Source organism: Maricaulis maris MCS10, assembly GCF_000014745.1.
In the GTDB taxonomy this organism is placed as follows: domain Bacteria; phylum Pseudomonadota; class Alphaproteobacteria; order Caulobacterales; family Maricaulaceae; genus Maricaulis; species Maricaulis maris_A.
This window is the reverse complement of the sequence record NC_008347.1, coordinates 1-55,927: the sequence shown is the minus strand read 5'-3', so window position 1 is coordinate 55,927 and position 55,927 is coordinate 1. Positions and strand designations below refer to the sequence as shown.

General features: G+C 63.6%; 55 protein-coding genes and 2 tRNA genes (1 of these 57 cut by a window edge). 23 read left to right on the top strand and 34 right to left on the bottom strand.

Going from position 1 to position 55,927, the window contains the following annotated elements; all coding sequences use genetic code 11:
* Window positions 1–355, top strand: the 3' portion of a protein-coding gene (locus MMAR10_RS00285; protein ID WP_011641997.1) for a response regulator. The gene continues 62 nt to the left of window position 1, outside the view; the window shows 355 of its 417 coding nt (coding positions 63–417); its start codon lies beyond the left edge, outside the window; the stop codon is at window positions 353–355.
* A 176-nt stretch (window positions 356–531) separates the two neighbouring features.
* Here the strand turns inward: MMAR10_RS00285 and MMAR10_RS00280 are convergent.
* Window positions 532–607: transfer RNA gene (locus MMAR10_RS00280), tRNA-Ala, on the bottom strand.
* Between the two features lie 119 nt (window positions 608–726).
* On the opposite strand from MMAR10_RS00280, the gene MMAR10_RS00275 reads away from it, so the two are divergent.
* The 9 genes from MMAR10_RS00275 to MMAR10_RS00235 all read left to right on the top strand — a co-directional run bounded on the left by MMAR10_RS00275 (window position 727) and on the right by MMAR10_RS00235 (window position 7,234).
* Window positions 727–1,026, top strand: a complete 300-nt coding sequence (locus MMAR10_RS00275) for a YggT family protein (protein ID WP_011641996.1) — start codon at window positions 727–729, stop codon at window positions 1,024–1,026.
* Between the two features lie 6 nt (window positions 1,027–1,032).
* Complete coding sequence (locus MMAR10_RS00270) at window positions 1,033–1,359, top strand: DUF167 family protein (RefSeq protein WP_011641995.1); 327 nt, start codon at window positions 1,033–1,035, stop codon at window positions 1,357–1,359.
* Window positions 1,340–2,236 (top strand): bifunctional methylenetetrahydrofolate dehydrogenase/methenyltetrahydrofolate cyclohydrolase FolD, encoded by an 897-nt coding sequence (folD, locus tag MMAR10_RS00265; RefSeq protein ID WP_011641994.1) that lies wholly within the window; start codon window positions 1,340–1,342, stop codon window positions 2,234–2,236. The genes MMAR10_RS00270 and folD overlap by 20 nt, the downstream gene beginning before the upstream one ends.
* A gap of 70 nt (window positions 2,237–2,306) precedes the next feature.
* The gene (locus MMAR10_RS00260; RefSeq protein WP_011641993.1) at window positions 2,307–2,723 is read left to right on the top strand and encodes a response regulator; all 417 of its coding nucleotides are present in this window, start codon (window positions 2,307–2,309) and stop codon (window positions 2,721–2,723) included.
* A gap of 100 nt (window positions 2,724–2,823) precedes the next feature.
* Window positions 2,824–3,615: a TIGR00266 family protein gene (locus MMAR10_RS00255; protein ID WP_011641992.1), complete on the top strand. Its 792-nt coding sequence runs from the start codon at window positions 2,824–2,826 to the stop codon at window positions 3,613–3,615.
* 119 nt (window positions 3,616–3,734) lie between these two features.
* Complete coding sequence (locus tag MMAR10_RS00250; protein WP_041636653.1) at window positions 3,735–3,932, top strand: (2Fe-2S)-binding protein; 198 nt, start codon at window positions 3,735–3,737, stop codon at window positions 3,930–3,932.
* A gap of 98 nt (window positions 3,933–4,030) precedes the next feature.
* The gene (gene bfr / locus MMAR10_RS00245) at window positions 4,031–4,510 is read left to right on the top strand and encodes a bacterioferritin (protein WP_011641991.1); all 480 of its coding nucleotides are present in this window, start codon (window positions 4,031–4,033) and stop codon (window positions 4,508–4,510) included.
* An 88-nt stretch (window positions 4,511–4,598) separates the two neighbouring features.
* A complete protein-coding gene (locus MMAR10_RS00240; RefSeq protein WP_011641990.1) occupies window positions 4,599–5,297 on the top strand; it encodes a DUF305 domain-containing protein in 699 nt (232 codons plus the stop codon).
* Between the two features lie 26 nt (window positions 5,298–5,323).
* Complete coding sequence (locus MMAR10_RS00235) at window positions 5,324–7,234, top strand: LVIVD repeat-containing protein (RefSeq protein ID WP_011641989.1); 1,911 nt, start codon at window positions 5,324–5,326, stop codon at window positions 7,232–7,234.
* A 72-nt stretch (window positions 7,235–7,306) separates the two neighbouring features.
* On the opposite strand, the gene yghU is transcribed toward MMAR10_RS00235, so the two are convergent.
* The 7 genes from yghU to hemC all read right to left on the bottom strand — a co-directional run bounded on the left by yghU (window position 7,307) and on the right by hemC (window position 13,842).
* Complete coding sequence (gene yghU / locus MMAR10_RS00230; protein ID WP_011641988.1) at window positions 7,307–8,158, bottom strand: glutathione-dependent disulfide-bond oxidoreductase; 852 nt, start codon at window positions 8,156–8,158, stop codon at window positions 7,307–7,309.
* A 355-nt stretch (window positions 8,159–8,513) separates the two neighbouring features.
* A tRNA-Thr gene (locus tag MMAR10_RS00225) sits at window positions 8,514–8,589 on the bottom strand.
* A gap of 90 nt (window positions 8,590–8,679) precedes the next feature.
* Window positions 8,680–9,315 carry a uridine kinase gene (gene udk / locus MMAR10_RS00220; RefSeq protein WP_011641987.1) on the bottom strand — a complete coding sequence of 212 codons (636 nt, stop codon included), beginning with the start codon at window positions 9,313–9,315 and terminating at the stop codon, window positions 8,680–8,682.
* A 5-nt stretch (window positions 9,316–9,320) separates the two neighbouring features.
* Window positions 9,321–10,799: a heme biosynthesis protein HemY gene (locus MMAR10_RS00215; protein ID WP_011641986.1), complete on the bottom strand. Its 1,479-nt coding sequence runs from the start codon at window positions 10,797–10,799 to the stop codon at window positions 9,321–9,323.
* The gene (locus tag MMAR10_RS00210) at window positions 10,796–12,109 is read right to left on the bottom strand and encodes a hypothetical protein (protein ID WP_011641985.1); all 1,314 of its coding nucleotides are present in this window, start codon (window positions 12,107–12,109) and stop codon (window positions 10,796–10,798) included. Before MMAR10_RS00210 ends, MMAR10_RS00215 begins: the two co-directional genes overlap by 4 nt.
* A 33-nt stretch (window positions 12,110–12,142) precedes the next feature.
* On the bottom strand, window positions 12,143–12,880 hold the full coding sequence (locus tag MMAR10_RS00205) for a uroporphyrinogen-III synthase (RefSeq protein WP_011641984.1): 738 nt from the start codon (window positions 12,878–12,880) through the stop codon (window positions 12,143–12,145).
* On the bottom strand, window positions 12,877–13,842 hold the full coding sequence (hemC, locus tag MMAR10_RS00200; RefSeq protein WP_011641983.1) for a hydroxymethylbilane synthase: 966 nt from the start codon (window positions 13,840–13,842) through the stop codon (window positions 12,877–12,879). The genes MMAR10_RS00205 and hemC overlap by 4 nt, the downstream gene beginning before the upstream one ends.
* Window positions 13,843–13,921: 79 nt before the next feature.
* Between hemC and tsaD the strand changes: the two genes are divergently transcribed.
* The 4 genes from tsaD to MMAR10_RS00180 are packed head-to-tail and all read left to right on the top strand — an operon-like array spanning window position 13,922 to window position 16,639.
* Window positions 13,922–15,013 (top strand): tRNA (adenosine(37)-N6)-threonylcarbamoyltransferase complex transferase subunit TsaD, encoded by a 1,092-nt coding sequence (gene tsaD / locus MMAR10_RS00195; RefSeq protein ID WP_041637097.1) that lies wholly within the window; start codon window positions 13,922–13,924, stop codon window positions 15,011–15,013.
* Window positions 15,010–16,011, top strand: coding sequence for an NAD(P)H-dependent glycerol-3-phosphate dehydrogenase (locus tag MMAR10_RS00190; RefSeq protein ID WP_011641981.1), 1,002 nt, complete (start codon window positions 15,010–15,012; stop codon window positions 16,009–16,011). Before tsaD ends, MMAR10_RS00190 begins: the two co-directional genes overlap by 4 nt.
* Window positions 16,011–16,304: a YciI family protein gene (locus MMAR10_RS00185; RefSeq protein ID WP_011641980.1), complete on the top strand. Its 294-nt coding sequence runs from the start codon at window positions 16,011–16,013 to the stop codon at window positions 16,302–16,304. Before MMAR10_RS00190 ends, MMAR10_RS00185 begins: the two co-directional genes overlap by 1 nt.
* On the top strand, window positions 16,304–16,639 hold the full coding sequence (locus MMAR10_RS00180) for a Rieske (2Fe-2S) protein (protein ID WP_011641979.1): 336 nt from the start codon (window positions 16,304–16,306) through the stop codon (window positions 16,637–16,639). The genes MMAR10_RS00185 and MMAR10_RS00180 overlap by 1 nt, the downstream gene beginning before the upstream one ends.
* Here MMAR10_RS00180 and MMAR10_RS00175 read toward each other — a convergent pair whose 3' ends face one another.
* From MMAR10_RS00175 to MMAR10_RS00165, 3 genes are all read right to left on the bottom strand, one after another.
* Entirely contained in the window at window positions 16,640–17,119 is a 480-nt protein-coding gene (locus MMAR10_RS00175; RefSeq protein WP_011641978.1) for a hypothetical protein, read from the bottom strand.
* Between the two features lie 147 nt (window positions 17,120–17,266).
* Entirely contained in the window at window positions 17,267–17,827 is a 561-nt protein-coding gene (locus MMAR10_RS00170) for a hypothetical protein (protein ID WP_011641977.1), read from the bottom strand.
* A 3-nt stretch (window positions 17,828–17,830) separates the two neighbouring features.
* Window positions 17,831–18,592 (bottom strand): creatininase family protein, encoded by a 762-nt coding sequence (locus MMAR10_RS00165; RefSeq protein ID WP_011641976.1) that lies wholly within the window; start codon window positions 18,590–18,592, stop codon window positions 17,831–17,833.
* A 345-nt stretch (window positions 18,593–18,937) separates the two neighbouring features.
* Between MMAR10_RS00165 and MMAR10_RS00160 the strand changes: the two genes are divergently transcribed.
* Window positions 18,938–19,690 carry a class I SAM-dependent methyltransferase gene (locus tag MMAR10_RS00160; RefSeq protein WP_011641975.1) on the top strand — a complete coding sequence of 251 codons (753 nt, stop codon included), beginning with the start codon at window positions 18,938–18,940 and terminating at the stop codon, window positions 19,688–19,690.
* On the opposite strand, the gene MMAR10_RS00155 is transcribed toward MMAR10_RS00160, so the two are convergent.
* From MMAR10_RS00155 to MMAR10_RS00125, 7 genes are all read right to left on the bottom strand, one after another.
* Window positions 19,691–21,148 carry a methyl-accepting chemotaxis protein gene (locus tag MMAR10_RS00155; protein WP_011641974.1) on the bottom strand — a complete coding sequence of 486 codons (1,458 nt, stop codon included), beginning with the start codon at window positions 21,146–21,148 and terminating at the stop codon, window positions 19,691–19,693. It abuts the gene before it with no gap.
* Window positions 21,145–21,495, bottom strand: coding sequence for a hypothetical protein (locus tag MMAR10_RS00150; protein ID WP_011641973.1), 351 nt, complete (start codon window positions 21,493–21,495; stop codon window positions 21,145–21,147). The genes MMAR10_RS00155 and MMAR10_RS00150 overlap by 4 nt, the downstream gene beginning before the upstream one ends.
* A 78-nt stretch (window positions 21,496–21,573) precedes the next feature.
* Window positions 21,574–22,434 (bottom strand): GNAT family N-acetyltransferase, encoded by an 861-nt coding sequence (locus MMAR10_RS00145; protein WP_011641972.1) that lies wholly within the window; start codon window positions 22,432–22,434, stop codon window positions 21,574–21,576.
* Window positions 22,431–23,621 carry a 23S rRNA (adenine(2503)-C(2))-methyltransferase RlmN gene (gene rlmN, locus MMAR10_RS00140; RefSeq protein ID WP_011641971.1) on the bottom strand — a complete coding sequence of 397 codons (1,191 nt, stop codon included), beginning with the start codon at window positions 23,619–23,621 and terminating at the stop codon, window positions 22,431–22,433. Before rlmN ends, MMAR10_RS00145 begins: the two co-directional genes overlap by 4 nt.
* Window positions 23,622–23,705: 84 nt before the next feature.
* A complete protein-coding gene (locus tag MMAR10_RS00135) occupies window positions 23,706–24,236 on the bottom strand; it encodes an invasion associated locus B family protein (protein ID WP_233353845.1) in 531 nt (176 codons plus the stop codon).
* 95 nt (window positions 24,237–24,331) lie between these two features.
* Entirely contained in the window at window positions 24,332–24,868 is a 537-nt protein-coding gene (locus tag MMAR10_RS00130) for an RNA methyltransferase (RefSeq protein ID WP_011641969.1), read from the bottom strand.
* The gene (locus MMAR10_RS00125) at window positions 24,868–25,731 is read right to left on the bottom strand and encodes an isoaspartyl peptidase/L-asparaginase family protein (RefSeq protein ID WP_011641968.1); all 864 of its coding nucleotides are present in this window, start codon (window positions 25,729–25,731) and stop codon (window positions 24,868–24,870) included. Before MMAR10_RS00125 ends, MMAR10_RS00130 begins: the two co-directional genes overlap by 1 nt.
* A 158-nt stretch (window positions 25,732–25,889) precedes the next feature.
* Between MMAR10_RS00125 and MMAR10_RS00120 the strand changes: the two genes are divergently transcribed.
* Together MMAR10_RS00120 and MMAR10_RS00115 are read left to right on the top strand one after the other, a co-directional pair.
* Window positions 25,890–26,672 (top strand): SDR family NAD(P)-dependent oxidoreductase, encoded by a 783-nt coding sequence (locus tag MMAR10_RS00120; RefSeq protein WP_011641967.1) that lies wholly within the window; start codon window positions 25,890–25,892, stop codon window positions 26,670–26,672.
* A gap of 181 nt (window positions 26,673–26,853) precedes the next feature.
* Window positions 26,854–29,097, top strand: a complete 2,244-nt coding sequence (locus MMAR10_RS00115; protein ID WP_011641966.1) for a TonB-dependent receptor family protein — start codon at window positions 26,854–26,856, stop codon at window positions 29,095–29,097.
* A gap of 69 nt (window positions 29,098–29,166) precedes the next feature.
* Here MMAR10_RS00115 and MMAR10_RS00110 read toward each other — a convergent pair whose 3' ends face one another.
* Window positions 29,167–29,694, bottom strand: coding sequence for a CC0125/CC1285 family lipoprotein (locus MMAR10_RS00110; RefSeq protein ID WP_011641965.1), 528 nt, complete (start codon window positions 29,692–29,694; stop codon window positions 29,167–29,169).
* A 157-nt stretch (window positions 29,695–29,851) separates the two neighbouring features.
* Between MMAR10_RS00110 and MMAR10_RS00105 the strand changes: the two genes are divergently transcribed.
* Window positions 29,852–30,229, top strand: coding sequence for a hypothetical protein (locus MMAR10_RS00105; protein WP_011641964.1), 378 nt, complete (start codon window positions 29,852–29,854; stop codon window positions 30,227–30,229).
* Between the two features lie 36 nt (window positions 30,230–30,265).
* Here the strand turns inward: MMAR10_RS00105 and MMAR10_RS00100 are convergent, their stop codons facing one another.
* Window positions 30,266–31,588 (bottom strand): hypothetical protein, encoded by a 1,323-nt coding sequence (locus MMAR10_RS00100; protein WP_011641963.1) that lies wholly within the window; start codon window positions 31,586–31,588, stop codon window positions 30,266–30,268.
* A gap of 108 nt (window positions 31,589–31,696) precedes the next feature.
* The gene (gene dapF / locus MMAR10_RS00095) at window positions 31,697–32,515 is read right to left on the bottom strand and encodes a diaminopimelate epimerase (protein ID WP_041636650.1); all 819 of its coding nucleotides are present in this window, start codon (window positions 32,513–32,515) and stop codon (window positions 31,697–31,699) included.
* Between the two features lie 84 nt (window positions 32,516–32,599).
* Here dapF and MMAR10_RS00090 point away from each other — a divergent pair, with 84 nt between their 5' ends.
* The 4 genes from MMAR10_RS00090 to MMAR10_RS00075 all read left to right on the top strand — a co-directional run bounded on the left by MMAR10_RS00090 (window position 32,600) and on the right by MMAR10_RS00075 (window position 39,533).
* Complete coding sequence (locus MMAR10_RS00090; protein WP_011641961.1) at window positions 32,600–34,804, top strand: prolyl oligopeptidase family serine peptidase; 2,205 nt, start codon at window positions 32,600–32,602, stop codon at window positions 34,802–34,804.
* A 265-nt stretch (window positions 34,805–35,069) separates the two neighbouring features.
* Window positions 35,070–35,468: a hypothetical protein gene (locus MMAR10_RS00085; protein ID WP_150099664.1), complete on the top strand. Its 399-nt coding sequence runs from the start codon at window positions 35,070–35,072 to the stop codon at window positions 35,466–35,468.
* Between the two features lie 211 nt (window positions 35,469–35,679).
* A complete protein-coding gene (polA, locus tag MMAR10_RS00080; protein WP_011641959.1) occupies window positions 35,680–38,466 on the top strand; it encodes a DNA polymerase I in 2,787 nt (928 codons plus the stop codon).
* Window positions 38,467–38,528: 62 nt separating this feature from the next.
* Entirely contained in the window at window positions 38,529–39,533 is a 1,005-nt protein-coding gene (locus MMAR10_RS00075; protein ID WP_011641958.1) for a hypothetical protein, read from the top strand.
* A 275-nt stretch (window positions 39,534–39,808) separates the two neighbouring features.
* Here the strand turns inward: MMAR10_RS00075 and gyrB are convergent, their stop codons facing one another.
* The 10 genes from gyrB to MMAR10_RS00025 form a co-directional block, all read right to left on the bottom strand.
* On the bottom strand, window positions 39,809–42,211 hold the full coding sequence (gene gyrB / locus MMAR10_RS00070; protein ID WP_011641957.1) for a DNA topoisomerase (ATP-hydrolyzing) subunit B: 2,403 nt from the start codon (window positions 42,209–42,211) through the stop codon (window positions 39,809–39,811).
* A gap of 73 nt (window positions 42,212–42,284) precedes the next feature.
* Window positions 42,285–42,992 carry a TVP38/TMEM64 family protein gene (locus tag MMAR10_RS00065; protein ID WP_011641956.1) on the bottom strand — a complete coding sequence of 236 codons (708 nt, stop codon included), beginning with the start codon at window positions 42,990–42,992 and terminating at the stop codon, window positions 42,285–42,287.
* Complete coding sequence (locus tag MMAR10_RS00060) at window positions 42,989–44,662, bottom strand: ArnT family glycosyltransferase (RefSeq protein WP_011641955.1); 1,674 nt, start codon at window positions 44,660–44,662, stop codon at window positions 42,989–42,991. Before MMAR10_RS00060 ends, MMAR10_RS00065 begins: the two co-directional genes overlap by 4 nt.
* Entirely contained in the window at window positions 44,659–45,435 is a 777-nt protein-coding gene (locus MMAR10_RS00055) for a glycosyltransferase family 2 protein (RefSeq protein WP_011641954.1), read from the bottom strand. The genes MMAR10_RS00060 and MMAR10_RS00055 overlap by 4 nt, the downstream gene beginning before the upstream one ends.
* A gap of 124 nt (window positions 45,436–45,559) precedes the next feature.
* Window positions 45,560–46,183, bottom strand: a complete 624-nt coding sequence (locus tag MMAR10_RS00050; protein WP_011641953.1) for a LysE family translocator — start codon at window positions 46,181–46,183, stop codon at window positions 45,560–45,562.
* Window positions 46,184–46,209: 26 nt separating this feature from the next.
* Window positions 46,210–46,941, bottom strand: coding sequence for a peptidase (locus tag MMAR10_RS00045; protein WP_011641952.1), 732 nt, complete (start codon window positions 46,939–46,941; stop codon window positions 46,210–46,212).
* Between the two features lie 34 nt (window positions 46,942–46,975).
* Complete coding sequence (locus MMAR10_RS00040) at window positions 46,976–47,776, bottom strand: transglutaminase family protein (RefSeq protein ID WP_011641951.1); 801 nt, start codon at window positions 47,774–47,776, stop codon at window positions 46,976–46,978.
* 5 nt (window positions 47,777–47,781) lie between these two features.
* Window positions 47,782–48,726 (bottom strand): alpha-E domain-containing protein, encoded by a 945-nt coding sequence (locus MMAR10_RS00035; protein ID WP_011641950.1) that lies wholly within the window; start codon window positions 48,724–48,726, stop codon window positions 47,782–47,784.
* Window positions 48,727–48,729: 3 nt separating this feature from the next.
* Entirely contained in the window at window positions 48,730–50,127 is a 1,398-nt protein-coding gene (locus MMAR10_RS00030) for a circularly permuted type 2 ATP-grasp protein (protein ID WP_041637091.1), read from the bottom strand.
* Between the two features lie 290 nt (window positions 50,128–50,417).
* Window positions 50,418–51,014 carry a TetR/AcrR family transcriptional regulator gene (locus tag MMAR10_RS00025; RefSeq protein WP_190273939.1) on the bottom strand — a complete coding sequence of 199 codons (597 nt, stop codon included), beginning with the start codon at window positions 51,012–51,014 and terminating at the stop codon, window positions 50,418–50,420.
* 163 nt (window positions 51,015–51,177) lie between these two features.
* Here MMAR10_RS00025 and MMAR10_RS15860 point away from each other — a divergent pair, with 163 nt between their 5' ends.
* Entirely contained in the window at window positions 51,178–51,957 is a 780-nt protein-coding gene (locus MMAR10_RS15860; RefSeq protein WP_011641947.1) for a CPBP family intramembrane glutamic endopeptidase, read from the top strand.
* Window positions 51,958–51,966: 9 nt separating this feature from the next.
* On the opposite strand, the gene recF is transcribed toward MMAR10_RS15860, so the two are convergent.
* The 3 genes from recF to dnaA all read right to left on the bottom strand — a co-directional run bounded on the left by recF (window position 51,967) and on the right by dnaA (window position 55,914).
* Complete coding sequence (recF, locus tag MMAR10_RS00015) at window positions 51,967–53,121, bottom strand: DNA replication/repair protein RecF (protein WP_011641946.1); 1,155 nt, start codon at window positions 53,119–53,121, stop codon at window positions 51,967–51,969.
* A 17-nt stretch (window positions 53,122–53,138) separates the two neighbouring features.
* Window positions 53,139–54,257, bottom strand: coding sequence for a DNA polymerase III subunit beta (gene dnaN / locus MMAR10_RS00010; protein ID WP_011641945.1), 1,119 nt, complete (start codon window positions 54,255–54,257; stop codon window positions 53,139–53,141).
* Between the two features lie 208 nt (window positions 54,258–54,465).
* Entirely contained in the window at window positions 54,466–55,914 is a 1,449-nt protein-coding gene (dnaA, locus tag MMAR10_RS00005) for a chromosomal replication initiator protein DnaA (RefSeq protein WP_011641944.1), read from the bottom strand.
* Window positions 55,915–55,927: the final 13 nt, after the last annotated feature.

The following is a 55,927-nucleotide window of genomic DNA, read 5'->3' as shown; positions in this document are numbered from 1 at the left end:
CCGCCGATATTCCGGCGCAGTGCGGCTTGAGACAGTGCGATCCGGCGAGGCTGCCCTGGATCTGCTGCGGTGCCGGCTCATTGGTGAGCGGCCCAAGCTGCCGGTGTGCATCCTGCTTGATATGTGCATGGCGCAGGGCAATGGGATCTGGCTCCTGCGCGGTCTGGAAGACACGCCGGCACTACGCGACATCCCGGTGATGGTGATGAGCGAGACCGGTGACATGCTGGGACCGGCGCGGGTATTCGGCAATGTCGTGGGGGCGGTCCAGAAACCGGCTCGTCAGCACGAATTCCGAAAACTGGTCGAAGACCTGGCCCGCATCGCTGGCGCCATGCCGCAATCGGTAGGGTGATGGGAGCAGCGTTAACTGGGTCGCCGTCGGCCATGGCGCTCTTGATCGACAGTCTCGCGATGCCAAGGTTTTACAGGTCGATCCAGGGTCGGTCCTGCAAGGGCTTCCGGCAATACGGCGCGTCGGTCGGCCTGTCGTGGGCGTCCGCAAAGTGGACTGCTGTGAGTTCACGAGAATGGTGGAGCCGAGCGGGATCGAACCGCTGACCTCGTCATTGCGAACGACGCGCTCTCCCAACTGAGCTACGGCCCCGAACCAATGTGGCGATCGGTACTTTTCCGGAACTGTGCTGTCAAGCATCCGCGTCTGGACCCGTATGCAGGTTGCAGGCTAGAAGCAAACGCAACGCTCAAGCATGAGGAAGGACGCCCATGTCCCCGATCGACGGCCTGATCATCTACATCATCCATCCGCTGTTGAATTTGCTGTGGTTTGTCGTCCTGGCGGGCGTCATTCTGAGTTGGCTGATCAGCTTCAACGTGGTGAACACCAGCAATCAGTTCGTGGCTCTGGTTTGGCGGATGACAAGTGCGATCACCGAACCGCTGCTCGCGCCGATCCGTCGCGTCCTGCCGCCACTTGGCGGAATGGATTTCTCACCGATCGTGCTGCTTTTGTTGATCGGTTTCGTCCAGGGCTACGTGCTGGTGGAGCTGGCGCGGATCTTCTGATCGGCCATGATTTCCGTGTCATCAGACGCCATTGCGGTTCAGGTCAGACTGGCCCCTGGCGCCTCTCGCGACTGTCTGGCCGGGTCACAAGCGGATGCCGCGGAACGACATTACCTCGTTGCCCGGGTCCGCGCGATTCCGGAAAAGGGCAAGGCCAATGCGGCGCTGATTGCGCTGCTGGCTCGGCAATTGGGTATTCCCAAGCGCGACATCGATGTGATACGCGGCGCGACATCGCGCATGAAGACAGTCCGCATCTCGGCCAACGGGCCTGAGCAAGACCGGATTGTCGCCCAGCTGGAGGCCTTCGCGGATGAGCGCACACCTGATTGACGGCAAGGCCATCGCGGCCGAAATCGATGCCCGGGCTGGCGAAGTCGGAGCCAAGCTCGCCAGCTCGCTTGGCCGGCCGCCCTGCCTGGCAGTCGTCCTTGTGGGCGAGGACCCGGCCAGCGACGTCTATGTCCGCAACAAGGTTCGCCGCACCGAGGCCGCCGGGCTGACTTCCATAGAGATTCGCAAATCTGCGGAAGCGACCGAGGCCGAGATCATCGCCATTGTCGAACGCCTGAATGCCGATGACGGCGTGGATGGCATTCTCGTCCAGATGCCCCTGCCGGGCCATATCGACACCAATCGCGTCATCGGTCGCATCGATCCGGACAAGGATGTCGACGGTCTGACCGAGGTGAGCGCCGGCCGGTTGGTCCTGGGCAAGCCGGGCCTGCGGCCCTGCACCCCGGCGGGCTGCGTCCTGCTGGCCGAGCGTGCCCTGGGCGATCTGTCCGGCAAATCCGTCGTGGTGATCGGGCGTTCAATACTTGTTGGCAAACCGGCTGCGCTGTTGTTTCTCGAGAAGAACGCCACCGTCACCATTGCCCACTCCCGCACCGCAGATCTGCCGAGCCTGTGCCGCACCGCCGACATTCTGGTGCCAGCCGTAGGTCGCCCGGAAATGGTGCGTGGCGATTGGGTGAAACCGGGGGCTTGTGTCCTTGATGTCGGAATCAACCGCATCGATGCGCCAGAACGCGGAGCAGGCAAGACCCGCCTGGTCGGCGACGCGGCTTTCGATGAAATTGTCGGCCATGCAGGTTGGATCACGCCGGTTCCCGGCGGCATCGGGCCCATGACCATCGCCATGTTGCTTAAAAATACCGTTATCGCTGCCGCACTTAGAGCGAAACAACCGGCCTTGGCCGACTTTTGAGCCGACTTACTCGATTTTGTAAACGGTTCGATAACGCAACCTGCATAGAATATGAGTCAGGGAGAGCTCCATGAACAACCAGCCACTACACGTTTTGCATGTCGAGGACGACTTCGCGGATGCGATGCTCGTTCAGCACGCGGTTTGCGAAGCGGGCGATCTGGACATCTCCTTTGAGGTCGCGCGCACGCTCAAGGATGCCAAGCGCTGTCTGGCCCGCGGTCAATATGACCTCATCCTGCTCGATCTTCGCCTGCCTGATTCCGTGCATCCGACCGATACGCTGGAAACCGCACAGTCCTGCGCCGGCGATACGCCGCTGATGATCCTGTCGGGCTCCATGACGATCGATGCCGACCACCTGCCGGACAGCATTTCCCGGATGGACAAGAATGCGAGCTTTCGAAGCAAGAAGGGCGAGATCCCGACTCATCTCGCGCATATGCTGCGTGAAGCAGCTGAATCGGCGGATATCCAGACCATCTGACTGAGGTCGGATGCGAATTGACGCCAAAGCTTGCTTTTTTCTTGTTCCAGCCTGAACCGCCACTACCTTCGCCCTTCCAATTGGCGAAAGGGAGAGCGCAATGGGTCAGACCGACGAGATTGACTACGAGATTGGTGGCGAAGACATCCAGTATGTCGAGATCGAACTCGATCCGGGCGAAAGCGTGGTGTCCGAAGCGGGCGCCATGATGTTCAAGGCGCCCAGCATCACCATGGAAGCGGTGTTTGGCGACGGGTCGCAGAAGAACCAGGGTGTCTGGGGCGCGCTGGCCGGCGCGGGCAAGCGCCTTCTCACCGGCGAGAGCCTGTTCATGACCGTGTTCACCCATGGTGGACAAGGCAAGGCCAAGGTGGCGTTCGCGGCGCCCTATCCGGGAACCATCATTCCTGTCCACCTGCCCGATCTCGGCGGTGAGCTGATCTGCCAGAAAGACAGCTTCCTGGCTGCCGCCAAAGGCGTTTCGGTCGGGATTGCATTACAGAAACGCATCATGACGGGCCTGTTTGGTGGTGAGGGATTCATCATGCAGCGCCTGGAGGGCGATGGCTGGGTCTTCGTCCATGCGGGTGGCACCCTGATCGAACGCGAATTGGCCGCGGGTGAGGAACTCCATGTCGATACCGGGTGTGTGGTCGCCTACACGCCGGACGTTGATTTCGAGATTGAGCGCGCCGGCAATATCAAATCCATGATCTTCGGCGGCGAAGGCGTTTTCTTTGCGCGCCTGCGCGGGCCAGGAAAGGTCTGGATCCAGTCCATGCCCTTCTCCCGCCTGGCCGGTCGGATCCTGGCCAATGTCCCGGTAACCGGATCCGGTCAGGGCGAAGGCTCGGTGCTGGGGCCACTGGGCTCAATCATGCGTGGGAATTAGAACAGCCTGAGATTCAACATGTCGGGCGGCCGGTGTCGCCCGACATAAACTATGCAGTTGACAGTCATTCGCATTCGCGGGAATAATAGTTTCACGTTATCGGGAAACTGTGTCCGGCCATGTTTGTCTGCATCTGCAACGCGCTACGCGACCGCGAGCTTCAAGCCGCCGCGGCAGATCCGTCGGTCAAGGGTGCAGCTTGCGTCTTCAAACGTTGTGACGCCAAGCCGAAATGCGGTCGTTGCCTGCCGGATGTGGCGGACATGATCGCTGCCAATCGCTTCAGTCCGGCCGATCTCGCGACCGCGGCCGAATAGTCGCGACCAATACCCATTTTCACTCGCAAACATAGTACTTTGGCCTGCGCGCAGCTTTGCGTAAGCTGTCCGCTCATGCTGCGCACGGGAGAGATTTCATGAAGGGCGATGCCAAGGTCATCGAATTGCTGAACGGAGCGCTCAAGCTGGAGCTTGCTGCGGTGAACCAGTATTTCCTGCACGCGCGCATGTTCAAGGACTGGGGCTTCGCCAAGATCGCCAAGCTGGAATACGAGGAATCCATCGACGAGATGAAGCATTCCGACATTCTGATCGAGCGCATCCTGTTCCTGGAAGGCCTCCCCAATGTCCAGGATATCGCCAAGATCTATATCGGCGAGACCCTGAAGGAATGTCTCGAGTGCGACCTCAAGGTCGAACAACGGGCGCATCCTTTCTACAAGGACGCAATCGCCTATTGCGAACAGGTCGGCGACTATGTGACTCGCAAGATATTCACCGACATTCTCGATAGCGAGGAAGAGCATATCGACTTCCTCGAGACCCAGCTCGGTCTGATCGCCAAGGTGGGCGAGGAGCGCTACATGCAGTCGCAAATGTCGCCCGGCACCGACTGACCCAGGCTGCCACACGTCAAGCGGGCTATTCCCCGACCGGCTCCGGCGTGCTTCACTCCTGCCTCGAAACGGGTGCTTGGGGGCGCGCATGTGCAAGTCAGTGACGATTCTCGCGATCGGCCTCGGTCTGGCAGCCGCTCCGCTGGCGCTGGCCTCACCGCCAATTTTCCAACCCGGTGCGCCGGGTGGAGCAGCACGGACCCTGACGCCCGAACAGTCGATCGAGATGGCGCAGACCGGACATTCGGCGGCGGATGCCCGCTTCATGCAGCACATGATTGTCCATCACGGCCAGGCCGTGGCGATGGGTGAGCTGATCGCTGACCGCACGACCAACGCGGAGATCGCCTTGATGGGCGAGCGGATCGCCCGGTCGCAGGCGTCCGAAATCGAGATGATGCGGGCCTGGTTGGAGCACCGTGGCCTTTCAACCCGAATGTCCCACGATACCGACATGCCCGGGTCCATGCCGGAACATGGGTCCCACGCCCTGGCTTCGGGCATGAATCACGCATCGCATGATGCCCCATCCGACACGCCAGTGATGCCGGGCATGTTGTCGCCAGCGCAAATGGCGCAGCTCGAAGCAGCGCGCGGCACAGACTTCGACAGCCTCTATCTCACCGGCATGATCCATCATCACCAGGGCGCCATCAACATGGTGACCGCCCTGCTGGCCGGGTCTGGCAATGGCATGGACCCGCAATTGTCCGAATTTCTGTCGGCGGTGATCGCCGACCAGGCAGCCGAGATATCCCGTATGCGGGGACTGCTCGCCGACCTTTGAACACAGCAAGTCCGAGGGGGGCTTTCATGAAACTGACACTCCGATCAATGGTCTCGATGGCAGCGCTCGGCGCAGCGATGGCGGCCTGTTCTCCTGCAGCTGAACAAGGCAGCGAGACCCCGCCATCCCGCGCAGGCCTTGCTCCCGGTCTGTTCGATGCCGGTACGGCGATCTGGAATCTCGAGCTGACGGCCTCGGTGCCGCCACCGGATGGCTTCTTCGATCTCGAAACGGTGATGATCCCGCTCAGTTTGCCGGCGGAAGCCGAGGGCGATGAAGTCACGGATGATGAAGGGACCGGCGAGACTGCCGATGCCGATGACGTGCCCGCAGACATGCCTGCAGACGGGCCTGCAGACGTGGAGGATGCCGACGAAGAGGATAGCGGGCCGGGCCTGCTCTCATTTGCGAACTCCGACCTCGCCTTCACCGGCGACCGCGTGATCATGGGCGGGTTTCATGGTTTCAATGTCTATGACGCCGCCAACCCGGATGATCCCGCCCATATCCTGTCAGTCGTCTGCCCCGGCGGACAAGGTGATGTCTCCGTACACGGCGATCTGGTCTTCTTCTCGACGGAGCAGAATCGCGGTCGCCTTGATTGTGGCAATGGCGGTGTCGAGGGCGATTCCAGCCCGGAGCGATTCCTCGGCGTGCGGATCTTCGACATCAGTGATCTGGGCGCTCCACGCCAGGTCGCCGCTGTCCAGACTTGTCGGGGATCACACACGCATACCCTTGTGCCTCACCCGACCGATGAAGACATCGCCTATATCTACGTTCAGGGCACCAGCAGTCCGCGTCCCGACAGCGAGCTCGCCGGTTGCAGTGGTGGTGAGCCCGATGAAAATCCTGATACCGCGCTCTATTCCATCGATGTCATCGAAGTCCCGCTGAATTCCCCCGAACAGGCGGCGGTCGTCAGCCGACCGCGCATTTTCACCGATTATGAAACCGGCGAAATCGCCGGTTTGTGGGCGGGAGGCGCCCTGGAAGACGGGGGCCAGACGGCGGCATCGACCGTGGCCTGTCACGACATCACGGTTTATCCGGAAATGGGCCTGGCCGGCGGCGCCTGCGGCGGCAATGGCATCCTTCTGGACATCACCGACCCGGTGAATCCGCGCCGGATTTCCGACCTTGCCGACCCGAACATGGCGTATTGGCACTCGGCCACTTTCTCCAATGACGCCAGCAAGGTCCTGTTCACCGACGAGTGGGGCGGTGGCCTGGGGGCTCGTTGTCGCGCTGAAGACCCCGAAAACTGGGGCGCCAATCTGATCGCCGACATCGTCGATGGCGAGATGGAGTTGCGAGGCTATTTCAAGATTCCCGGCGAACAGTCAGACATCGAGAACTGCGTCGCCCACAATGGTTCGCTCATCCCCGTTCCGGGGCGCGATATCATGGTGCAGGGCTGGTATAGTGGCGGTCTGTCGATCATTGACTTCACCGATAGCGAGAACCCGTTCGAGATCGCCTTCTTCGATCGTGGCCCGCTCGGTCCCGATGCCTTGCGGGTTGGCGGCTATTGGGCGGCCTACTGGCATAATGGCCGGGTCTGGGCACCGGAGATCGCGCGTGGCCTGGACGTATTCCGGCTCCACGCCAGCGGTCACCTGACCGCCAATGAAGTCGCGGCGGCCGAGTTAATCCGGTTCGACGAAGCCAACACCCAGACCCAGCTTCACATTACCTGGCCGGATGAGCCTGTCGTCGCACACGCCTATCTCGATCAGCTGGCCCGCAGTGGCGCGCTCGATGAGACGGGACTGGCAACCGTGCGCAGAGCGATCGAGGGCTGGGATGCCGGCGAAACTGATGCCGCGTCTCTGGCGGCCGCCGCCGAACTGCTGGCCGCTGCCACCGACCCGCAGGCACCGGCCGATGCGCACCGCATGGCGGAGCTCGGCGCCATGCTGATGCGTACGCGCTAGGGTAGCCGCATATACAAGGGCGGGCCGACCGGCTGGTCGACCCGCCCTTGCGCTTCCAGTTCGAATGGCTTGTCAGGCCTTGGCGTCGATATCAGCGGCGGAATGACGCTCGGGAACCTGATTGGACTCCTCGCCCCAGACGCGATTGACCTTGATGCCGCGCTTGACTGCCGGCCGGTCGCCAATCTCGGCGGCCCAGCGCTGGACATGTTTATAGTCCTGAACCGACAGGAACTCGCCGGCCTCGTAGAGAACACCGCGGGCCAGCGCGCCATACCAGGCCCAGACCGCCATGTCGGCGATCGAGTAGTCATCGCCTGCCAGAAAGCGACGCTCCGCGAGGGCTCGATCGAGCACGTCCATCTGCCGTTTCACTTCCATGGCAAAACGGTCAATCGGGTACTCCCATTTCTCCGGTGCATAGGCATAGAAATGGCCAAACCCGCCGCCCAGATAGGGAGCTGAGCCCATCTGCCAGAACAGCCAGTTCATGGCTTCGGTGCGACCAGCCGCATCGGTTGGCAGGAAGGCCCCGAACTTCTCCGCGAGGTAGAGCAGGATCGCCCCGGACTCAAAGACCCGGGTCGGTGTCTCGGTGCTGCGGTCCAGCAGGGCCGGGATCTTGGAATTCGGATTGATCTCGACAAAACCGGAGGAAAACTGCTCGCCCTCCGTGATCCGGATCAGCCAGGCGTCATATTCGGCGTCGGCATGACCGGCAGCCAGCAACTCCTCCAGCATGATCGTGACCTTCACCCCGTTCGGCGTCGCGAGGGAGTAGAGCTGAAGCGGGTGCTTGCCGACAGGCAGGGCCTTTTCATGTGTTGCCCCGGCGATAGGCCTGTTGATGTTGGCGAACCGGCCGCCGCTCTCACTATCCCACGTCCAGACCTTGGGCGGCTGGTAGTCACTGGCCTTGTTCATCAAGAAACCCTCTTTGCTTGCAGCCGAATGTAGGAAGCCAGCCGCAAAGAACAAGGCATGCTGCCCATCGCTGCGGCCAGCGGTGTGGCCTGACCAGGTAGCGTCGAAATGGTGCTGGCCGGACGAGCGGCCTCGATCGCCCCAGCCTTGAGCGCGTTCCATGCGAGCATCGACCCCCGCACCGAACGCGGATGCCGAGCTCGGGTCGAGCGGAGCGGGAACAAGGAAAAGAGCGTGCTGGCCGGACAAACGATCTCAATCGCCCCAGCCTTGAGCGCGTTCCATGCGAGCATCGACCCCCGCACCGAACGCGGATGCCGAGCTCGGGTCGAGCGGAGCGGGAGAAAGGAAAGAATGGTGCCGCTTAGGTGACTCGAACACCTGACCTACGCATTACGAATGCGTTGCTCTACCAGCTGAGCTAAAGCGGCCCATTTCATGGGCTCCGGCTGTCACCAGCCCGGAGGCGGCGGAAACTAGCCGTGAAAATCAGCGGCGGCAAGCCCTTCATCAGACCAAAATCAGCCGGTGTGGGAATGCAGTCGCAAGCGCTGGAGTACCGGTTCGGCGAGGCAATCGAAATCCGGTGGTCCCATATTGGTGACGATGAGGTCGGCCAGCGGTTTTTGCGGTTCGACATGCAGGGTGTGCATTGGTTCTACAATGGTGTCGAACTGATGTTTCACGGACTCAGGGGTCCGCCCGCGCTCGGCCACATCGCGCTGGAGTCGGCGCTCGAAGCGGACCGGTCGGGTCGCGGACACATAGACTATGAGATCGAACACGCTTGCCAGCGCCTCTGAGGCGACCGCGTGCAATCCCTCGACCACGATCAGGCTCGCAGGACGGCAATGCCGGGTTTGCGGGGCGCGGCTGTGGGTGGTGAAGTCGTATTGCGGAATATCGACGGCCTGGCCGGCTTTCAGGGCCGCAAGGTGGCTCATCAGGAGGCCGTGATCCTTGGCAGCCGGCTCGTCGAAATTGAATGTCGCCGGGTCGAAGTTCGCAAGGCTGGCGGCGTCAAGATAGTAGTCATCTTCCTTGATGACATACCCATCCGGGGCCGCATCGGCGATCGCATGGGCCAACCGGGTCTTGCCGGATGCCGACCCCCCCACAATTGCCACGAGCCTGGTCTCGGGGGGCGTGGGGCGCATTGTCGTCACGCCTTCCGGCCTTTCGGCGCATCGACCTCATCCGCATCCTCTTCTGGCACGCCCGGATCATCGGGCATGCGCGGCGTGGCCTCGGCAAAGCTGGTGGTGCGCGAGCTGGCGGAGCGGACCGGGCGCGGCGCGTCGAGCAAGGCGGTTTCCGGCACGGCGCCTGCGGCCCGCTCGAAGCGTTCATAGCGCGGATGGGTCAGGCGGTTTTCATCGCCGAACACATAGACCATCCGCTTCCAGTCATCCGGCGTATAGGCGAACAGCCGGCCCTCCGGATCAATGTCCGACCAGTCGGCATCCGCGCCGGCGTGGGAGGCGCGGGTCATCCAGCGGCGGGCAAGTTCATCCTTGCCGTCGAGGCGGGCCAGGCGGGCGGCCAGGGCGCAAAGCCGTGAAGACGGCGGGGTGCCATCCATCATGGGGTCGAGCAGGGCGCGTGCAGCTGGCGCATCGCCCTCCTCGAGGGCGATCTGGATCAGGACGAGATGGCTTTCGCGATGATCCGGGTTGAGCGCGGCGAGTGTCTTGAGGCGTTCGAGGCGCTTGGCCTTGGTGTCGGACTTGCGCAGGTCCTGGAAAGCGCGGGCCAGGGCCGGGTGTGGCGCCGCAGCCCATGCTGACTCGAGGACTTCCGATGCCCGTTTGTGCCGCCGTCCATCAGCCAGCAAGCGCGCGGCCAGGGCTGCAGCCGGCGCAAAGCCGGGGGCTGCGCGATGGGCCGATACAGCCAATTCGCGCGCGTTCTCGGAGTCGGTGCCTTCGGCCTCGACGGCCGCAGCTGTCAACAGGACCGAGCGGCGACGGCGGGCGGTGTCAGGCGCGACCTGTTTGCGGCGCTCACCCTCGGTCAGGGTGGTCAGTGCGTCGCGCCAGCGGGCCTTGGCGACCTGGGCATCGAACAGGGCGTCAAAGGCCCAGCGGGCGCCCTTGGCTTGCTGGAAGGCGTCGCCGGCATGATCAATGGTGGCCGCGAAGTCGCCGCGTTCGTTTGACAGCTGGGCCAGGCCGCGACGGGCCACGACCCGGGTCTTCTGATCGTTCAGCAGTGCTTCGTAGTGCACCTGTGCGCCTTCAAGATTGCCGGCAGACTCAGCGGCCCGGGCGGCCAGAAGGCGTGACAGGGCCGGGCGGTCCAAAAGCGCATCGGCACGGGCGGCCTGACGCACAGCGGCTTCGCCATCGCCTGCAGCAGAGGCGATCAGCGCCTTCTCCAGAGCATCATATCCCTGCTCGCGGCGACGGCGTCCCATGAAGCCCTTCACCTTGTCCGGCGAAGTCCACAACATGTAGATGCCCCACCAGACCACCAGCATCAAAAAGGCGAGGAGAATAACCAGCCCGGCCGCGACCACGAAGGGCATCTCGGTCTGCATGCCGAGGAATTCAAAGGAGGCGTGACCCGGGTTCAGCGCAAGGAAGGCGCCCAAAACAGCGGTCAGCAGGGCAAAGGCGACAGCCAGTATCAGGCGGATCATGTCGGGTCGCTTCCCTGTTCGGCAGCGCTGGCGGCGAGTGCTTCGCGCAAGGATTGCAAGCGGGCTGTCAGGTCCAGACGGGCGCGTGCCTGGATCAGCCAGTCACGGACAGTTTCCAGCGCTTCGCCTTCAAGACGCTCGGCGATGGTGACGGCCCCGATCAGATCGTTTTCGGCCAGGCGCCGCTCTGCCAATCCGGTCATGGCCAGGGGGCCGGTATCGGTATCGCTGCCATCCGTCCGGCGCACTTCAATCAGCCCGAAAAAGACCCGCCCCGGTCCGGCCGCCTCCCGGATGGCGTCACCCGGAAAACCGTTGGCCAGCTCTGCCAAAGTCGGCACACCGGCGCGGGAATAATCGGCCATCGCCGCCAGGTCGGCATTTTCGCGCCACAGACGCGACAATGCGGCCCGTTCGGCTTCAAAGCCGTCGCCGGTCTGGGCGATTTCCCGCAGAGCTGTCAGCGCCAGGGCGCGGGCTGCCAATTGCCTCGAGGCGAGCCCGGTATCGGTAGCAGGGGCCTCGGCCACAGATCGGGCCGTATTATCGGCACTGGTCTGGGCGGTTTCAGCCAGCGTTCGAATGGCTGCGAGCTCGCTCCGAAGAGCCGCGATGTCGTGGGTCAGGCTTTCAATTTGCGGATCGGTGTCGGTCGCCGGGGCCAGACCATCCACCATCGCTTCGATCTCGGTGATACGGTCGGTCATCGCCTGCAGGATCAGCGGGTCGACACCCGGGGCTGCTTCGACCTGGCTGGACTCGAGGGCTTGTTGGGACCGTGCATCGGCTAGCGCGAGGGCGGTTTCCAGTGCGGCCATCCGGGCTTCCAGCTCACTCGGATCGAAGGTCGCGCCAGCCGCAGCCGGGTTTGACTGTGCCGTCTCCAGAGCGGTGAGGCGCGCGTCGATTGCGGAGAGATCGACCGGCATCGCTTCGGCATTGCCCGACGACCTTGCCTCAAACGCGGTCATCCGTTCTGCCAGCGTGCCAAGCTCTCCTGACAGGTCCGGGGCTGTTTCCGTGGCTTCCAGGGCGGCGAGCCGGGTTTCCAGACCCGTCAGGGACTGGCTGAAAGCGGCCCGCTCGGTCGCCGCGCCGGGGTCTGGCGCGATTTCAGTCGCAGGCGGCAGGTAGCGAACGGCGCCATAGCCGATGGCCCCGCCGGCCACGGAGGCGAGCAGGAAGACCAGCCAGAGTCCAAGCGCGCCGCCGCGACGGGGCGCCTTGCCTGATTGCGCGCGCGCATCGTCGGCCGGTTCGAACTCGGCGTCGACGGGTTCCGGATCGAGAGTGTCGTTGGGATCAGCCATGATGGCCCATGATTCGTGCGAATTTGCGCCAGCTTAGGACGCGTGGCCTGCCGAGGCCAGTTCTGATGAATCGTCCAGCAGCGCCAGCAAGGCCTCTTCATTTGGCACCGATGCAGCGACCAGCGCTCCAAAGCCGGCGCCTTCCAGTGGCGCGAGGGCGTTACGTGAAATACCCAGTGCAGTCACCGAACCGAGCCAGTGATGCAGACCAAATTTGCGCAGCAGGTCGAGGAAGGTTTTGGCTCCCCGCGCCGAGTGGATCAGGACGGAGACCGGCGCGCCGGAGATCACGGCGGCGATGGCCTCCTCGCCCAGGGCATCAACGGCAACTGCGCCATAGCCGATCGCGTCGCGGACCTTGAAACCATCCGGCTTGAGCGCGCCCGAAAGGTCACCGGACACATGGATGCCGCGGACGTGGAGCAGGGAACCCTTGCCCGGATTGAGCTTTCGCCGGATGAGATTGGCCAGTGATGTGACATCGCCCTGGGCGGAATGGACGCGCTTGAACCCGATATCGCGCGCTGCCTGGGCGGTGGCGTCGGCCACAGCGAAGACCTGAATATCTCGTTCCGGGCGGCGCGGCCCCCAGGCCCGTACACCGTTGGCCGAGGTGAAGACCAGCGCCTGCACCCCGTCGAGGCTGGCATCGATGCGGGCCCTGAAATTGATGTCGAGTACCGGCGAGATGATCGGATCGATACCCATTTGCCTGAGACCGGACGCGGTCCGTTCAGCACCGGGCCAGCCGCGTGTGACCAGGACCGTCATGTATTCACCAGGGCCGCCGCAAGACCGTCGCCAGCTGCGTCGCGCACGGCACGTCCGAGGTCCTGCCCGGCCTGCCGGGCGCTGTCTGGGGTCGCATGGGTCATGTCGAATCGAATCTGTCTGCGCCAGGATTGCTGGCCATCAGGAGTCAAAACTTCCCCGATGAAGTCCATTGATACCTTATTCACATGGGCCGCGATCGGCGTCCGGCAAGAGCCGTCGAGTTCGAACAGGAAGGCGCGTTCGGCGAGGACGGCCAGTTCGGTATCGCGGTGATGCAGGCCGGCGACGTAGGAGGCGGCCTCTTCATCGCCATCGCGAATGGCCACGCCGACAGCGCCCTGGGCCGCGGCGGGCAGCATCTCGTCGGCTTCCAGCGGATCGCGGAGCGCCTCGGCTCGCCCCAATCTGTTCAACCCGGCGCGGGCGAGGAAGGTGGCGTGAATGCCGCCATCGGCCAGCTTGCCCAGCCGTGTGTCGACATTGCCGCGCAGCGGCACAACATGCAGGTCCGGGCGTTTGTGGAGCAATTGCGCCTGTCGACGCAGGCTGGCCGTGCCGATGGTGACGCCTTCGGGCAGATCGGCCAGACGCGTTTCGCCATCGCGCGCGATCAGCATGTCGCGCGGGTCCTCGCGTTCCAGCAGGGCGCCCAGCACGATCCCGTCGGGCAGGACAGTCGGCACATCCTTCATCGAATGGACCGCAAAGGCGGCGCGACCATCCAGCTGGGCTTCGTCGATCTCCTTGGTGAAGAGGCCCTTGCCGCCCGCTTCGATCAGGGTGCGGTCCTGGATGCGGTCTCCGGTCGAGACCAGGCCGAGAATGGGGAAGCAGCGCTCAGCGTCCTCGCCGGACAGGCCGCACTGCGCGGCGAGTTTCGCCTGCACGTCGCGGGCCTGGACAAGGGCCAGGGGTGAGCGGCGCGTGGCGATGGCGAGCGGTCTGGACGGCGGCTTCACGTTGCAATCATCCCGGTCTTGGGGCTAGTGGACAGCCATGGACTTAGCGCCCACCTCCCCCCAAGCGCAAGCGCGCGCACTGACCGTGCTCGGACTGGAATCCAGCTGCGACGAGACCGCGGCGGCGATCCTGCGCCGGGAAGTGGACGGGTCGGTGACCGTACTGGCTGACCGGGTGCTCGGGCAGAATGACGCCCATGCGCCGTTTGGCGGCGTGGTGCCGGAGATCGCAGCCCGGGCCCATGCCGAGGCGATGGACGGGCTGGTCAGCCAAGCGCTCGCCGAGGCGGGTCTGGCGGTAGCCGATCTGGACGGTATCGCTGCGACCTCAGGCCCGGGCCTGATCGGCGGTGTCATGGCCGCGCTGATGACCGCCAAGGGCCTGGCGCTGGGGGCAGGCAAGCCACTGATCGCGGTCAATCACCTTGAAGGCCATGCCCTGTCGCCCCGGATCTCCGAGCCGCTGGCCTTTCCCTACCTGCTCCTGCTCGTTTCCGGCGGCCATACCCAATTGCTGATCGCTGAGGGTGTTGGCGTCTACCACCGTCTCGGCTCGACGATGGATGATGCAGCCGGTGAGGCCTTCGACAAGACGGCCAAGGTGATGGGTCTGGGTTTCCCCGGCGGGCCGGCCCTCGAACGGTGTGCGCAATCGGGTGATGCGACGCGTTTCGCCCTGCCAGTGCCGCTGAAGGGCAAGCCGGGCTGTGACTTCTCATTCGCCGGCCTCAAAACCGCGGCGCGGCAGATATGGGACGGGCTCGATGCGCCATCCGACCAGGACCGCGCCGATCTTTCGGCCTGTGTCCAGGCGGCCATCGCCCGGGCGCTGTCCAGCCGCACACGCCGGGCGCTGGCCATGTTCGTCGACCGGTTTCCGGATGCCTCGCGACCCATGGCGCTGGTCGTTGCCGGCGGCGTCGCCGCCAACAAGGCCGTGCGCGCGGCGCTGGAAGACGAAGCCGCGGCGGCCGGTTTCCGGCTGGTCGCGCCGCCGATGAAATGGTGTACCGACAATGCCGCGATGATCGCGCTGGTCGGACTGGAAAAACTGGCCCGCGGTCAGATTGACGGGCTTGATGCCCCGGCGCGGGCACGCTGGCCACTGGACGGGGCGGCGGCAAAGTCCGACCCTGCCATCGGCTCCGGACGAAAGGGACCCAAGGCATGAGCGAGTATCAGAGCATTGGCGTGATCGGCGCCGGCGCCTGGGGCACGGCATTGGCGCAAACAGCGGCCAAGGCCGGGCGTGATGTCACGCTGTGGTCGTTTGAAAACGACGTCGCCGAGGCGGTGAACACGAAGCACGAGAACACCATCTACCTGCCCGATGTCGCCCTGAGTACGGCCATCGTCGCGACCACCTCTATTTCGGATCTCGATGCCTGCGATGCCATTCTCGCAGTTGCGCCGGCGCAGCACTTGCGGCGCGTTCTGGAAGGCTTCCTGCCCTATGCGCGGCCCGGCCTGCCGATCGTGCTGTGCGCCAAGGGGATCGAGCAATCCTCCCTGTCGATGATGACGCAGGTGCTCAAGGAAACCATCCCGGCCGCGCTGCCGGCCGTTCTGTCCGGGCCCAGTTTCGCGATCGACACGGCGCAGGGCCTGCCGACCGCCGTCACCCTGGCCTGTGCTGACGAGACGGTCGGCAATGCGCTGATCGAGGCGCTCGGGACCAGCCGCTTCCGACCCTATCTGGCGACCGATCTGATCGGTGCAGAGATCGGCGGGGCGGTGAAGAATGTGCTGGCAATCGGTTGCGGGATTTCCGAAGGGAAGGGTTTGGGCAAATCGGCCCATGCGGCCCTGATTTCGCGCGGCTTTGCCGAGATGACCCGACTGGCCCTGGCCCTGGGTGCCCAGCGTGAGACCCTGGCCGGCCTGTGTGGCCTCGGGGACCTTGTGCTGACCTGTTCCTCGCCGCAATCGCGCAACATGTCCTGCGGCCTGGCGCTGGGGCGCGGCGTGTCGCTGGACGATATCATGTCCGGACGCCGGGCTGTCACCGAAGGCGTGGCAAGCGCACCGGCCGTAGTCGAACTGGCCCGCCGCCATGGCGTCGAAATGCCGATCTGCGAAGCGGTCAACGAGATCCTGGCCGGTCGAGCCAGCGTCGATGACGCCATCGAGACCCTGCTCGCCCGCCCCTTCACGCTGGAGACCGCCTGATGCTGTTTCTCGTTCACACCTGGGACAAGCCCGGCGCATTGATTGTCCGGACCACAAACCGCGACGCCCACATAGCCTGGCTGAAAGCGGCGGGCGACAGCGTCAAGGCGGCCGGCCCCTGGCTCAATGAAGCAGGTGACATGGCCGGCTCCCTGTTGATCATCGAGGCGATTGATCGTGACGCGTTGGACGCCTGGCTGGAGGCCGACCCTTATCGCGTCGCCGGCCTGTTCGACCGGGTCGAAATTGCGCCCTATCGCTGGGTCTTCAACCCGCCGGCCAGCGCTGACTGATGCGACCCAAACCACCTGCCGGGACCGTTCTTGCGCGTCTCGACGACCTGCCTGACCCGGGGGCCCGCGCATCGGCCTGGGAAGGCGGTGCCGTCGTCCTGATCCGTCGCGGCGTAACAGTAACGGCCTTCACCAATCTCTGCCCGCATGCGGGGCTGCCGCTATGCCTGCCGGACGGTCGCGGCCTGCTGCACGCGGGTGAGACGCTTGTCTGTCCGGTTCACGGCGCGAGCTTTGATGCCGGCAGCGGAGATTGCACTGGCGGTCCTGCCGCCGGGGACCGACTGACAGCCATTGCGGTAGAGATCGTCGGGCCGGAAATCCGGGCCGTGTGACTAGTCCTCGGACGTCTGTGGTTCGACCGGGTCAGAGGACAGAGCGGTGATGGCGTCGACGAGCGCCTGGCCGGTCGGTTCGTCGCGGATCACGGTGCAGAAGGTGCCGTCCGTGGTGCGGTGATAGATCACCGCGTCGGTGCTGTGATCATGCTGCTGGCCGGCGGCGCTGTAGAAGGCCGCGTTGGCCGCGTCGAGACGGGTCTTGACCGGCAGTTCCATGCCGGAAATCGACAGTGTGACATCACCGGCCTGGTCGCCCAGCGACCAGGATACGCGCGTGATTCCGGCCGGCCCGGTTTCCAGAAGCGTCTGGCCCGGCTCGAGCAGGGTGGACGGCGTTTCTGCGAAGCAGGCCTCCGAGCTGGCGAGATTGTCTTCGCTGAAGCCGGTATTGATCGTTGACGCCTCCGGCGCCGAACAGGCGGCCAGTGCGGCGATGGCAGGAAGGACGGTAGAAAGGACGGGCAAGGCTTTCATTTCGGACACTCCCGAAGCTACGCAAGACAGCAGGCGTATAGCGAGCGTAGTCGGCGCGGTGAAATGAATGTTTTGTGTCGCGCTCAATCCATTGGGCAGGGCCGGGTCTGCCGGAAGTGGCATATGTCTGGCGGGAACCAAACCCGCCTACCCCTCCAGCCGCTCCTTCAATCGCGCCAGAGCAGCGCGCCATTCCGACTTCCAGTGCTCGCAGTCTTCCGCCGTCTCGAGATTTTCGTGGCTCAGGCTGATTTGCGTCTTGTTGCCAGTGTCGCCGTCCCTGACCGTCAGCCAGACTGACAGGCGCCCGCCTTGCGACCAGTGGCCATTGACTGACTTGCCGGGCGTGCCGGACGTTCGGGTGAACACGCCCCCGGGCCCCCACTCGGCGAAGTCGGGCAGCTCGAAAGCGGCCTCGATGGCGGCTGGCGGCGCGGTGATCGTCTTGGAGCCCGAGGCCTGGTACTTGCCGTCGGCACTGGCGCGCTGATGCGGGTCGCGGCGCCCGGTCATCATCTCCCAGGTTCCAGAGACCATTTGCGACCACCAACCGGACAGGCCGCGCTCCTCGCGCAGGGTTCGGGCGATCGAGGGGTGATCGAGGCCATCGGCCCAGCTGTCGAGATCGGTCCGCCATTGCGGCCAGGTCTTGCCGGTCGCCTTTTCGACCGCGGCGTCGGAAATCGGGGGTGTCCAGTCGGTCGCCACGCCTTACTCCGCCGGTTGCATAGCCGGCTTCACATCAAAGAAATTGACGCACTCGGCGATCAGCGCCTGTTTGGCGAAGCTGACGATTTCAGCACCTTTCTCGGGTGTCGCCTGGGACGGGTCGGAGCCGATACGCCCATCCGGGAAGCGCTCGCGATAGTCGGCGGCGTCGCTGAACCCGCCGACCGGAGCGATCTTCGGGCTCATCTCGACCTGTTTGATGGCGTGCGGATGGGCGTAATAGGTCACCGAGACCTCGGATGCGGTCGCATGCATGCCCTCGCCGACCGGAAACAGCTTGCGGCAGGTGTCCATGACGCCGGGCAATTCCCACCAGTTGCGTTGCATCAGCTGGACCGGACAGGCGACGCCGTCGAGCGAGAAATTGGCGTAATACTCGGCGAAGGCAGCGTTGATCGTGGTGATGTTGCCGCCGTGCCCGTTGAGGAAATAGATGCGGTCGAAACCGTGTCGGGTCAGGCTTTCGATCCAGTCATTGATGACCGCGATCATGGTCGAGGGGCGCAGCGTCATCGAGCCGGCGAATCCGAGATGATGCTGGGCGATGCCAACATTGAAGGTCGGTCCGACCAGCAGCCCGGCTTCCGCGCCGGCCTCGGCGGCAATGACTTCCGGGCAGATGGCGTCGGTGCCGACCAGCCCGTTGGGACCATGTTGCTCGGTGGAGCCGATGGGGATGATGATCCCCTTGCAGCGGGTCAGATAGGTCTCGACCTCTGGCCAGGACGCGTGATGCAGCAGCATGTGGACCTTCTCCGGGATGGTGTGACCCGGGGAGGTAAGCGCTGACGATCAAATTGTGCAAGGTCTGCGTGTCGCGGAAAACCGGCTAAAGGCGGCGGCTTTCGCGATGATAGAGCCAGGCCGCCACAGCGGACGCAATCGCGGTAAATGCCAGAATGTAGTGCAAGGACCCCTCCATCGCGGCTTGTTGCCGTCTGATACCGGTTTATCGGGCAAGTCCTTATCAAGCGTAAAAGAATCCCGATTTCCGGATCTGTCACGTCTTCGTGAGCGAGCTGTCAGGAGCGAAAGCGGAATGGATGTTGTAAGGGTGTGAGCAGACATTTTGTTGTGTGAGGGGAATTCATGCGTCGATTTCTAGTTGCAACCGCGGCTCTGGCTGCCCTGGCCGCCGGTCCACTTCAGGCTCAGGACGAGCCCATGCCGGCGAGCATCGAAGGGGCCGTCAGCGACGCCAGCCGTCCGGAAGCGGACCGTCAACTGGATGCCAATCGGCACCCGGCCGAGGTCCTGTTGTTCGCCGGTGTCGAGCCGGGCTGGCGTATTGCCGACCTGGCCGCCGGGTCGGGCTACTACTCCCGCGTCCTGTCGACGGCGGTCGGAAGCGACGGTCACGTCTACACCATGAACCCGACCTGGGTCGCCGAGCGCTTTGCCGAAACCGATGCCGGGCTGGCTGCCTTCGCAGGCGAGCGCGACAATCTCACGCATTTCAGCTCATCCATCGAGACGTTCGGCGACAATGTCGACGGTCCGCTGGACGCGGTCTTCATGGTGCTGTTCTACCATGACACCGCTTGGGACGGGACGGATCGCGTCGCGATGAATAACGGCGTGTTCGAGGCCCTGCGGCCAGGCGGCGTCTACATCGTGGTGGATCACCACGCGGTTGCCGGTTCCGGCCTCGAAGTCGTTGAAACGCTGCACCGGATCGACGAGGCGTCGGTGATTGCAGAGGCCGAGGCGGCCGGTTTTGTCCTCGATGGCAGCAGCGACATGCTGGCCAACCCGGACGACAGCCGCGAGATCAGCCCGTTCGACCCATCCATCCGCCGTCAGACGGATCGATTTGTCTTGCGTTTCCGCAAGCCGGAGTAATCAGGCCGCATCCAGATCGGAGCGGAAGCGGTTGAGCTCCTCATCGAGTCGGCTCGCCGCTTCCCCCAACTCGCCGGATGCCCGGGTGAAGGCCTCGGCTGCTGCGTTGGTCCGCTCTGCGGCTTCGTTGACCGAGTTCATCGAGTTGTTGACCTCGGTGGTTTCAACAGCCGCGCGCTCGGCCAGCGATGCAATTTCCTGGGTGGCCTGGTTCTGTTCGGCAAAGGCGCCCTGGACGCTTTCCGTGGACTGGCGCAACTCGCTGATGATTTCCGCAATACGGCCCAGCGAATCCGCCGCGCCGCCCGACGCGCCCCGCATGGATTCGATCTTCTGACCGATATCGCTGGATGCACGCGTGGTCTGTTCCGCCAGGGCTTTCACCTCAGATGCAACAACCGCGAAGCCCTTGCCGGCCTCTCCGGCCCGCGCGGCTTCGATGGTCGCATTGAGCGCCAGCAGATTGGTCTGTTCGGCGACGCCTGCGACCAGACGCATGATATCCTCGATCTCCTTGGCGGCAGTTTCCAGCGCGTCGATCGAGCGTCCGGCCCCTTCCGCCTCGGCGGCGGCGCGTTCCGACACATCCCCGCTATTCTGCAGGATCCGGGCGACTTCTCCGATAGAGGCCGACAATTCCTGCGCGGCAGCGGCCACCGATTGAACATTGCTATTGGTCGTCGAGGCCCTGGACGACGCTTCCGACGCGCCCTGACGGGTCGCCTCGGCATCACCGTTGAGGTCGGATGCCAGGCCGCTGACCTGGCCTGCCGCGCCGGAAATACCGCCGGACACGACCCGCAGGGCTTCTTCAAATTCACGTGCCAGCTTGGCGATTGCGAGGCGCTGGCGATCGGCCGAATCCTTGGTTTCGAGCTGGGCGTCTGCGCTTTTGGCGGCTGCGGACGTGGCCTCTGCAGCCTCGGCAGCCTTGCGGTCAGCGCCGTCCAGCGCCTTTGCGGAATTGTAGGTCATCCAGACTAGTGCGCCCGATTGACCGACAACGATCACGGCGTGGAAAACCACCCGGAAGAAGTCCGCCCCATCCGGAAACACGGCCCAGGGCAGGAAGAAGTTGAGCGAAAGGTGGTGGACGGCGGTCGCGGCAGAGGCGGCAACAATCACGCGCCAGTCAAGCATGACAGCCGAAATCGACAAGGCCGCGAAGAACATCATGTGCATGTCGATCTGCCAGGGTGACCCGCTGAGCAGATACACAAACAGGGCCGGATAGCCGATCAGCGCCGTGCCGACCGTGGCACGCGAGGCGGCACTGTTCGGGTCAAACCGCCAGCTTGCACCCGCGATGGCCAACAGTGCCACACCGACAAGGCCGGCCGGCAGCATGCGTTCGGTGGCGAAAATGCCCGCCGTGATGATCAGAGTGAGGCAGAGGCCGCCCATGATCAGCAGGGTAACAGTCTGCGCGCGCTGGCGGATTTGATTGAGGCTGGTCATGTTGCTGGGCTCTCTCTTGTGAACCGGGGCGATGGCGTGATGGGAGTCTGGTCGATCAGGCAGCCGCGAAAAACGCTGGCAGGAAGGACGAGCCAGGCTCCGGCATCGCGCAGTGCGTTGCGGTCGTCCCGGTGAGGCAGATCGAAAACACCGATATTGGCGGTCCGCCCGATGGTGAGGGTTGAATGTCCGGCGTCTGCGGCCGCGAGGACCACGTCCCGCACCTGCCAACCCGGCGGGAAAATCGCTGCGTAGCGACCATCCTCTGCAGGTTCAGTCGCCGCCAGAAGTGGTGTCGCGCCGATAATTGCAATCAAAAGTATAGTTGGCGTGTTTTTGAACATCATCTTTGCAGAGGCTTCTGAGTAGTAGCCAATTCTAGACGAATGACGGTTAATCAGAATTTACTGTTCTCGGTCGCCGCCTCATTCATTATGATCGCCGGATCGCCACTCCTGGGCCAGCAAGCCGAAAATCAGGCTGTCGCGGACGCCCAGATGCGTCTTCCACTGCCCGCGCAAACGGCCTTCCAGTGAGAAGCCCAGCTTGGTGAGCACGGCGATCGAGCCGGCATTGTCCGGGTCGGTGTCGGCGTAGATGCGACGCAGGCCGAGTTCGCCAAAGCCGTAGCCGATCACGCCAGTGACCGCCTCGCTGACATAGCCATTCCGTTGTGCATCCGGGCGGATGATATATCCGGTTTCCGCGACCCCCTCCTTCCGGTCCATCAGCACGACCCATCCCAGCGCATCGCCCGGATCGGACGGTCGACAAATGGCCCAGGTGCGGACGGTGGCAGACCGTGTCGTGGCCGTCAGGTGTCCGCGCACGGCTTCGATGGTCGTGAAGGGAGGTCGTGACCAGTATTTCATGGTTTCGGGGTCACCGAGCGCCGGAAACACGGCCGCGGCATCGTCACGAACAAGCGGTCGCAAGAGCAGGCGCGCCGTCGACAGGACCGGGGTCGGGCAGGGCGTGGCTCGATCGCTCAGCGCGTCATGGACCAGGTCCAGCCCGATCTCGTCGAAGCGTGTTTCAATACAGGCCTGCATGGTGATGAAACAGTCCTGCGAAAACCAGTCGTGATCGGCGAAACAGGCGGTTCGAGTGTCCTCGCCGGGCCAGGCCGCATAGGACCAGTACAGCCCGTCCTCACCCTTGTGCAGGGCTGCACCATGGGATCCGCAAGTGTCATGGATACGCCGGGTTCCCTCGGCCCAGGCGGCCTCGAACTCGGCCGAACGCCCGGGCTTCAGCTTCCAGCGGTAGAGGACGGCGCGTGTCACGCTTGCGGGCTGGCACCATCCGCCAGTCGCTGTTTGCGCAGGACGCTGGCTTTCACCTTCTGGCTCTCCGAGCGCAGCTGGCCGCAGGCGGCGAAGATGTCGCGGCCACGCGGGGTGCGGATCGGCGAGGCATAGCCGGCCTTGTTGACCACGTCCGCAAAAGCTTCGATCTGGTCCCAGTCCGAGCATTCATAGGGGCTTTTGGGCCACGGGTTGAACGGGATGAGATTGATCTTGGCCGGGATGCCCTTGAGCAGTTTCACCAGCGCCTTGGCTTCGGCGAGACTGTCATTGACGCCTTTCAGCATCACGTATTCGAAGGTCACGCGCTTGGAATTGCCCAGGCCCGGATAGGCGCGGATCGCGTTCATGAGCTCGACCAGCGGGTATTTCTTGTTCAGCGGCACCAGCTCGTCGCGCAGCGTGTCATTGGTGGCGTGCAGCGAAATCGCCAGCATGGTGCCGGTCCGCGCGCCCAACTCCTCGATCTTCGGCACCACACCGGAGGTCGAGACCGTCGTCCGGCGACGGGAGATGGCAATGCCCTCGCCGTCGGAAATGATGTCGATCGAGGTCGCGACATGGTCGAGATTGTAGAGCGGCTCCCCCATGCCCATGAAGACGATATTGGTGATCTTCCGGTTCTCGTTCGAGGTCGGCCATTCGTCCAGGTCATCGCGGGCGATCATCACCTGGGCGACGATCTCGGCCGCGGTCAGATTGCGCACCAGCGCCTGGGTGCCGGTGTGGCAGAAGGTGCAGTTCAGCGTGCAGCCGACCTGGCTGGACACGCACAACGCGCCGGAGCGGGCGACGTCAGGGATGAAGACGGTCTCGCACTCGACGCCGGGGGCCAGCTCGATCAGGTATTTGCGGGTACCATCGACAGAAACCTGGCGGTCGATCAGCTTGGGCCGGTGCAGGGCGTACTTGTCGGCAATGACGGCGCGAAGGTCTTTCGAGATATTGGTCATCTCATCGAAGGACGTGACGCCATAATGATAGATCCAGCGCCACAGCTGCTCGGCGCGCATCTTCGCCTTCTTCTCCTCGACCCCGCAATCGATCGCCACCAGGCGCAGTTCCTCGCGCGTCATGCCTGCGAGGGACGGCAGGGCGCGCGGCGTGGTTTCGTCAATGCGCGGCGCATTGCCATTGCGGGCGTCGATATTCAGGGCGTGGTTCATGACCGGCAGACTATCTCATTTCAAACGGAGCCGCGCGCTCTATCACGAAAGCGTGGCAAATCCGAGTCGTGCGGCCGGAGACGCCTAGTTACACAGCGTCTCGGCGCGCTCCAGCGCCGCCGTCACGCCCGAGAGCGAGAACTCGTAAGCGGTGGCGACGCCGTCGAGCGTGGTGGCGGTCACCCGCATGACCGAGCCGCGGCGCATGGCCCGAATCAGGTCGTCCTCTTCGTCGAGATCGTCGAGGAAGCCTTCCTGGCCGTCGGCGAACATGTCGAAACGGTCGGAACCGACCCGCACCTGCGGGGGACTGGTGGGGCGCAGGTCATAGCCGACCAGCAGGCTGGGCTGTTCCTCGACCGCTCCGGACTGCCAGGAAGCAACCAGGAAATAGACGCTGCCATGTTCGTGGGCTCGCGGCGTGCTGTCGGTCGGTCGGCTCAGCGCATAGCAGGACATGCCCGCATCGGTGTTGCGTGTGAACACCCGCCAGTCGCTGTACTCGCCGCGAAATTGCGGGTCGTCCTGGGCCAGGGCAGCGGGCGTGGCTGCGAGGCACAGTCCGGTCGACGTCAATAGGGCGAGGCAAGCAAGACGGAAACGCACGGCGGTCATCCTCATGTCCGAACAGTTGAACCCAATAGGGCGCACCTATGGCGGTATGATGGCGGAGTTAACCGCGACCTAACAGACAGTATCGCGCGAGAAATTCAGCGGTGGATACCAGCCTTGCGGGTCGTCTCGGCGAGGCTTTCCAGGTCCGGCCCTCCGGGCATGAGCGGCCGCTCGGGAAAACCACCGAAATTGATCTGGCGGTCGTACAGTGTGATCGCACAGGCAACCGAGACGTTGACGCAGAATTTGGTCGGAATTTTCACGATATGGCTGCAGCGATCCTGGACTTCCTGCGACAGCGATCCACGCTCGCGTCCGAATACATAGGCGGCGCACAGCGGGTGACGGAAGCTGGGCAGGTCCACGGCGTCTTCGGCCAGCTCGATGCCGACCAGCTGACAGTTGGACGGCAGGGCCATCGCGCTCAGGTCCGGCCATTCGTAATAGGGCACATGATCAGCCGACTTGGCCGTGTCGGCGCGATAGACATCGCGCACCTGGTGGCTGGCATTGAGCGTGAAGGCGAAGCTGGCTCCAAAGGCGTGGGCGGTCCGCAGGATGGCGCCCATATTCATCGGCTTGGAAATCCCTTCCGCGCCGACGCCGAAATAACCGCGCTTCATCGCCAGCATCAGCGCACGCCCGCAGTGATGCGACCATCGGGGTGAACCATTGCCTGTTTCATGCCCGGCGAGTTGAACGGTGCCGCCAGATTGCCATGGCGGTCGACGGCGATGATGCCGCCTTCACCGCCAAGGGCACCGACATCGGCCAGGGCCCCGGCGACAGCTTCGTCCAGCGATTGTCCGCCATAGGCCATCCGTGCCGAAACATCCTTGGCGGTGGCGGTGCGCAAGAAGTATTCGCCCTGGCCGGTGCACGAAATCGCGACATGGCCGTCGGCCCAGCAACCCGAGCCGATGATCGGGCTGTCGCCGACGCGACCTTCCATCTTGTTCAGCGTGCCGCCGGTCGAGGTTGCGGCGGCAAGCCGGCCTTCCAGATCCAGCGCGACACAGCCGACCGTACCGGTGGCGATGTCCCGGTCGTCGGGCGCGGCGGCGGGCGTGTAGTAGTCATTGACACTCTCGACGCGTTCAAGCTCGGCTTCGCCACAAAAGCGCTCGGCACCGCGACCTGCCAGCATGACATGCGGCGTCGTGTCCATGATGGCGCGCGCCGCAGAGACCGGGCTGGTGAAGCCGGTCAGGGCGGCGACCGATCCGGCCCGCTGGGTCGCGCCATCCATGATGGCGGCGTCCAGTTCATAGCGGCCAGCCTTGTTGGGCGAGGCCCCCTTGCCAGCCACATACAGGCCGGAGGATTCCAGTTCGCGGACAATATCCTGGACGATATCGAGCGCATTGGCGCCGATCGCCAGGCGCGCCTTGGCCGCCTCTGCCAGGCCGCGCATGTGCTCGATTTCATGTGCATAATCGCGATCGGCCAAGGTGCCTGCGCCGCCGTGCAGCAAAAGGGCGTAACGTCCGCTCATACTGTCCATCCCGGTTGGAATTAGGGTTTCTCGACTGCTCTAGCATCGCTCGTATGGACAGCCCAAGCCGGATTTCCGTCGCCTTCGAGCCGCCGCCGCGGATTTTCTTTTGCCGGGCACCACGCTATGTCGCTGGGATCGATAAAGGGGAGTGCCTCATGAAACTCGACTCATCCATTGCCGCCATTGTCACCGGCGGCGCATCCGGCCTCGGCGAAGGTACAGCCCGCCGTCTGGCCGCCGATGGCGCCAAGGTCGCCATTTTCGACATGAATGCCGAACGCGGCGAGATGGTCGCCAAGGACATTGGCGGCGTGTTCTGCCAGGTCAATGTCTCCGACGAAGCCAGCGTCGACGCCGGCCTGGCCAAGGCGCGCGAGGCCCACGGCCAGGAACGTGTCTTCGTCAATTGCGCCGGTATCGGCTGGGCAGAAAAGACGGCGCGTCGGTCCTCCTCGACCGGCGAGGTCTCGGCCCATTCGGCCAAGGGCTTCCAGACCGTGATCGGCGTCAACCTGATCGGCTCCTTCCTGTGCGCCTCGAAATCGGCGGCCGGCATGATGACGCTGGACCCGCTCGACGGCTCCGGTCGTGGCGTGATCGTCAACACCGCCTCGGTCGCGGCCCAGGACGGTCAGATCGGCCAGGTGGCCTATGCTGCGTCAAAGGGCGGTATCACCGGCATGACCCTGCCGATGGCCCGCGACCTCGCCCGTGAAGGCATTCGCGTCAACACCATCCTGCCGGGCTTCTTCGAGACCCCTATCTACCAGCAGATGCCGCCAGAGGTGAAAGTCTCGCTGGCCTCGCACCTGCAATTCCCGCAGCGCTTCGGCACGCCGGAAGAGTATGCGGACCTTGTCGCCTTCATGGTCACGTCCGACTATATCAATGCCGAGTGTGTCCGCCTCGATGCGGGCGCCCGCATGCCGCCTAAATAAGCAGACCATAGTCTGCTGCGCATTCTGGAGCCGGGCCGCAAGGTCCGGCTCCTTTGCATTTGTGACCCGGTTGCGACACTTTCGCACAGAAACTGAAAATCACTCTCATTGACGGTGGACTCGGAGTGATTTGGCCCGTAATTGCGGATCACTTGCAAACGCAAACTCCGGGACATTCATCGTGCGTCAAATTCTGCTTTCCGCCACCGCTCTTGCCGCCCTTGCCGGCGCCGCCCATGGCCAGGTCGAAACGGCCGCCGCTACGGATGTGATCACGGTCATCGGCCTCAATGGCGATGCCGATGCTATCGCCGGTTCGGCTGACCTCCTGACCGCCGAGGATCTCGCGGTCCATGACTATGCCGACGTGACCCGCCTGTTGCGGACCGTGGCGGGCGTCAATATCCAGGAAGAAGACGGCTACGGCCTGCGCCCGAATATCGGTATGCGCGGCACCGGTCTCGATCGTTCCGAAAAAATCACCCTGATGGAAGACGGCGTCCTCATCTCGCCCGCACCCTACGCCGCCCCTGCCGCCTACTATTTTCCGCATGCCGGGCGCATGGCCGGTGTTGAAGTCATCAAGGGCGCAGCGGGGGTACGCTATGGCCCGCGCAGCCAGGGTGGCTCGCTGAACCTGCTGTCGACGCCGGTCCCCGAAGACCTGTCCGGTCGCGTCACGGTCTGGGCCGGTGATGAAAATACCCGCCGGACCCACGCCCATATCGGCGGCATGACAGACGCCGGTGACGGGCTGCGTATCGGTGGCCTGATCGAGGGCTTCTTTGACAGCGCTGACGGCTTCAAGGTCATCGACGGCATGTCGGACGCGTCGACCGGCTATGACATTGAGGACTATGTCGGCAAGCTGCGGGTCGAGCTCGATGCGGGCGGGCTGACCCACATGTTCGAGCTGAAAGGGCAGTATTCCGACGAGCTGTCCAACGAGACCTATCTCGGCCTGACCGACGCCGATTTCGCCGCCGACCCCTTCCGTCGTTATGCGGCCAGCCAGCTCGACCAGATGGATGCCGAGCACTCCGAGTGGTCGCTGCGCTATCGCACCGAGTTTTCCAATGGCGTCGAGCTGTCAGCCGTTGCCTACACCACCACTTTTGCCCGCGACTGGTTCAAGCTCGATCGGGTTGATCCGGACGGCGCCGGTGCCGCGTCCTCGGCCTCGATTTCGTCCATCCTGTCGGACCCGACCGGCAATGCCGCTGCGTTCGCGATCATCCAAGGTGGCGCGGGACTGGTCTCGGCCGATGATGCCGTACTGATCAAGCACAATAATCGCGACTATGCCGCCGAAGGCGTCCAGCTCGAGCTGGCCGGTGAAGCCGCGTTCGGCGATGCCAGCCATGGCTGGCGTGTCGGATTGCGCGTGCACCAGGACGAGATGGATCGTTTCCAGTGGCGCGAAAATTTCCGGATGGACAATGGCCAGCTGGTGCTGACCTCGGTCGATGCGCCAGGTTCGGATTCCAACCGCATCGAAACAGCAGAGGCTGTCGCGATCTTTGTGCAGGACGAGATCGCGTTCGGCCGCTGGGTCGTCACGCCGGGCCTGCGCTATGAGCAGATCGAGCTGCGCCGCGAAGACTATGGCCGCAATGACCCGACCCGCACCGGAGCCAGCCTGACGGTTCGTGAAAACACCGTCGAGGCCTTTGTTCCGGGTCTGGGTGTTCGCTACGACCTCGATGCCAACTGGACGCTGTTCGGCGGCGTTCATCGTGGTTTCGCGCCGCCGGCGCCAGGCTCGACCACCCAGGAGGCCGAGGACGCGACCAATTGGGAATTCGGAACCCGCTTCCGCGATGAGATGTTCAGCGTCGAGGCGATCGGCTTCTTCAATGCTTACCAGAACCTGATCGGCACCTGCACCAACTCCACCGGCGGTGGTTGCGCGATTGGCGACCAGTTTGATGGCGGCAAGGTTGATGTGTTCGGCCTGGAGCTGACCGGTGATGCGGACCTGGCCGCGATCGCCGGCATTGACGGCATCGAGCTGCCGGTCCGGCTCGCATACACCTGGACCGATGCCGAATTCCAGACCGGCTTCAATTCGGGTTTCGGGCCATGGGGCAATGTCCAGGCCGGTGATGCCCTGCCTTATATTCCGGAGCACCAGATGTTCGCATCCCTGGGGCTCGATGCCGGCCGTTTCGGCGGCGAGGTGTCGCTGTCCTGGGTCGATGAGGTCCGCACTGTCGCCGGGCAGGGCACAATCCCGGCCGCTGAAAGCGTTGATGCGCACACCGTTCTTGATGCATCAGCCTGGTATGCCGTCAGCGAGCTGGTCCGGGCCCGCATTTCGGTCCGGAACCTGTCCGACGAGATCTATACCGTTGCCCGCCGACCGGCCGGTCTCCGTCCAGGCGCACCACGTGCCGTGCTGTTCGGCCTGTCGGTCGACTTCTGACGTCGACCATATTGATCAGCGAAAAAGGCCGGGGCGAGCCCCGGCCTTTTTTGTTTTTGATCGACCGGGTCAGTCCGATACCGGCCGAACGATCTGGTCACCAAGATTGTCCATCACGTCGCGGGCCCCGAATGCGCTGGGGTCATCGGGCTTGGTCCCGCGGCCCAGATAGATTTCGGCGCTGGCTTCATATCGCGTGCTCTCGCGATAGCTGACATCATCCCAGAACGGGTCGTGCCAGCCACGCCACCCCCAACGGGGATGGAAATAAGCGTGCTGCACGCTGAAGCCGGCATAGGGCGAGCGGCCAATGCCGGAAGCCATGACCCGGGTGTCCTCGTCGGTCGCCCGGTTGACGACGGTAAAATAGTCAAACCCGTTGTCGACGGTCAGCTCGGCCGCCCGATAGAGCAGATAGGTCTCGACCGTCTCGCGGTCGGTCAATGAGTTGCCTTCGAAAGAAATGCGATAGCGATTGGACTCGATCCGCGTTTCGGTAAAACCGGGTCGCGAGCCCTCGGCCGCCTGATAGGGCGTCGGTGTCGCGCAGCCGCCCAAGGCAGCCAGGCTGGCCAATGTGATCAAAACTCGCCTCATGATGGGGCTCCTTTTTTCGCTTGGCGGTCCCTCGCCTCATTTTATATGACTCGTCCTCTACCGTTTCAGCAGGCGGACTCCTCACCTCGGGGAGCATAGGGGCGTCGGGTCCGGCGTCAAACACCGGATCGGTGATATCGGACAGATTGGGGGAGAAATGAACCGGATCGGACGAGCCAGTTTCGCGGCGATTGCACTGAGTGGCTGGATGACCTCCTCCGCAGCTTTTGCGGGCGACCCGCAAGACGGCGCGGGCATTCAGCATGTCTGCATAGAGGCCGGTTTCGCGGAACCTGTCTGCACCTGCATTGTCCGGGAGGCCGGCTCACGTTTCACCCATGCCCAGATGCATGTGCTGGCACTGGCCATACCCGACCTGCGACGCATCTCCGAGGACCCGACCCTGATAGCCGACAACGAAGATGCCGAACATCTGTCGGCCGACCAGCTGGCGACCCTGCGCCAGCGGGCAGAGGACGCCGATCGGGTCATCCAGCAGGCCTGCGGCATCGGTTTGAGCCTCGACGCCGGTTGACGGCGTGTAGATTTGCCATCCGGCAGACCCGTCTGGTCAGCGCAGGTCCAACTCCACGATCGCGGTTGAGGGGCGTGTCTCTTCAGGGACCGACCCATCAGCCGGGAAAAGTGGCCAGGCGGCATTGGCCACCAGCCAAGCCCGACCGTCAGCGAGATCAACCAGGGTCGGCTCGGTATTGTCGCTCATGGCCACATGTCCGCGCAGCAAGACCTCGACATTGGCAACTTCAACGCCCGTCGGATCGAGATCAATAGCCATGACCTGGTGTGGCGCGGCGCCGTTTCTCACAGCAATGATCCGGCCGTCCCGGGTCTGGCGCAATCCGTCAATCCCGATCAGGCTGACATCCGAGGCGCGCACCAGGCTGGCGCTGCCATCGACCAGGTCAACCCGCCAGATCCCCATGGAATAATCGGCGACATACAGTGCTCCGCGGGCCAGTGCCACGCCTTGCAGGCTGACAAAGCGCGGGTCCTCGGCCAAGACCTCCAGTTCGCCGGACACATTGTCGAGCCGATAGACCCGTGGCGCCTGGCTGTCCGAAATGAAGGCGCTGCCATCGCGGACCACGAAATCGGCCATCTGCACAGCACCGTCGATCGTGTAGCGCCGGTACAGCTCGCCCGAAACGAGGTCGAAGGCGAACAGGGCTGTCCCCTCGGCCTCTCCTTCGTCCAGCGGTGTCTGCGGAACTGTGCCCGAGGCCGCCCACAGCATCCGCGTGCGGTCATCCACGAACAGGCCGAAAACCGACCACAGCCCGTCCTCCCGGTCAGCGAAGACAACCGGTTCGTCACGAGCAAAGGGTTCCAGCAGCAGGATTTCGCGCCGGGCGACGGAAGACACGAAGATCCGGTCCGTCTCGATGTCCACGGCCACCCCTTCAATAAGGGCGTCGGGTGCATGGATGCGGGCGACGATTTCACCGCGCCCCGTGGGCGCTCCATTAGCGACCAGCTCTGCCTGGATGGCAGCCAGGCGGTCACTGTCTGCCGCCTCGAGCAAGGCCAGTGTCTCATCGCCGATCTCGAAGACCAGACCTGCCCGGACCATGCCATCCAGCGCCTCAAAACCATCCTCGGCGCGTTCGGCCCGTGTCGCGATTGTCACCAGCGCGCGCAGCACCGCCGGGTGGGCCGGCTTTAGATCAAGTGCGGCCAGCATCAGGCGGCGGGCGCTTTCGGTGTCACCCGCCCGCAGGGAACGTCCGGCTTCGCTGAACAGTTCCAGGGCAATGGTCTGCGGCGTCGGCGCGACGGCATCCTCGTCCTGCCCGCGAGCCGGTTGGGCCAGCAAGCCCATGAATGCCGTGGCAATTGCCAGCGACTGAAGTGTCATCAATGGTTTGAATGCCATGTGCCCAGTTTCCCCCCGAACGCGGCCTGCTTGCGACCGTTTCGGGGATAATATGAGAATTTGCCAAGTCTGGAAGTCACAGCCGCGTGCATCGCGGTTTTGACCGGATCAGATGTCCAGTTCAATCGGTCCTTCATCCTCGACCGGCCCGGTCAGGATGACGTGGTTGTCGCTCTTGCGCCATTCGACCGAAAGATCGCCGCCATCGGCATGGATCATGGCCTGGCGATCGCACAGGCCCCGCCTGTGTGCGGCGACCAGCGCGGCGCAGGCGCCGGTACCGCAGGCGGCCGTGATACCGGCGCCCCGCTCCCAGACGCGCAACCGGATATGGCGGGCGTCCAGGATCTGCGCGAAACCGGCATTGACCCGCTCCGGAAACAGCGGGGCATGCTCGACGACCGGGCCGAGACCGGTGACCGGAAAGTTGGCGATGTCGCGGATGAAGAAGACCGCGTGGGGATTCCCCATCGAAACGGCCCCGGGTGCCTCGATCCGGACGCCATCCTTCTCCACGGCGAAGTCGAGCTGAAGGGTGTCCATCGGGCGGACGAGCGGAATTTCCGTCCAGTCCAGGCGGGGCTCACCCATGTCGACGCTGACTGACATCGGACCGGCATCGCGGGCCAACAGGACACCGCCTGCGGTGTCGAGGCTCAGCGTGTCGGAACCTGTTTCCTGCATCATCGCCCAGGCCGCAGCGCGGGTCCCATTGCCGCAGGCGCCGACCTCGTCGCCGTCGGAATTCCAGATACGCATGAAGGCGTCCGACGTGTCGCTGTCTTCCAGCACCAGAAGCTGGTCGAACGGGTGGGCGCGTGCCATCGCCTTCACCGAATCCGCCGACAGGTTGAACACACCAGCCCGGCCGCGCACATCGGCGAGGATGAACTTGTTGCCGGCACCATTCATCAGACGAGCGATCATCCTGCTGCGATAACGCTCCCGTCCCTTTACGTCCAGCACCGCTCCGGTGTTAATTGCGGCACACACATCAGAGGGAAGAGACTGATGAAATTTTATCAGACGTTTTGGGCGATCTCTGCCAGCGCCGCCATCCTCGCGGCCTGCACACAGCCTGCCAGCAATGAGGGCGACCAATTGGCCGACACGACACCTGAGGCGCCCGCGGAACGCCAGATCGTCGAAATCGATCCCAATAATGATCCGCGGGTCTGGCTGGAAGAGGTCGAGGGCGAGCAGGCCATTGAATGGGTCGAGGGTCAGAACGAGCGCACATTCGCCCGTCTGCAAGGCGATGAGCGCTATCAGGGCCTGTACGATCAGGCGCTGGCCATTGCCCAGTCCGAGGACCGCATTCCCTACGGCTCCTATTCCGGCGGCTATATCTGGAATTTCTGGCAGGACGCCGAACACACGCACGGCCTGTGGCGCCGGACCTCGCTGGAAAGCTATCTGACCGACGCGCCGGAATGGGACGTGGTGCTCGACCTCGATGCCCTGTCCGAAGCTGAAGACCGCAACTGGGTCTGGCGCGGCTCAAATTGTCTGGCGCCGGCCTATGAGCGCTGCATTCTGACACTGTCGGATGGCGGCTCCGACGCGGCGGTCCGCCGGGAGTTTTCCATCACCGACCGAGCCTTTGTCGACGGTGGTTTCGAGACGCCGGAAGCCAAGGGCGGGGTCAGCTGGATCGACGAGAATACGCTGATGGTCGGCCTGGCGACCTCGCCGGAAGACTCCACCAGCTCGGGCTATCCCTCGGTTGCCTACCGCTGGGAACGCGGCACCGATCTCGCCGATGCCACTGAAGTGGTGCGCGGCGACCAGGACGATGTGGGTCTCTTTGCCTTTCGCGCCGAGGACCATGACGGCACCGTCTACATGATGGCGTCCGAAGCCAATACTTTCTACGACACGAGCTGGTGGTACCTGCCGGCCGACGCCGGTCCGGTGCAGCTGCCACTGCCCAGCAAGTCGTCGATCCAGGATCTCTACCAGGGCGAGCTGGTCTTCACGATCGAGGAAAACTGGACACCTGTGGAGGGCGGAGAAACCTTCCCGCAGGGCGCGCTCCTGTCCTTCAACATGGCTGAATTTGCCGCCACCGGTGAGCTGCCGGACGTCCGCACGGTCTTCGTGCCGGGCCCGCGCCAATCGCTGGGTGGCATGGGTTCGACGGCCTCGGCCTTCCTGGTCGCGATCGACGAGAATGTCGTCGGCGGTCTCGAAGCCTTCCACTTTGCCGACGGACAATGGTCGTCGGAGACCGTTCCGGTTCCCGCCAACATGACGATCAGCCTGCGCGGCACTGACAATCATCACGATGTTGCCTTCATGAATGCCGAAGGCTTTTTGACGCCGGACAGCTATTTCATGGTCGATGCGGCCGAGTTGACGGTCGAGGAAATCAAGTCCATCCCGGCCCGCTTTGACGCCGAAGGCCTGGTGGTCGAACAACTCGAAGCCGCCTCTCCGGACGGCACGATGGTGCCCTATTTCGTGGTCCGCCGCGAAGACACGGTTATGGACGGCACAACGCCGACCCTGCTTTACGCCTATGGCGGATTCCAGGTCTCCATCCGCCCGAGCTATTCCGGTTCACGCGGCCAGCTGTGGCTGGAAAATGGCGGCGCCTACGTGGTCGCCAATATCCGCGGTGGGGGCGAGTTCGGACCGGCCTGGCACCAGGCGGGCCTGAAAATGGATCGCCAGCGCATCTATGACGATCTGATTGCGGTCGCCGAGGACCTGTCGACCCGTGGCATCACCAGCCCGCGTCATCTCGGCGTCTATGGCGGTTCCAATGGCGGTCTGCTGACCGGTGTCATGTACACCCAGCGTCCGGACCTGTGGAACGCCGTTGTCTCGGCCGTGCCGCTGCTGGACATGCTGCGTTATCACACGCTGCTGGCCGGCGCGTCCTGGATGGGTGAATATGGTAATCCGGAAGATCCGGATGAGGGCGGTTTCCTGCGCTCGATCTCGCCCTATCACAATGTCGATGCGAACGGCGATTATCCGGAAATCTACCTCTACACCTCGACCAAGGATGACCGCGTCCATCCGGGCCATGCCCGCAAGATGGCGCATCTTCTGGAAGAGCTGGGCCATGACTATCTCTACTACGAGAACATGGCAGGCGGTCACGCCGCCGCCGCCAATCTCGAGGAGCGGGCCCGCAGTGAAGCACTGCTCTACACCTTCCTGATGCAAAAGCTGATGGATGATACCGATCCGCTCGACGCCGAATAGGGTCGACCTGATGCAGAAGAAAGGCTCCGGAGCTAAGGCTCCGGGGCCTTTTTTGTAGGCGTCTGGCAGGCACCCTCGTCCCCACACGCTTATGCGCCGGATGATGGGAGGGAAGGGCAAGGTTCCTGGATTTTTCTGTCGGGGCGCACTTCCCTCTCACCGATCGGAGAGAGGTGAGCTTTGCGCGGTCAGGTCCATCCCCTTGATGGTCGATGACCTGCGATTGCCATTGAACCAAACCGACGCCGCGATACACCTTGCTCCCATGACCGAGTTCATCACCGACCTCTCCCGTCTGATCGTCCAGCTGTTTGCGGTCTGGCTGATCGGCGTCGCCGGGCTATGCCTGTTGCGGCCAGGCTTGGCCCTCAAGGCATTGGAGGCCATGGGATCGACACCGTTCATCCACTTTGGCGAACACGCCCTGCGCGCCCTGGTCGGCCTGGCCCTGATCGGCGTGGCCGACGCCACGACCTGGCCGCAGGCCTTTTTCTGGGCCGGGGTGTTCATCGTCGGCAGCTCCGCGCTCATCGCCATCGCACCCCGTCGCTGGCACCACGCCTATGCGAAATTCTGGGCAAGGCATTTGCCGCCCTGGTCGCTGCAAGCGATGGCGCCGTTCACAGTGGTGGCAGGCGGGGCGCTGGCCTGGGCGGTGAGTTGAGACGGGGAGGATTTCCGGTTGTCCTCCCGGACGCAAGCCGGGCCCTGAGCAGGTCATCCGCCCGGGATGACATTGGATCAAGAGAAAGCTGGCTTGGGACCTCGCTCCTCCCAATCGCCACCGCACTCCACCCATGACCGGACGCCTCGCCCGCGCTAGTCTCGCCCGCAACTGATTTGCCCGCCTGCCGATCCGCCCGGAGACACACCCCATGGCCACGACCAAACCCGTCGACGAGACCAGCCACGTCTATCTGATCGACGGGTCGGGCTATATCTTCCGGGCCTATCACGCACTGCCACCTTTGACCCGGACCGACGGGACGCCAACCGGGGCGGTGCAGGGCTTTTGCAACATGTTGTGGAAGCTGCTGGAAGACCTGAAGGGTGACGATCAGCCGTCGCACCTGGCGGTGATCTTCGACCATTCCGGCAAGACCTTCCGCAATGATCTCTATGACCTCTACAAGGCCAACCGGCCCCCGGCGCCGGAAGATCTGATCCCGCAATTCTCCATCATCCGCGATGCGACCCGCGCCTTCGGCACGCCCTGTGTCGAGCTGGAGAATTACGAGGCCGATGACATCATCGCCACCTATGCCCGCCAGGCCGAGGCGCTGGGTGCGGATGTCACCATCGTCTCGTCGGACAAGGATCTGATGCAATTGGTGACCGACAAGGTCTCCATGTTCGACGCCATGAAGAACAAGCGCATCCAGGTCCCTGAAGTGATGGAAAAGTTCGGCGTCGGGCCGGACAAGGTCATCGATATCCAGTCCCTGGCCGGCGACAGCGTCGACAATGTGCCCGGCGTGCCCGGTATCGGCGTGAAGACGGCGGCGCTGTTGATCAATGAATACGGCGATCTCGACACGCTGCTCGAGCGGGCCGGTGAGATCAAGCAGAAGGGCCGGCGCGAAAAACTGCTCGCCCATGCCGAGGATGCCCGCATCTCGCGCGACCTGGTGACCCTGAAACTCGATGCGCCCATGCCGGAAAGGCTGGAGGAATTCGGTCTTGCCGAGCCCGATCCAGACGTCCTCGTCCCCTTCCTGCGGGAGATGGAATTCCGCTCCTTCACCCGCAAGGTCGAAGAAGCTTTGGGCGGACCGCGGGCCGATGAGACCGGCGATGCCACGGCGCCCATCAATCGCGACGACTATGAGTGCGTAACGACAATGGAGGCGCTCGAGCGCTGGATCGCCAAGAGCTTCGAAGCCGGCCAGATCGCCGTTGATACCGAGACCGATGCCCTGTCCTCGACCGCGTCCGGCCTGGTCGGCATTTCGCTGGCCACAGCGCCGGGCAGGGCCTGCTATATCCCGCTCGCCCATGTCGACCCGCAGGGCACGGGCGACATGTTCGACACCGGCGCCGCGCCGGAACAGATCCCGATGGATCAGGCGCTGAAGGTACTGAAACCCCTGCTGGAAGACCCGGCCGTGCTGAAGATCGGCCAGAATTTCAAATATGATCTCGGCGTGTTGTCGCGCTATGGCATTGATGTCGCGCCCTATGACGACACCATGCTGATCTCCTATGTCATGGAGGCCGGCCTGCACGGGCATGGCATGGACGCGCTGGCCGAACTTCATCTGGGCCATACCTGCATCCCCTTCAAGGAGATCTGCGGCACCGGCAAGAACCAGATCACCTTCGACAAGGTGCCGCTGGACAAGGCGACGCTCTATGCCGCCGAAGATGCCGACATCACGCTGCGGCTGTGGGAAATCCTGAAACCGGCCCTGGTCGCCAAGAAAATGGCGACGGTCTATGAGACGCTGGAACGGCCGATGGCCGATGTGCTGTCGAAAATGGAGCGGGTCGGCATCAAGGTCGATCCGGACCAGCTAAATCGCCTGTCCTCCGATTTCGGCCAGAAGATGATGGCCGCCGAGGCCGAGGCCCATGAGGCCGCAGGCCGCGACTTCAACGTTGCGTCACCGAAACAAATCGGGGAAATCCTGTTTGGAGAGATGGGGTTACCCGGTGGCAAGAAGACCAAGACCGGGGCTTGGTCGACCGATGCCGCCGTGCTCGACCAGCTCGCGGCCGAGGGCCATGCCCTGCCGGTCGCGCTGCTGGAATACCGCCAGTTTGCCAAGCTGAAGTCGACTTATTCCGACAGCCTCTTCGCCCATATCAATCGCGACACGAAGCGCGTCCACACCTCCTTCTCCTTGGCCGCGACCACGACCGGGCGCCTGTCCTCGACCGAGCCCAATCTGCAGAACATCCCGATCCGCACCGAGGCTGGCCGCCAGATCCGCGAAGTCTTTATCGCCGAACCGGGCCATGTCCTGGTCGCCGCCGATTATTCCCAGGTCGAGCTGCGCCTTCTCGCCCATATCGCCAACGTTGAAAGCCTCAAACAGGCCTTCCGGGACGGCACCGACATCCATGCGATGACCGCCTCGGAAGTGTTTGGCGTGCCGATCGAGGGCATGGATCCGATGGTCCGGCGCAAGGCCAAGGCGATCAATTTCGGCGTCATCTACGGCATTTCCGCCTTCGGCCTGGCCAACCAGATCGGGGTCAAGCGCGACGAGGCCAAGGCCTTCATCGACGCCTATTTCGAGAAATTCCCCGGCATCCGCGCCTATATGGATGAGATGAAGGCCAAGGCCGCCGAGACCGGCTATGTCGAGACCATTTTCGGCCGCCGCGCCCATTTCCCGGGCATTCGCGACAAAAACCCCAATATGCGCATGTTCGCCGAACGCCAGGCCATCAACGCCCCGATCCAGGGCTCAGCCGCCGACGTCATCCGCCGGGCCATGATCCGCATGGATGACGCGCTGAACGCCGCCAATCTCGATGCGAAAATGCTGCTCCAGGTGCATGATGAACTGGTGTTTGAAGTGCCGGAAAACCAGGCCGCCGATCTGATTGCGCTGACAGCAAAGGTGATGGGTGAGGCCTGCTCGCCCGCGCTGGAGCTGAGCGTGCCGCTGGTGGTGGACGCGAAGGCGGGACGGACCTGGGGTGAAGCTCATTGAATCAAACGCGATCTTGGCGAGTAAATCGCGCCAGACCCGCCTAATCTTAAGGAGCAGCCGGCATGGCTCAGCCATATCAAGCCAAGTTCATCCATTTCGGCCTGCCCAAATGCGGGTCCACATTCCTTCAGAGCGTCTGGGGTGAGGACAAGCAGTACACTGCGTCCAATCTCGGTGCGGCCGCCAATGCGGCGCGGCAACTCGCCGCCAAGGGTCAGCTAACCGGACTTCCGCGGCTCGATTTCGGCGTCACCCCAAAGGCAGGCACAACGCTGATCGCCTCGTCCGAAGGGTTCGCCTGGGCTTATATGGACCAGCCGAAACTCCTGCCCAAAATTGCTGACCTGCACCGGGTCGCCGCCAGCATCACCGGACAGGCCCGGATTTCACACACGGCGCTTTTTCTTGTCCGCAACCCGCTGGACTGGGTCCGCGCCGCGCATGAGCAGTCAATCAAGGAAGGCGGCTTCGGAAATGGCGCCGAATTTCTCGCTACCCACGGCGCCCTGGTGGAACATGCACTCGATCTCGCCCATATCCAGGCGACTTATTCGCAGCATTTCCAGCGGGTGGTCTTCCTTTCCGCCGACGAGATGCGGCACGAGCCCGATGCTTTCTGGGCCCGCTACAAAGCGGCGCTTGACGCACCGATACCGAGAGGGGCGGCGCTCAAGCGCGTAGCTGAGGATGACAGCTATTCCAATGTGTCCTTGCGCGAGCGCATGGTCATGTTTGCCCGCCTGAACAAGGTGATTGGTGGTGTGGCCACGGCCTGGGCCGGTTTTCGCAAGGTGCCTGCGCACGTGGCAAAGGAGCGCGATCACTTCCTGGCGCAATTCAACCAGTCCCGCCTGTGGGCTGCGCGGCGGGTCAGCGAGCTGTCCAGCGCCGACGAGTTGCAGGCCCTGCTCGGCGGCGCCCATGACGATATCACCGAGGGCTTCACCGACCTGCCGTTGTCAGATGCGCTCAAAGCTCTCCTTCGAACCCGTTTCTGTGACGTGATCGACACCATCGACACCATTCCCGATGCGTTGAAGACAACCTACCGCGAGGCCCTCGCCTAGCGATCCCGCGCTTGGGGGGGGCGTCACGCCACCCGCCTGTCCCGCAGCTCGCCCCGTCGCCAGCTATTCGCCAGGAAAAGACCCGTCACGACAATGATCATCGCGACGACGGGCCAGGAATCCTCCGGGCCGGCGAGGCCACCAATCAGGTCCCCGGTCTTCGCCCCGCTTTCGCGGGGCACTCGTCGGGGATAACAAACATTATGTGGTTGGGACGAAAAACGCCCGCCTGAAACAGGCGGGCGTCTTCGAATTCGTCGCGAGGGCAGCGCGCGTTAAGCGTCGACTTCCGCTTCCAGCGCGTGTTCCTGGATGAAGTCGCGGCGAGGTTCGACGACGTCGCCCATCAGCTTGGAGAAGAGCTCGTCAGCAGTGTCGGCATGGGTCACGGACACCTGCAACAAGGACCGAGCATTGGGGTCGAGCGTGGTTTCCCAGAGCTGGCCGGGATTCATTTCGCCCAGACCCTTATAGCGCTGGATTTTCATGCCCTTGGCGCCGGAGACGACAACAGCATCGACCAGTTCGCGCGGCGAGTTGATGGTCACCGGGCCGGATTTCGGGACGAAGCTGGCCGGGCCGGCATAGTCATCAGAGATAGCCGTGGCGCGCTCATTGAGACGCTTGGCATCCGGGCTGGCCCGCAGGCTGCGGTCCAGCACAACGGTTTCCATCACACCGCGCACTTCGCGTTCAAAGACCAGGCCGCCATCTTCGCCATCAACACGGCCACCCCAATTGTCCTCGCCCTCATCGGCGAAGGAATTGAGCCGGGCAGCCGCGCGTGTCACGGCCGCTTCGGACGGTTCGGGGACCAGGGCACCGGCCATGGCGGCAGCCTCCAGGGCAAAACCCGGTGCGCGCGCGGTCATGCGGTCAATGGACAGCTTGACCTGGCGCGCCGCGGCGACGCGGGACGCCAAATCCTGACCGGTGACGACTTCGCCGCCATGCAGGGTCAGATGCGCCTCGGACACACCTTCCTCGATCAGGTAGGCGTCCATCTCGGCCTGGTCCTTCACATAGCGTTCGGACCGGCCCTTGGCGATTTTGTAGAGCGGCGGCTGGGCGATGTAGAGATAGCCCTTCTCGATCAGCTCCGGCATCTGGCGATAGAAGAAGGTCAGAAGCAGGGTGCGGATATGGGCACCATCGACATCGGCATCGGTCATGATGATGACCTTGTGATAGCGCAGCTTCTCGTAATTGATCTGGTCGCGGCCGATACCCGTGCCGAGCGCCGTGATCAGCGTGCCGACCTGTTCCGAGCCGAGCATCCGGTCAAAACGGGCCCGCTCGACATTGAGGATCTTGCCGCGCAACGGCAGCACGGCCTGGTTTTCCCGGTGGCGTCCCTGCTTGGCAGAGCCGCCGGCTGAGTCGCCCTCAACGATGAAGAGTTCGGACTTGGCCGGATCCTTCTCCTGGCAGTCCGCCAGCTTGCCGGGCAGGGAGGAGATTTCCAGCGCCGATTTGCGGCGGGTCAGCTCGCGCGCCTTGCGGGCCGCTTCACGGGCTGCCGCAGCCTCGATGATCTTGCCGACCACCATTTTCGCTTCGGTCGGATGTTCCTCAAACCACTCCGCCAGCGCCTCGCCCACAGCGCCTTCAACGGCGGGGCGGACTTCCGACGAGACCAGCTTGTCCTTGGTCTGGGAGGAGAATTTCGGGTCCGGGACCTTCACCGACAGCACGCAGGTCAGGCCTTCGCGGGCATCATCGCCGGAGATCGAGACCTTGGCCTTGGAGGCCAGACCCGACGAGGCCGCATAGGTGTTGATGATGCGCGTCAGCGCGCCACGGAAACCGGCCAGGTGGGTTCCGCCATCGCGCTGAGGGATGTTGTTGGTGAAGCAGAGGACATTCTCGTGATAGCTGTCATTCCACTCCAGCGCCGCTTCCACCGCCACGCCATCCTTCTCGCCGGTGATCAGGACCGGCGGGGTGAAGATCGGGGTCTTGTTGCGATCCAGGTGGGCCACAAAGGCAGCTACACCGCCATCATAGACCATGGTGTCGGAATAGAGCTCGGCCTCACGCTCATCGCGCAGGGTGATCTTGACGCCGGAGTTCAGGAAGGCGAGTTCGCGCAGGCGATGCTGCAGCGTTTCGCGATTGAACTCGGTCATGGTGAAGGTTTCTTCCGACGGCATGAAGCGCACTTCCGTGCCCTTTTGGCCCGGCTCGGCATCGCCCATCACCTTGAGGTCTTCCTCGGCATCGCCGCGGCGGAAACGCATCCAGTGCCGCTTGCCATTGCGCCAGATGGTCAGGTCCATCCAGTCGGACAGGGCGTTCACCACCGAGACGCCGACGCCGTGCAGACCGCCGGAGACCTTGTAGGAATTCTGGTCGAACTTACCGCCGGCATGGAGCTGGGTCATGATGACCTGGGCCGCCGAGACGCCTTCTTCCTGGTGGATGTCAGTCGGGATGCCCCGGCCATCATCACGCACCGAGGCAGAACCGTCGGCATGGAGCGTCACCAGGACTTCCGAACAATGGCCGGCAAGGGCTTCGTCGATCGCGTTGTCGACGACCTCATAGACCATGTGATGGAGACCCGAACCGTCATCGGTATCACCGATATACATGCCCGGGCGCTTGCGCACGGCGTCGAGCCCTTTGAGGACCTTGATCGACTCCGCGCCGTATTCCTGATTCGCTTGTTCCGTCATGGTTTTGTTGTACAGGTTTCGCACGCCTGTGACCACTCGCGCGCACACGCGTACATGCGCGCGCACGCGTGAGTCACGGGGCCGGTTTTCTGGTGGTGCGACGCATCAACCAGCGCCGCCCGATCAGACCGATCAGGACCAGTAACAACACGGCTCCCGCCACCGCCAGCCAAGCCCGGATGCCACCGCCCTCAAGGCCCCGGATTGCGGCATGACTGGCAAAGGCGATCAGGGCCATTTTCGGCACGCTTCCGATCGCTGTGCCGGCAATGAAATCACGGAAGCGCATGGGTGTGCAGCCGGCAGCGATATTGATGATGATGGAGGGCAGTGTCGGCACCAGCCGGATCACCGCACTTGCCCAGAAGCCATGTCGCGCCAGCTCGTCCATGACGATGCGGGCATCCGGTCCCGCATGACGGTCGATCCAGCCCGACCCGACGCGGCGGCCCACCAGAAACCCGAAAGCGCAGGCGAGGACCTTGCCGGTCCAGCTGTAGGCGAAGCCGGCCCAGGGCCCGAACGCGGCCACGAGCGCCGCAATCAGTACGGCCTGGGGCGCGCCGAGCGTGATCAGAAGGGTGAAGACCAGAATGGCCACCGGCGGCGCCCAGGCCTGGCCGCCGATCGCCGCCAGCCCGTCCAGTGCCTGCCGGGTCACCGCCTCGGGCAGAAACAGGGTCGCAAAGCCGCCGAGCGAAAACAGGGCAACCAGCGCGAGGACCATGACGACCTTGCCGGGATGGCGCCGGAACGCCGATACCAGCTCGCGGCCGATCACCCGTCGGTCCCGGGCGCATTGCCAGAAGCGCGATAGAGCGTCAGCGCCATCTCATCGCCATTGGAGTAGTTTTGCCCTTCGATCAGCGCCAAGGGTTCCAATGACACATCAATTGCCGCCGCCCGGGCCAGGAAATCGTCAACCTCGGTCGCGTCGAGCAGGGCCAGCGAGCAATCCATGTCCGCGGCCAGCTGGTCCGCCGCGTCGATCGGGCTGGCCGCCAGCACCGTGTCATACGGCCCGTGTTGATAGACGAGGCTGGGCTCGCGAAAGGCCGACGTGACAAGCCGGGTCGGCGTGCAGTCCCCATGGGCATCAACCGCCGCCACGATCCGTGGGGTCAGCCACAATGTCTCGAGCCGCGGCAGTGTCCCGCCATAGACGGTCACCGCGCCCAGCGCGCCGGCGGCCAGACCCGCGAGAAGCGAGGATTGCCGTCGCCCGGTCAGATAGAGCCCGACAGCCAAGGCGGCGGCGACAAAGACTGCCACGCCGGCCATCACCAGAACCGGGGATAATCGCCCCTCGGCCCAGTGCAGACCGGCCGGACCCAGCGCCGCGACCAGGCCACTGAAGGCAAGCCAGACAATGGCGTAAATACCCGCACCGATGCGCACCCAGAGCGGCGAGCGCGCCTGCCCGGGCAGGAAGATTGCCGCCGCCGCCAGACAGGCCATCGCCGGATAGAGCGGCATGATGTAGTGCGGCAGCTTGGTGGCGATCAGCTCGTAAGCGATCCAGGCCGGCACGATCCAGGCGATCAGATAGCGCACCGCCGCCTGGCCACGATTGGACCAAGCCCAATGAGCAGCAAAGACGAAGAAGAGTGAACCCGGCCAGAAGGTCAGCGAGAACAGGCCGAGATAATAGCCCGGCGGTCCGGCATGCGATTGCTGGCTCTCACCCACCTTGCCCATCAGGCTGTCGCCGACAGCCTCGGCGTAAAATCCACCGTCCGAGACGATACCGATAGCCACATACCAGGGCAGGGCAATCAGCAGGAATAGCGGCACGCCCCACAACGGTTTGAGTTCTTTCAGCCAGACGAACTTGCGGTCCCAGACCAGCAGGCCGGCCAGTGCGAGGCCGACAAAGAGCAGGATGATCGGCCCCTTGACCATCATGCCGGCCCCGAGCGCCGCCCAGAACAGGGCCGGTCGCCACCAATGCCCGACCGGTTCGAGATAGATCCGCATCAAGGCCAGATGGGCGGCGGTGATGGTCGCCAGCAAGACCGCATCGGTCTTGGCGATCCGCGCCTCAAAGCCGACGGCAAAACTGGTTGCCACCAGCAGGGCCGCGGCGAGGCCGGCATGGCTTCCGTAGAGCCGGGTCGCCAGCGCGCCGGTCATCAGAACGGCGGCGAGAATGCCGAGGAAGGAGGGGATCCGGTGCGCCCAGATGGCGCGCTCATCGCCGGTGCCGGACACCGCCACAGCGAATGATTGCAGCCAGTAGACACCGGCCGGCTGGAGATAGCGTTGCTCCTCCTGGAACCGGATATCGATGAAATCGCCGGTCGCCAGCATCTGGCTGGTCGCCACGGCATAGCGCGACTCGTCCCGGTCGACCGGCGGAATGGATGCAAGACCCGGCAGAAGAACGAGCGCCGACAGGGCGACGAGAACCAGCCAGTCCTTCCAGCCCAGGCGATGCCCGTCCTGGGTCACGACTGACGCTCTTCGATCCGGCCCGGCGCCTTGGTCCGGCGGACCAGCCAGATAACGCCCATCGTGTCGAAAATCCCGACGAAGGCCCGACCAATATTGGTGTATTTTGACTGCCCTGCATGACGGGCGCGGTGCTGGACAGGGTGATTGATCAGCGGATGCCCATAGCGCTGGAACAGCGCCGGCAGGAAACGGTGCATGCCCTCAAAACAGGGCAGGAGCAGGAAGCTGTCGCGATTGAAAACCTTCACGCCGCAGCCGGTATCCGGGCAATGATCCCCCAGCACGGTGGCGCGGAAGCCATTGGCGATGCGCGTCGCGATCAGGCGCGAGACGGGGTCATTGCGGCGAACGCGGGTACCGGCGACCAGTGGCGCGTCGCCCTCAGCAGCCCAGGCTTTTTCCAGCATGTCAGGCAGATCGGCCGGATCGTTCTGGCCATCGCCATCGAGCGTGGCGATCCAGGGCGCGCGCGCCGCCAGGACACCGGACCGCACCGCCTGCGACTTGCCGCAGCGATGGTCATGGCGCACGAGCCGGACCCGCGGGTCGGCATCGGCAATGCCTTGCAGGATGTCTGGCGTCGCGTCCGTCGAGCCATCGTCCACAAAGACGATCTCAAAGGCGCCGGCGCGCTCCATCTCGCGCAGCACTTCGTCGCAAACGGCGGCGACATTCTCCGCTTCGTCCAGCACAGCAATCACGACAGACGCGCGCAGGGTTGCATCCGTCCGGTCCGGGCGGCGGAAATCCGTGTTGATCGTCTCGCTCATGAACAGCCCCAATTGTGCGCGCGGGCCCAGTCGAGTGCGCGGGCCCGGTTGTGCGCGCGGGAGTGTGTGCCGCTTTGGCCGCCGTTTCAAATACCAATGCCGGTGAAAAATGCGAACGCGTCAGCTAGCGCAGCAGCAGAAGCAGGGCGATGGCGGTCATGACGCAACCGGTCAGGATATCGGCGCCGCGTCGCACGGTCGGTGTGGACAGCCAGGCCCGGGCGCGGTGGGCAGCGGCGATATAGAAAGCCGCGGTCGGAACCGCCATCGCGACCATGATCAACAACATCGCGGCAAAGCTCCAGGGCGTGATCGCCTCGATCGGCACGAAGGCCGGAACCAGCGTCAGATAGAAGACGATCGGCTTGGGATTGGAGAGCGGCATCGCGATGCCGGCCAGGAAAGTCGCGATCCAGCCGCGTTTCGAGCCGACCTTGAAGACCGGCTTCGGTCGCGCGCCGGTCCAGGCGCTCCAGAAGGCCTTGTACGCCATCCAGCCGAGATAGGAGGCCCCGACCAGCTTGGCGGCCAGCCAGAATGGGCCCAATTGTTCCGCGACCGCAGACAATCCTGTCACGGCAAGTGTGAACCAGAACATGTCGCCCAGCAGGATGCCCGCGCCATACATGGCCGCGTGCCAGGGGCCGGTATCCAGCGTGCGGGCGATCATTGCCGCAATGCCGGGCCCCGGCGTCAGGAACAGGACAAGCAGGGCACCGGCGAAGAGCAGAAGGGTTTCGATCGTCATGGCAGTCCGCGTTCAGAGCGGCCCGGCTATAGCGTGTATTCCGGCAGGCCGTCGAAAGCCGAACGCAGCGCATCACCCCAATCACGAGACAGCTGGGCATACCAGGCGTCATCTTCCTCGACCCGTCTTTGCACACCCAGTTCCAGACTGTCGGCCCGATAGGCATGCAGGTCGAGCGGCATGCCGACCGAGAGATTGGCCTTCAGCGTCGAGTCGAATGACAGGAGCAGCAGTTTGATGGCCGACTCCATGCGCATCGCCTTGTCGAAGGCACGAACCAGAATGGGGCGCCCATATTTGGTCTCGCCGATCTGGAAGAAGGGCGTTTCGTCGCTCGCCTCGACGAAATTGCCTTCCGGATAGACCATGAACAGGCACATTTTCTGACCGGCGATCTGGCCACCCACAATCAAGGTCGCACCAAAGGGCGACTCGGATGTCGGGCCGTCGCCGGCCTGCTCGGCAACACATTCCCGGAGTGTCCGGCCTACAATGGTGGCTACCTGGAACATGGTCGGCGCTTCCATGATCGACGGAGCCCGGTCGGCCGGCGCCTTGAGCCGCTCCTCCAGCAGGCTGATCACGGCCTGGGTCGTGGCCAGATTGCCGGCGGTCATGATGGTGATGACCCGCTCGGCTTTCTTTTCCCAGGTAAAGAGCTTGCGAAACTTGGACACATTGTCGACGCCCGCATTGGTGCGCGTGTCGGACATGAAAACCAGGCCCGCATCAAGTTTCAGGCCAACGCAATAGGTCACGAATCAGTCTCCCGCGACGTGGTGAGCCACAGCGTTACTGCTGCACTTGAAGCGAGACAAGCATCGACTGCCCGCCGCCGCCGAAAGTGACACCAGCGACCGGAGCCGCTTCGGAATAATCGAGGCCTGTGGCGATTTTCACATATCGCTCGTCAGGCGAAATTCCGTTCGATACATCGAAACCGACCCAGCCCAACCCATCGATATGCACCTCGGCCCAAGCGTGACCGGCCTCCTGTTCGACGCGATCGTCCATGAACAGATAGCCGCTCACATAACGGGCCGGATAACCCAGCAGCCGAGCCGCCGCGATGAAGATGTGGGCATGGTCCTGGCACACACCCTGACCGCTCGCCAGCGCGTCTTCGGCCGTCGTGGTCGCCAGGGTCGTATCGGTCCGGTAGGCGACTTCACCGGAGATGAAGCGGGCAAGGTCGTGAAAGGCGGTGACGTCCTGACCGTCCATCGCATCGAAGTCACGGATCAGGGCCCGCAACTTCGTCCCGGCTTTGGTCAGTGGCGTTTCGCGGCGGAAATACCAGAGTGGCGCGGTGCCGTCATGGCGGCCAACAATGCCGTTCTCTTCCCGCGTCTCGACCTCGCCCTCACAGACCAGGCTGATCGATGTGCGCTCGGGATCGATGCGGACCAGATCAACGATGTTCATGTGCTGGTCGTTGAAACGGGCCTCTTCGCTGCCTCCCTCGATCCGCAAGGTCCACCGCAGGACGGTCTGGTGAGCGCGGGTCATCGGCGTCAGGCGCACCTGCTGGAGCCCGTAGGGAACCGGTTCGGCGAAGTCGTAGCGGGTCATGTGGGAGATGTTGAGGCGCATGGGTCTCACTCGTAGAAGCGGTAATCCGTCTCGATCTGACGACCGAGCGAATTGATGGTGGCGAGAAAGTCGGTCAGATACTCATGCAGGCCGATCTTGAAGACCTGGTCGATCGACTGGCCGCGCAGGCGCTGACGCAGATCCAGTGCGATATCGAGACTGGGCATGTGAGCACCACCATAGGCATCCTTGAGATAACGCAGATTGCGCACAAACTTGTCGCTGCAATAGATCAGGGATCGCGGCATCTCCGGTTCGAGTATCAGGAATTGGGCGATCGAGGACGGGCTGGCATCGCCGCCATGGAGCCATTTGAACGCCCGCTCAGCCGAGGCGCAGCGAAGCACCATCTCCCATTGCACATTATCAAGCGACGAACCGACGAAGGATGTCGAAGGGAGGAGGACATAATATTTCACATCCAGGATCCGGGCGGTGTTGTCGGCGCGCTCGGTGAAGGTGCCCAAGCGGGCAAAACTGAAAATGTCATTCCTCAACATCGTGCCATGATAGAGGCCACGGACGAGCCCGCTCTGACGACGGATCAGGCTGAGCACGTCGGGCAGATCGCCCTGTTTGACCGGCCGTGCGAGACGTCCGCGCAACGTCATCCAGCCTTCATTGACCGACTCCCACACTTCCCGCGTCAAGGCTGTGCGAACCATTCGGGCATTGGACCGGGCTGCGTCGAAAACCGACATCACACTGGACGGGTTGTCCCGGCTTCGCAGCAGGAAATCGATAACGCTGGCGCTGTCGAAACCGGCATTCTGCTCCAGATAGGCATCGCGACAGCCGGCCGTCGCGACGATGGATTCCCATTCCGCCTCGCCGTCGGCGGCGCGTGTGAGGGCCAGCCGGAAGCCGGCTTCGACCAGTCTGGCCGTGTTTTCCGACCGTTCGAGATGGCGGAACATCCAATAGAGGCCTGAGGCATGTTTTCCGAGCATGTGTCAGTCCTCCAAAACCCAGGTGTCCTTGGTGCCGCCGCCCTGTGAGGAGTTCACCACCAGCGATCCCTTTTTCATGGCGACACGGGTCAGGCCACCCGGCGTCAGGCGGACCCCGTCCGGCGCCACAAGCGCGAAGGGACGCAGATCGACATGTCGCGGCGCCAACCCGCCGCGCGTGAGGACAGGAACGGTCGACAATGCCAGGGTCGGCTGGGCGATATAGGCCGCCGGCCGGGCCTTGAGCTTGGCCTTGAAGGCGGCGAGCTCCTTTTTGGATGCCGCCGGTCCGACCAGCATTCCATAGCCGCCGGAGCCATGGACTTCCTTCACGACCAGCTCGGCCAGGTTGTCGAGCACATAGGCGAGCGATTCCGGCTCGGCACAGCGCCAGGTCGGGACGTTTTTGAGGATCGCTTGCTGGCCGGTATAGAATTCGACGATCTCGGGCATGTAGGAATAGATCGCCTTGTCATCGGCGACGCCGGTACCGGGTGCGTTGGCGATGGTGATTCCGCCGGACCGGTAGATGTCCATGATGCCGGGAACGCCGAGCAGGCTGTCCGGACGGAAGTTCAGCGGATCCAGATATTCGTCGTCCACACGCCGGTAGAGCACATCGATCGGCCGGTAGCCCCGGGTCGTGCGCATTGCCACCCGGCCGTCGACGACCTGCAGGTCGCTGCCCTCGACCAGCGCCACACCCATCTGCTCGGCGAGGAAGGCGTGTTCGAAAAAGGCCGAGTTGTGCAGACCCGGAGTCAGAACAGCAATGACCGGCCGACCGGCACAGGCTGGCGGCGCGCTCTTGGCCAACGCCCGGCGAAGCTCGGTGGGATATTCGGAGACTGGCTGGACCCGGATTTTGGAGAACAATTCCGGGAACATCTGCAGCATCGTCTCGCGGTTTTCCAGCATGTAGGAGACGCCGGAGGGGGTGCGGGCATTGTCCTCGAGAACGTAGAACTCATCCTTGCCGGTTCGCACCAGATCGGTTCCGACAATGTGGGTGTACACGCCGCCCGGTGGCGTCACGCCGATCATTTTTGGCAGGAAAGCGTCATTATTGGCGATCAGGCTTTCCGGGATCCGGCCGGCACGGATGATGTCCTGGTCGTGATAGATGTCATGCAGGAAGGCGTTGATTGCCCGTACGCGCTGATCAATGCCCTTTTCCAGCCGTGCCCATTCGCGGGCCGAGATGATGCGGGGCACCACATCGAACGGGATCAGTCTTTCGTCGGCATCTGACTGGCCATACACATTGAAGGTGATGCCGACACGCCGGAAGAAGGCCTCGGCTTCCTTTGCCTTGGATCGCAGGCCGGACGGGTCCGTCTGCTGAAGCCAGTCCTGGTAGGCAACATAGGGTTCGTGGACACCACCAGCCCCGTCGAGCATTTCATCGAAAAACACGCCAAACTCCCTTTCGTTCGCAGCGCAGGGACCACCCGGGCCCCGGGGGCCGGTTGGGTGACCTGTGCCGCGCGCACCAGTCGTATCGATCATGTCGTCGCGTCGCATTTTGCGATGCCGGCCCGGATTGGTTCCATTGTGCCTGTGGAGCACGAAGTCCGGCTGGAGACCGATCTGGAGCGGCCCCTGCTGGTCAGTTCGGCGGTTGCCCGCCACTCACCGACAGCTTTCAACTATCTCAAAGGGTTATCCGCTCAACCGCCCGGCTGCAAGCCTCATCCGTCCGGCTGCCCCCGATCCGGTGTGACGAGATAGCCGTAAAGCGTGTCAGCGATGGCCGCGACGAATTGTTCTTCGCCAAGGGTGAGCACAGCGGCGGCGCCCTCATCAGGATAGATGGCCCGCTCGATCGGCAGGGTATTCATCAGGTAGGTGAACATCTGTGCGGCCTCGGCCCGATCGGTCCGCTTCACCTCATCACCGAAGACGTCAAGCAGGCTTTTGGCGGACTCCCGGGCCTGGTCGAGCATGGCTTCCCAGTCATCCCCGATCAGGTCCGGACGCAGTCGGCTGTATATGTGGGCCGCCCGGACCAGATAGCCGTGTTGGTCGAGAAACCGCCACCCGGTGCGGCATGCCGCATGGAGCGCCGCCCGCAACCCCTCAGCGGGTTCGATCTCGAGCCGGCCCTCACCGGCCATGAAAATCTCGAGGCGCTCGCGATACAGTTCGAAGATGACCGGTATGAAGGCATCCTTGTTCTCGAACCGACGATAGACAGCGCCGACTGACAGGCCGGCGGCGTCAGCCAGCTCGGCTATGGTGACATCGGCGAAGGCCTTTTCGCGCAACTTGGTATCGAGCGCACGCACCAACCTGTCGCGTGTTTCGCGTGATCTCGCCTGTTGCGTCGGCCGCACCCCTTGACTCATCTCTTTGTCACCTCTAAATGTGAACGCGAATTCGCATTCGCATAATATCCTTTTGATCGCATGCCAAAACGGATCCGGTCAAGACTTGAGTGGAGAGCCTCGCATGCAGACCCTGATAGAAACACCGTCCCTGATTGTCGGCCTGCTGGCCATTGCTGCGGTGCTGGTCGCCGGCATCATCAGCGACATCCGGCAGAAAGCCCGCTCCGCTGAAGACCGACAGCCGGTCATCCGGCAATACCGCAAAACCGGCCTGACGCTTTGGGCGCTATGCCTCGCCACCCTCGCCTGCTGGCATGTCGCCGGCCTCCCCTTTGGCCAACTGGGGCTGCAAGCACCGGCCGGATGGCGTGGCGCGCTGGCCTGGGCACTGGCTGGCGCCGCGATCCTATACGGCCTCTACTCGCTGATCACCGCCGCTTTGAACCGGACTGCTCGCAGCGCGCTGCGCACCCAGCTGGATGAGGCAGAAGGCTTCGACCAGCTGCGCCCGCGACGTCTGTCCGAACATCTCGGCTTCCAGGCCCTGTCCATCACCGCGGGGATAACCGAGGAGATCATTTTCCGGGGTTTCCTGATGGCGACGCTGGCACTGGTGATGCCGATCTGGGCGGCGGCATTGGCGTCCATCAGCCTGTTCATCATCGCCCACGCCTATCAGGGCATGTCGGGAATGTTGCGCATCCTGCCGATCACCGTGTTGATGACAGCGGTGGTCCTGCTGGGCGGATCATTGTGGCCGGCGATCATCATCCATGCTCTTGCTGACGCATTGGCCGGCTGCCTCGTCGCCCTGACCGATGCCCATGCCCGTGCTGATCAGGCGATGGCAGACCAGGAGGTCTCGGACGGGCCGGGTGAGGCTGACGCCCTCCCGGCCTGACAGGTTTTCCTAGGGCAGGGCCCGGACACCACCCTCGTGCACTTCGCGGTACTGGATCGCATCGCCAAAGGGCTCGAACAGGACTTTTTCGACCCCCGTCAGCCAGGCTTGCGATCCGGATGCGAGAATCTCCCGGGCCAGGCCGTCACGGCGCAGCGCGTCAAGATGGGCGCAGGCTTCATCGAGCAGCAACAGCGGGGCGACGCCCCATTGCTGGCCCAGCGCCCGGGCCTGGGCCAGGGCGAGCGTGAGGATCAACGCCTTCTGCTCACCAGTGGAGCAATCGCCGGCGGGCTGGTCCTTGGCCCGGTGCCGGGCGAGCAATTCTGTCCGGTGTGGCCCCCGCGTCAGTGTCCGCCCGGCCGCCGCGTCGCGTCGACGACCATCCCGGAGCGCGGCAAGAAAACGGTCCTCCGCCTCGCCCGCCGTCAGGCCCTCGGCCAGGTCCGCTTCGACGGCCCCGTCCAGAGCCAGGTCGGCTTGCGGGAACACCCCTTCGGGGCGCTGGTCAATTTCGCCCTGAAGGCGGATCAGCGCGTCGAGGCGCGCCGCGGCCATGGCAACCCCGTGACCGGCCATTTCCACTTCGATCGCGCCGAGCCAGGACGGATCCTGCCCACCCTCATCCAGCAAGCGCTGCCGCCGGGTCCGGCTTTTCTCATAGGCACTCGCCGCGTCAGCATGGGCCGGGTCGGCGGCATGGACCAGACGATCGAAGAATTTCAGACGATCTGCCCGCGGCCCGGCGAACAGACGGTCCTGCGCCGGGGTCAACCAGATCATCGGCATGAGGCGGGCCAGCGCATTCTGGGCAGCAGGCTCGCCATCGATCCGGGTCTCCCGGCGGGCCGAGCCACGCGCGCCGACCCCCAACCGGAAGCCACCCTCGCGCGTATCGGCTTCGGCAAACACCGCCCATTCAGGGGCGATATCGGCTCCGCTCCTTGTTGCAACCCCGTCGGCTCCGGCCGAGCGCATGCCGCGACCCGGTGCCAGAAAAGAGATCGCTTCGAGGAGGTTGGTCTTGCCGGCCCCGTTTTCGCCGAACAGGGCGACCGGCGCAGGGGACAGTTCGAGATCGAGGTCGGGATAGCTTCGAAAATTGGTGAGCCGCAAACGACGAACCGCCGCAGGTGGGACCGGCGGCGGTGTCTCAGTTGTCATCGTGTCGGCCTGCTCCGTCACACCCGCAGCGGCATCAGCACGTACAGCGCGTCCGGATCACCACTGTCGGTCACCAGGGCCGGCGAGGCGGCATCGGCGAAATGGAAGCGGGCCTCGTCGCCTTCGATCTGGGACGCGACGTCCAGCATGTAGCGCGCATTGAACCCGATCGCGAAACCTTCGTCCGAATAGGAAACCGCAAGCTCTTCCTCGGCCTGTCCGCTCTCGGGATTGTTGACCGCCAGCGTCAGGGCATCAGCGCCCAGGGACAGTTTCACCGAGCGCGACTTCTCGACGGAGATCGTGGCTACACGATCAACAGCCTCGGCGAAGCGCTTGTTCTCGACCGACATCAGGCGCGTATTGCCACGCGGTATGACGCGCTCATAATCCGGGAAGGCGCCATCGATCAGCTTGGACGTCAGAACCGCTCGGCCCAGACGGAAACGGATCTTGCCTTCGGATACGGAGACTTCAACATCGTCGTCCGCGTCTTCGAGCAGGCGTTTGACTTCCTGGACCGTCTTGCGCGGCACGATCACGCCCGGCATGCCGTCGGCACCGTCCGGCAGATCGACTTCCGCCAGCGCCAGACGGACGCCGTCGGTCGCCACAGCGCGCAGCGTCTTGCGACCATCCTGGTCGGCGGCATGCAGGTGAATGCCGTTCAGATAATACCGGGTCTCCTCTGTGGAGATGGCAAAGCGGGTCTTGTCGATCAGGCGCGCCAGCTCGCGAGCCGGAACCTGGAAACGGTGCTCAAGATCCTCGGTCGGCATGACCGGGAAATCGCCCGGCGGCAATGAGGGCAGCGAAAAACTGGAACGGCCGGCCTTGAGCGTCAGGCGCGGGTCGCTGCCATTCATCTCAAGGGTCACATCGGCACCATCCGGCAATTTGCGGGTAATGTCATAGAGGGTGTGCGCCGGCGCCGTGACCAGACCTTCGCCATCACAACTGGCATCGGTGGTCTCGAGTATCTCGATATCGAGGTCGGTTGCCGCAAAGCTGGCCCCGTCAGGGCCGGCAGAGATCAGCACATTGGACAATATCGGAATGGTGTTGCGCTTTTCGACAACGGCCTGAACGTGGCCAAGTGCCTTGAGGAGCGTCGCGCGCTCGATCGTCAGCTTCATATTTCGCGTTCCGCTTTCAACGTCTTCTGCTTCAGCTTCCTGAATCCGCGTCGAAGATCAATGGTCGAAGATCGATGACTGTCTGGACGGCACGGCACACAAATCGCCCGCACCATTGAGGATGGGTCAAAGAGGATACATGAATTCGCAGGTTCGCAAGAAATTTATCCAGCGTCGCCACGAATTTCCAAGGGCCCAACCGCCTGGGTCAGCCCTGCAACTCTCTGGTCAGGGCATCAATCTCGTCCGCAACCGAGTCACCGGCATCAATCATCCCGGTCACCTTCGACACCGCATGGATCACCGTCGAATGGTCGCGCCCGCCAAAGCGCCGCCCGATATCCGGCAAGGACCGGGTCGTCAGTGTCTTGGCGAGATACATCGCGATATGTCGCGGACGGACCACGGCCTGGGTGCGGCGCTTGGAACAGATATCCGCCGTCGAGATGCCGAAATGTGTCGCCACGACCTTCTGGATTTCATCGACCGTCAACCGGCGTTCCGAGCTCAGCGACAATTCGCGCAGTGCCGTCGAGACGACCTCCATTGTCACCGGCTGTCCGATCAGCGCCGTACGGCAGATGACGTTGTTGAGAACGCCCTCCATTTCCCGCGGGCTGGACGTGATCCGAGCGGCGAGGAAATCGCGCACCGCCTCGGACACGTCAAAAGTCGGGTAGTGGCAGGTCGCCTGGGCAATCTTGCAATCCAGAATTTGCCGACGCAGGTCGAGATCGGGCTTGCCCAGCGGGCAGGACAGACCACCGGTCAGCAGCGAGCGCAGGCGTTCATCCTGCATTTGCAGCTCTGCCGGCGGTTTGTGGGATGCCAGGACGACCTGCTTGTTCTCGGCGACCAGGGCCGCGATCGTGTGCAGGAATTCGTCCTCGGTCTTCGGCTTGCCGGCGATGAAATGGACATCGTCAATCAGCAGGACATCGACGCCACGGACGGTTTCCTTGAAGGAGATCGTGTCGCGGGCCTTCATGGCCGTCACAAAGCCGGACAGGAATTCTTCGGCGGTCAGGTAAAGCGCCTTGCGGGGGCGGGATCCGTTCCGGGCCGCACTGGCGACCGCGTGCAGGAGGTGCGTCTTGCCGACACCGTAATCTCCATAAAAGAACACCGGATTGAAGGGCGGCGTGGAGGCTCCGACCATGGTCCGGGCTGCAGCGGCCGCAACCTCATTGGCCGGCCCGACGCGGAAGCTGTCGAAACTGAAGCGGGCATCGCCCGGGGATGTTCCGTCCGCCGGAGTCTGCGCCGTATCGGCGGTCAGGCCGGTCGGCGCAGGACTGCGCGACGCGGCGGCCGGAAGTCGCGCCGCCATCACGGGTTGCGGAGCATCTTGCCCTTCGGCCAGCAGGTGAACGTCACGGTGCGACGGATCGAGTTCGGCCCAAAGTGCCCGAATTCGCGCTCCCCAATGGTCCTCGACCCAATCACGATTGAAGTTGCTCGGAGCAATGATGACCAGGGCGCCTGTTTCGGACAGACGAACCCGCAATCGGGCAATTTCCTGCGAGTAAAGCGCAGGTCCACACTCCTCACGGAGATGGGCGCGCACCCGGCGCCAGATTGCCGAAATTCCCCCTGCGTCAAGCCCGTCAATTATTGCGGTGTTCGCCTCGGAAACAGCCAGTTTGTTAAATGCCATTGTCGATCACACT

Excerpts from the sequence above, each read along its gene's own strand:
- MMAR10_RS00275 (WP_011641996.1), top strand. The coding sequence starts at position 727 with ATGTCCCCGATCGACGGCCTGATCATCTACATCATCCATCCGCTGTTG.
- MMAR10_RS00270 (WP_011641995.1), top strand. The coding sequence starts at position 1,033 with ATGATTTCCGTGTCATCAGACGCCATTGCGGTTCAGGTCAGACTGGCC.
- folD (WP_011641994.1), top strand. The coding sequence starts at position 1,340 with ATGAGCGCACACCTGATTGACGGCAAGGCCATCGCGGCCGAAATCGAT.
- MMAR10_RS00260 (WP_011641993.1), top strand. The coding sequence starts at position 2,307 with ATGAACAACCAGCCACTACACGTTTTGCATGTCGAGGACGACTTCGCG.
- MMAR10_RS00255 (WP_011641992.1), top strand. The coding sequence starts at position 2,824 with ATGGGTCAGACCGACGAGATTGACTACGAGATTGGTGGCGAAGACATC.
- MMAR10_RS00250 (WP_041636653.1), top strand. The coding sequence starts at position 3,735 with ATGTTTGTCTGCATCTGCAACGCGCTACGCGACCGCGAGCTTCAAGCC.
- bfr (WP_011641991.1), top strand. The coding sequence starts at position 4,031 with ATGAAGGGCGATGCCAAGGTCATCGAATTGCTGAACGGAGCGCTCAAG.
- MMAR10_RS00240 (WP_011641990.1), top strand. The coding sequence starts at position 4,599 with ATGTGCAAGTCAGTGACGATTCTCGCGATCGGCCTCGGTCTGGCAGCC.
- MMAR10_RS00235 (WP_011641989.1), top strand. The coding sequence starts at position 5,324 with ATGAAACTGACACTCCGATCAATGGTCTCGATGGCAGCGCTCGGCGCA.
- yghU (WP_011641988.1), bottom strand. The coding sequence starts at position 8,158 with ATGAACAAGGCCAGTGACTACCAGCCGCCCAAGGTCTGGACGTGGGAT.
- udk (WP_011641987.1), bottom strand. The coding sequence starts at position 9,315 with ATGCGCCCCACGCCCCCCGAGACCAGGCTCGTGGCAATTGTGGGGGGG.
- MMAR10_RS00215 (WP_011641986.1), bottom strand. The coding sequence starts at position 10,799 with ATGATCCGCCTGATACTGGCTGTCGCCTTTGCCCTGCTGACCGCTGTT.
- MMAR10_RS00210 (WP_011641985.1), bottom strand. The coding sequence starts at position 12,109 with ATGGCTGATCCCAACGACACTCTCGATCCGGAACCCGTCGACGCCGAG.
- MMAR10_RS00205 (WP_011641984.1), bottom strand. The coding sequence starts at position 12,880 with ATGACGGTCCTGGTCACACGCGGCTGGCCCGGTGCTGAACGGACCGCG.
- MMAR10_RS00190 (WP_011641981.1), top strand. The coding sequence starts at position 15,010 with ATGAGCGAGTATCAGAGCATTGGCGTGATCGGCGCCGGCGCCTGGGGC.
- MMAR10_RS00185 (WP_011641980.1), top strand. The coding sequence starts at position 16,011 with ATGCTGTTTCTCGTTCACACCTGGGACAAGCCCGGCGCATTGATTGTC.
- MMAR10_RS00180 (WP_011641979.1), top strand. The coding sequence starts at position 16,304 with ATGCGACCCAAACCACCTGCCGGGACCGTTCTTGCGCGTCTCGACGAC.
- MMAR10_RS00175 (WP_011641978.1), bottom strand. The coding sequence starts at position 17,119 with ATGAAAGCCTTGCCCGTCCTTTCTACCGTCCTTCCTGCCATCGCCGCA.
- MMAR10_RS00165 (WP_011641976.1), bottom strand. The coding sequence starts at position 18,592 with ATGCTGCTGCATCACGCGTCCTGGCCAGAGGTCGAGACCTATCTGACC.
- MMAR10_RS00160 (WP_011641975.1), top strand. The coding sequence starts at position 18,938 with ATGCGTCGATTTCTAGTTGCAACCGCGGCTCTGGCTGCCCTGGCCGCC.
- MMAR10_RS00155 (WP_011641974.1), bottom strand. The coding sequence starts at position 21,148 with ATGACCAGCCTCAATCAAATCCGCCAGCGCGCGCAGACTGTTACCCTG.
- MMAR10_RS00150 (WP_011641973.1), bottom strand. The coding sequence starts at position 21,495 with ATGATGTTCAAAAACACGCCAACTATACTTTTGATTGCAATTATCGGC.
- rlmN (WP_011641971.1), bottom strand. The coding sequence starts at position 23,621 with ATGAACCACGCCCTGAATATCGACGCCCGCAATGGCAATGCGCCGCGC.
- MMAR10_RS00135 (WP_233353845.1), bottom strand. The coding sequence starts at position 24,236 with ATGACCGCCGTGCGTTTCCGTCTTGCTTGCCTCGCCCTATTGACGTCG.
- MMAR10_RS00130 (WP_011641969.1), bottom strand. The coding sequence starts at position 24,868 with ATGCTGGCGATGAAGCGCGGTTATTTCGGCGTCGGCGCGGAAGGGATT.
- MMAR10_RS00125 (WP_011641968.1), bottom strand. The coding sequence starts at position 25,731 with ATGAGCGGACGTTACGCCCTTTTGCTGCACGGCGGCGCAGGCACCTTG.
- MMAR10_RS00120 (WP_011641967.1), top strand. The coding sequence starts at position 25,890 with ATGAAACTCGACTCATCCATTGCCGCCATTGTCACCGGCGGCGCATCC.
- MMAR10_RS00110 (WP_011641965.1), bottom strand. The coding sequence starts at position 29,694 with ATGAGGCGAGTTTTGATCACATTGGCCAGCCTGGCTGCCTTGGGCGGC.
- MMAR10_RS00105 (WP_011641964.1), top strand. The coding sequence starts at position 29,852 with ATGAACCGGATCGGACGAGCCAGTTTCGCGGCGATTGCACTGAGTGGC.
- MMAR10_RS00100 (WP_011641963.1), bottom strand. The coding sequence starts at position 31,588 with ATGGCATTCAAACCATTGATGACACTTCAGTCGCTGGCAATTGCCACG.
- dapF (WP_041636650.1), bottom strand. The coding sequence starts at position 32,515 with ATGATCGCTCGTCTGATGAATGGTGCCGGCAACAAGTTCATCCTCGCC.
- MMAR10_RS00090 (WP_011641961.1), top strand. The coding sequence starts at position 32,600 with ATGAAATTTTATCAGACGTTTTGGGCGATCTCTGCCAGCGCCGCCATC.
- MMAR10_RS00085 (WP_150099664.1), top strand. The coding sequence starts at position 35,070 with ATGACCGAGTTCATCACCGACCTCTCCCGTCTGATCGTCCAGCTGTTT.
- polA (WP_011641959.1), top strand. The coding sequence starts at position 35,680 with ATGGCCACGACCAAACCCGTCGACGAGACCAGCCACGTCTATCTGATC.
- MMAR10_RS00075 (WP_011641958.1), top strand. The coding sequence starts at position 38,529 with ATGGCTCAGCCATATCAAGCCAAGTTCATCCATTTCGGCCTGCCCAAA.
- gyrB (WP_011641957.1), bottom strand. The coding sequence starts at position 42,211 with ATGACGGAACAAGCGAATCAGGAATACGGCGCGGAGTCGATCAAGGTC.
- MMAR10_RS00055 (WP_011641954.1), bottom strand. The coding sequence starts at position 45,435 with ATGAGCGAGACGATCAACACGGATTTCCGCCGCCCGGACCGGACGGAT.
- MMAR10_RS00050 (WP_011641953.1), bottom strand. The coding sequence starts at position 46,183 with ATGACGATCGAAACCCTTCTGCTCTTCGCCGGTGCCCTGCTTGTCCTG.
- MMAR10_RS00040 (WP_011641951.1), bottom strand. The coding sequence starts at position 47,776 with ATGCGCCTCAACATCTCCCACATGACCCGCTACGACTTCGCCGAACCG.
- MMAR10_RS00035 (WP_011641950.1), bottom strand. The coding sequence starts at position 48,726 with ATGCTCGGAAAACATGCCTCAGGCCTCTATTGGATGTTCCGCCATCTC.
- MMAR10_RS00030 (WP_041637091.1), bottom strand. The coding sequence starts at position 50,127 with ATGCTCGACGGGGCTGGTGGTGTCCACGAACCCTATGTTGCCTACCAG.
- MMAR10_RS15860 (WP_011641947.1), top strand. The coding sequence starts at position 51,178 with ATGCAGACCCTGATAGAAACACCGTCCCTGATTGTCGGCCTGCTGGCC.
- recF (WP_011641946.1), bottom strand. The coding sequence starts at position 53,121 with ATGACAACTGAGACACCGCCGCCGGTCCCACCTGCGGCGGTTCGTCGT.
- dnaN (WP_011641945.1), bottom strand. The coding sequence starts at position 54,257 with ATGAAGCTGACGATCGAGCGCGCGACGCTCCTCAAGGCACTTGGCCAC.
- dnaA (WP_011641944.1), bottom strand. The coding sequence starts at position 55,914 with ATGGCATTTAACAAACTGGCTGTTTCCGAGGCGAACACCGCAATAATT.